This is a genomic window from Arthrobacter sp. TS-15 (assembly GCF_006964045.1).
Taxonomy (GTDB): domain Bacteria; phylum Actinomycetota; class Actinomycetes; order Actinomycetales; family Micrococcaceae; genus Arthrobacter.
This window is the reverse complement of the sequence record NZ_SDXQ01000050.1, coordinates 54,993-95,783: the sequence shown is the minus strand read 5'-3', so window position 1 is coordinate 95,783 and position 40,791 is coordinate 54,993. Positions and strand designations below refer to the sequence as shown.

The 40,791-nt window shown below is 62.9% G+C and carries 31 protein-coding genes, 1 tRNA gene and 1 pseudogene (1 of these 33 cut by a window edge); 21 read left to right on the top strand and 12 right to left on the bottom strand.

Annotated elements, in window-relative coordinates; translation table 11 throughout:
* Nucleotides 1–343: pseudogene (locus EU811_RS20120) on the bottom strand (hypothetical protein); the annotation flags it as partial.
* 209 nt (nt 344–552) lie between these two features.
* Between EU811_RS20120 and EU811_RS20115 the strand changes: the two are divergent.
* Both EU811_RS20115 and EU811_RS20110 read left to right on the top strand, forming a co-directional pair.
* A complete protein-coding gene (locus EU811_RS20115) occupies nt 553–2,214 on the top strand; it encodes an ABC-F family ATP-binding cassette domain-containing protein (RefSeq protein ID WP_142940065.1) in 1,662 nt (553 codons plus the stop codon).
* Nucleotides 2,215–2,217: 3 nt separating this feature from the next.
* Entirely contained in the window at nt 2,218–4,131 is a 1,914-nt protein-coding gene (locus tag EU811_RS20110; RefSeq protein ID WP_142940064.1) for an ABC transporter ATP-binding protein, read from the top strand.
* Nucleotides 4,132–4,153: 22 nt separating this feature from the next.
* On the opposite strand, the gene EU811_RS20105 is transcribed toward EU811_RS20110, so the two are convergent.
* The 3 genes from EU811_RS20105 to EU811_RS20095 form a co-directional block, all read right to left on the bottom strand.
* A complete protein-coding gene (locus EU811_RS20105) occupies nt 4,154–4,567 on the bottom strand; it encodes an NUDIX hydrolase (protein WP_142940063.1) in 414 nt (137 codons plus the stop codon).
* Nucleotides 4,564–5,022: a DUF6314 family protein gene (locus EU811_RS20100; protein WP_142940062.1), complete on the bottom strand. Its 459-nt coding sequence runs from the start codon at nt 5,020–5,022 to the stop codon at nt 4,564–4,566. The genes EU811_RS20105 and EU811_RS20100 overlap by 4 nt, the downstream gene beginning before the upstream one ends.
* 1 nt (nt 5,023) lies before the next feature.
* Nucleotides 5,024–5,096, bottom strand: a tRNA-Arg gene (locus EU811_RS20095).
* Between the two features lie 108 nt (nt 5,097–5,204).
* On the opposite strand from EU811_RS20095, the gene EU811_RS20090 reads away from it, so the two are divergent.
* Nucleotides 5,205–6,002 (top strand): hypothetical protein, encoded by a 798-nt coding sequence (locus EU811_RS20090; protein ID WP_142940061.1) that lies wholly within the window; start codon nt 5,205–5,207, stop codon nt 6,000–6,002.
* A 61-nt stretch (nt 6,003–6,063) separates the two neighbouring features.
* Here EU811_RS20090 and EU811_RS20085 read toward each other — a convergent pair whose 3' ends face one another.
* Entirely contained in the window at nt 6,064–6,690 is a 627-nt protein-coding gene (locus EU811_RS20085; protein WP_142940060.1) for a hypothetical protein, read from the bottom strand.
* Nucleotides 6,691–6,723: 33 nt separating this feature from the next.
* Here EU811_RS20085 and EU811_RS20080 point away from each other — a divergent pair, with 33 nt between their 5' ends.
* From EU811_RS20080 to sucD, 5 genes are all read left to right on the top strand, one after another.
* Entirely contained in the window at nt 6,724–7,569 is an 846-nt protein-coding gene (locus EU811_RS20080; RefSeq protein WP_142940059.1) for an inositol monophosphatase family protein, read from the top strand.
* A gap of 78 nt (nt 7,570–7,647) precedes the next feature.
* Nucleotides 7,648–10,194 (top strand): DNA helicase PcrA, encoded by a 2,547-nt coding sequence (gene pcrA, locus EU811_RS20075; protein ID WP_142940058.1) that lies wholly within the window; start codon nt 7,648–7,650, stop codon nt 10,192–10,194.
* A gap of 14 nt (nt 10,195–10,208) precedes the next feature.
* Nucleotides 10,209–10,907, top strand: a complete 699-nt coding sequence (locus tag EU811_RS20070) for a hypothetical protein (protein WP_142940057.1) — start codon at nt 10,209–10,211, stop codon at nt 10,905–10,907.
* 264 nt (nt 10,908–11,171) lie between these two features.
* Complete coding sequence (sucC, locus tag EU811_RS20065; protein ID WP_011773779.1) at nt 11,172–12,341, top strand: ADP-forming succinate--CoA ligase subunit beta; 1,170 nt, start codon at nt 11,172–11,174, stop codon at nt 12,339–12,341.
* A gap of 12 nt (nt 12,342–12,353) precedes the next feature.
* Entirely contained in the window at nt 12,354–13,256 is a 903-nt protein-coding gene (gene sucD, locus EU811_RS20060) for a succinate--CoA ligase subunit alpha (RefSeq protein ID WP_062070672.1), read from the top strand.
* 140 nt (nt 13,257–13,396) lie between these two features.
* On the opposite strand, the gene EU811_RS20055 is transcribed toward sucD, so the two are convergent.
* The gene (locus tag EU811_RS20055) at nt 13,397–16,315 is read right to left on the bottom strand and encodes a chitobiase/beta-hexosaminidase C-terminal domain-containing protein (protein ID WP_142940056.1); all 2,919 of its coding nucleotides are present in this window, start codon (nt 16,313–16,315) and stop codon (nt 13,397–13,399) included.
* Between the two features lie 193 nt (nt 16,316–16,508).
* Between EU811_RS20055 and EU811_RS20050 the strand changes: the two genes are divergently transcribed.
* Nucleotides 16,509–17,642 (top strand): LOG family protein, encoded by a 1,134-nt coding sequence (locus EU811_RS20050; RefSeq protein WP_165450216.1) that lies wholly within the window; start codon nt 16,509–16,511, stop codon nt 17,640–17,642.
* A gap of 4 nt (nt 17,643–17,646) precedes the next feature.
* On the opposite strand, the gene EU811_RS20045 is transcribed toward EU811_RS20050, so the two are convergent.
* The 3 genes from EU811_RS20045 to EU811_RS20035 form a co-directional block, all read right to left on the bottom strand.
* Complete coding sequence (locus tag EU811_RS20045) at nt 17,647–18,648, bottom strand: matrixin family metalloprotease (RefSeq protein WP_142940055.1); 1,002 nt, start codon at nt 18,646–18,648, stop codon at nt 17,647–17,649.
* Between the two features lie 66 nt (nt 18,649–18,714).
* Nucleotides 18,715–19,551 carry a matrixin family metalloprotease gene (locus tag EU811_RS20040; RefSeq protein ID WP_142940070.1) on the bottom strand — a complete coding sequence of 279 codons (837 nt, stop codon included), beginning with the start codon at nt 19,549–19,551 and terminating at the stop codon, nt 18,715–18,717.
* Between the two features lie 143 nt (nt 19,552–19,694).
* Nucleotides 19,695–20,852, bottom strand: a complete 1,158-nt coding sequence (locus tag EU811_RS20035) for a VIT1/CCC1 transporter family protein (protein WP_142940069.1) — start codon at nt 20,850–20,852, stop codon at nt 19,695–19,697.
* 226 nt (nt 20,853–21,078) lie between these two features.
* On the opposite strand from EU811_RS20035, the gene EU811_RS20030 reads away from it, so the two are divergent.
* Nucleotides 21,079–21,270: a hypothetical protein gene (locus tag EU811_RS20030; protein ID WP_142940054.1), complete on the top strand. Its 192-nt coding sequence runs from the start codon at nt 21,079–21,081 to the stop codon at nt 21,268–21,270.
* Here the strand turns inward: EU811_RS20030 and EU811_RS20025 are convergent.
* Both EU811_RS20025 and EU811_RS20020 read right to left on the bottom strand, forming a co-directional pair.
* Nucleotides 21,267–21,464, bottom strand: a complete 198-nt coding sequence (locus tag EU811_RS20025) for a hypothetical protein (protein ID WP_238703478.1) — start codon at nt 21,462–21,464, stop codon at nt 21,267–21,269. The two genes, EU811_RS20030 and EU811_RS20025, sit on opposite strands and share 4 nt — an antisense overlap.
* Nucleotides 21,465–21,689: 225 nt before the next feature.
* Complete coding sequence (locus EU811_RS20020; RefSeq protein ID WP_187697267.1) at nt 21,690–23,207, bottom strand: sodium:solute symporter; 1,518 nt, start codon at nt 23,205–23,207, stop codon at nt 21,690–21,692.
* A 266-nt stretch (nt 23,208–23,473) separates the two neighbouring features.
* On the opposite strand from EU811_RS20020, the gene EU811_RS20015 reads away from it, so the two are divergent.
* Nucleotides 23,474–24,049 carry a helix-turn-helix domain-containing protein gene (locus EU811_RS20015; protein WP_024819844.1) on the top strand — a complete coding sequence of 192 codons (576 nt, stop codon included), beginning with the start codon at nt 23,474–23,476 and terminating at the stop codon, nt 24,047–24,049.
* Between the two features lie 153 nt (nt 24,050–24,202).
* On the opposite strand, the gene EU811_RS20010 is transcribed toward EU811_RS20015, so the two are convergent.
* Nucleotides 24,203–26,176, bottom strand: coding sequence for an APC family permease (locus EU811_RS20010; RefSeq protein ID WP_142940052.1), 1,974 nt, complete (start codon nt 26,174–26,176; stop codon nt 24,203–24,205).
* Nucleotides 26,177–26,393: 217 nt separating this feature from the next.
* Between EU811_RS20010 and speB the strand changes: the two genes are divergently transcribed.
* From speB to EU811_RS19960, 10 genes are all read left to right on the top strand, one after another.
* A complete protein-coding gene (gene speB, locus EU811_RS20005; RefSeq protein WP_142940051.1) occupies nt 26,394–27,464 on the top strand; it encodes an agmatinase in 1,071 nt (356 codons plus the stop codon).
* Nucleotides 27,461–29,164: a thiamine pyrophosphate-binding protein gene (locus tag EU811_RS20000; protein ID WP_142940050.1), complete on the top strand. Its 1,704-nt coding sequence runs from the start codon at nt 27,461–27,463 to the stop codon at nt 29,162–29,164. The genes speB and EU811_RS20000 overlap by 4 nt, the downstream gene beginning before the upstream one ends.
* Nucleotides 29,165–29,364: 200 nt before the next feature.
* Nucleotides 29,365–29,847, top strand: a complete 483-nt coding sequence (locus tag EU811_RS19995) for a MarR family winged helix-turn-helix transcriptional regulator (protein WP_142940049.1) — start codon at nt 29,365–29,367, stop codon at nt 29,845–29,847.
* Nucleotides 29,848–29,855: 8 nt separating this feature from the next.
* A complete protein-coding gene (locus EU811_RS19990; RefSeq protein ID WP_142940048.1) occupies nt 29,856–31,955 on the top strand; it encodes an MDR family MFS transporter in 2,100 nt (699 codons plus the stop codon).
* A gap of 311 nt (nt 31,956–32,266) precedes the next feature.
* Nucleotides 32,267–34,000 carry an ABC transporter ATP-binding protein gene (locus EU811_RS19985; RefSeq protein ID WP_142940047.1) on the top strand — a complete coding sequence of 578 codons (1,734 nt, stop codon included), beginning with the start codon at nt 32,267–32,269 and terminating at the stop codon, nt 33,998–34,000.
* On the top strand, nt 33,997–36,075 hold the full coding sequence (locus EU811_RS19980) for an ABC transporter ATP-binding protein (RefSeq protein ID WP_142940046.1): 2,079 nt from the start codon (nt 33,997–33,999) through the stop codon (nt 36,073–36,075). The genes EU811_RS19985 and EU811_RS19980 overlap by 4 nt, the downstream gene beginning before the upstream one ends.
* 56 nt (nt 36,076–36,131) lie before the next feature.
* Entirely contained in the window at nt 36,132–36,548 is a 417-nt protein-coding gene (locus EU811_RS19975) for an acyl-CoA thioesterase (protein ID WP_142940068.1), read from the top strand.
* Between the two features lie 80 nt (nt 36,549–36,628).
* Nucleotides 36,629–37,393 carry a copper homeostasis protein CutC gene (locus EU811_RS19970; protein WP_142940045.1) on the top strand — a complete coding sequence of 255 codons (765 nt, stop codon included), beginning with the start codon at nt 36,629–36,631 and terminating at the stop codon, nt 37,391–37,393.
* Between the two features lie 185 nt (nt 37,394–37,578).
* A complete protein-coding gene (locus EU811_RS19965) occupies nt 37,579–40,692 on the top strand; it encodes a glycoside hydrolase domain-containing protein (RefSeq protein WP_142940044.1) in 3,114 nt (1,037 codons plus the stop codon).
* 1 nt (nt 40,693) lies between these two features.
* Nucleotides 40,694–40,791 carry the 5' portion of a DUF5107 domain-containing protein gene (locus EU811_RS19960; RefSeq protein ID WP_238703477.1) on the top strand. The gene runs 1,840 nt beyond the window's last position, so 98 of the gene's 1,938 nt are visible here — the first part of the coding sequence; the start codon lies at nt 40,694–40,696; its stop codon lies beyond the right edge, outside the window.

Here is a 40,791-nt window from a genome sequence, read left to right as displayed (position 1 = left end):
GTTCCGAAAGGCGCGGGGCGGGGGCGGAGCCGGGTTCGCTGCGGTCAACTACTGCTCGCAGCAGGTCGATAGTGGCCACCTGGCTGACGAGCTCGCAGGGCGTGGGGGGAATGGGATCGCCCCGAAGATCGGCGTAAAGGTCAAAAGTGGACAGGGCCTGTACCGGATTGATGTTGAAGCCGCGGCTGATACTCACCAAGGTGGATTCGGCAACTTTGCCGCGGACCAGCTGTTGGGCCAACGTTGTCCGCTTGATGCCCGCGATCCTGCAGACGTCAGCGGTGCTGGCATCGGGTGCAACACCATGAAGCCAGCGCTGGAACGCCTTGGACTGTAAGGGCATGGAGAACTTTCCTGGATGGGCCGCGAAGGCAAAGACACGATGAGACCTAAGTGGGAGTACGAAACGATTTTACGCCGACGCCACATTGAATTATGCTTGATGATTGAACCCGCTGGTCCGTACACCCCCCAAGTCCGGACCAGCGGGTTTTTCCATGCCCGCGGGAATCGCGGCCTGAATTTCTGCGTTCCCTTGCTGGAGGATAGACAATGACTGCAACTTTGGTGGCCAAGGATCTTGCCGGTGGTCATGGCCACCGCACGCTTTTCGCGGACCTCTCCCTGACCGTTGCGCCGGGCGATGTTGTGGGCGTGGTGGGAGCTAACGGTGCTGGTAAATCCACGCTGCTTCGCATCCTGGCAGGAGTGGACCAGCCGCAGGCTGGGACCGTCAGCCTTGCGCCCTCGGATGCTTTTGTGGGCTGGTTGCCGCAGGAACATGAGCGCACCGGCGGCGAAACAATCGCCGCCTACATTGCCAGGCGAACCGGCTGTGCCCAGGCGACAACCGAGATGGAATCCACCGCCGAAGCCCTTGGCTCGGGAGCTCCCGGAGCTGACGACGCGTACTCGTTGGCCTTCGATCGGTGGATGGCTTCTGGTGCTGCCGACCTGGAGGACCGGATCCCGGCCGTGCTGGCGGACCTCGGCCTGGACCTCGGCGCCGATGCCCTGATGACGGGGCTTTCCGGCGGGCAGGCTGCACGCGTGGCTTTGGCCGCTCTGCTGCTTAGCCGCTTCGACGTCGTCCTTTTGGACGAACCCACCAACGACCTCGACCTTGACGGACTCGCCCGACTGGAGGCCTTCGTCCAAGGCCTGCGGGGTGGTGTCATCCTGGTGTCGCACGACCGCGAATTCCTGGCCCGCTGCGTCACCACCGTGGTGGAGCTGGACCTCGCCCAGAACTCCGTAGCCGTCTACGACGGCGGTTATGAAGCGTTCCTCGAAGAACGCGCCGTGGCCAAGCGCCACGCCCGGGAACGGTACGAAGAGTTCGCCAACACCAAGGCCGACCTCGTCTCCCGGGCACGCACCCAGCGCGAGTGGAGCTCCCAAGGCGTCCGGAACGCGATGAAGAAGAACCCGGACAATGACAAGATCCGGCGCGCAGCGAGCAGTGAATCGTCCGAGAAACAGGCACAGAAAGTCCGCCAGATGGAGTCCCGCATCGCCCGGCTCACCGAGGTGGAAGAACCTCGCAAAGAGTGGCAGCTGCAGTTCAGCATCGGCCAGGCACCCCGCTCAAGTGCCGTCGTCGCCACTTTGCGCAACGTCATCGCGCGCCAAGGCGACTTCACCCTGGGTCCGGTGAACCTGCAACTCAACGGCGGCGAGCGGATCGGCATCACCGGACCGAACGGTGCCGGCAAGTCAACGCTGTTGCGCCTGCTGCTGGGGACCCAGGAACCGGACGACGGCGAGGCCTCCATGGGTGCCTCCGTGGCCATTGGCGAAATCGACCAGGCGCGCGGACTGCTCGACGGCGGGCGGCACCTTGGCGACGCCGTTGAAGCTGTGCTGGTGGACTGGAACAGTGCAGATGTCCGCACCCTGTTGGCCAAATTCGGCCTCAAAGCCGACCACACGTCCCGGACGGTGGACTCGTTGTCCCCCGGGGAGCGGACCCGTGCTGCGCTTGCGTTGCTGCAGGCCCGCGGCGTGAACCTGCTGGTGCTGGACGAGCCCACCAACCATTTGGATCTTCCGGCCATTGAGCAATTGGAGGAGGCCCTGGAAAGCTACGAAGGCGCACTCCTGTTGGTCACCCATGATCGCCGTTTATTGGAAAACGTTCGGCTCGATTCGCGCTGGCACCTGGAAAACGGCCAAGTGCAAGAGCTTCATCACACCCCAAGCCAGGAGAAGTAACCCATGAGCATGGACCGCGTGGCCTGGAGCTCGCTGTACAACATCACCACTGCCAAGAGCGGTTCCAAGCCGTTCTCCAAGGAAACCCTGAAACGGGTCATGGCTTTCGCTGCGCCGCATAAGGGCAAACTCATCGCCTTTGTGATCGCTTCGATCGCGGGTGCTTTCCTGGCTGTGGCTACTCCCGTGCTGGCTGGCCAGGTGGTGGATGCCATCATTGCCAACGCCGGCGTGGGCACGGTGATCTGGTTGGCGGTCCTGATTGCCATCGTCGCCGTGGGCGAGGCGGGTGTGGGCTTGGTGACCCGGTGGTTGTCCTCGATCATCGGCGAGGGCGTCATTGTTGACCTTCGCACGCGCGTGTTCGATCACGTGCAGCGCATGCCCATCGCGTTTTTCACCCGAACACGGACCGGTGCCTTGGTCAGCCGCTTGAACAACGACGTCATCGGGGCGCAGTCCGCCTTCGCCGGCACCTTGTCAGGTGTGGTCAGCAATGTGGTGGCCCTGGTCCTCACGCTGGTGGTCATGCTGAACACGTCCTGGCTTGTGACTGTGCTGGCCATGGTGCTGCTGCCGATCTTCCTGATCCCAGCAAGGCGGATGGGCTCCAAACTGGCGGACCTCCGCCGCGAAGCTGCCGCGCACAACGCCGCCATGGGAACCCAGATGACGGAGCGGTTCTCCGCCCCGGGAGCCACGTTGGTGAAGTTGTTCGGCCGCCCGGATGAAGAATCCCGGGAGTTCGCCGAGCGTGCCGGCAGGGTCCGGGATATTGGCGTCCGGACTGCCATGCTGCAGTTCACCTTCGTGACGGCCCTGACGCTGGTCTCTGCCCTGGCGCTCGCCTTGGTCTACGGTTTGGGCGGTTGGCTGGCAATCGGTGGGCAGCTCGCACCCGGCGATGTTGTGGTGCTCGCACTTCTTCTGACAAGGCTCTACGCTCCGCTGACGGCGCTCTCCAACGCCCGCGTGGAAATCATGAGTGCTTTGGTCAGCTTCGAGCGGGTGTTCGAAATTCTGGACCTAAAGCCGCTGATCACCCAGAAACCGGACGCTGTTTCCGTGCCCGCAGGCCCCGTTGCCGTGGAATTCGATGACGTCCGTTTCTCCTACCCCTCGGCCGAAAAGGTGTCGCTGGCTTCCCTTGAGGACGTGGCCACCTTGGATACCCGGGGCGGGGAGGAAGTCTTGCACGGAGTCAGTTTCAGGGTTGAACCTGGGCAGACTGTTGCCTTGGTGGGTTCCTCAGGTGCCGGCAAGTCCACGGTGGCGCAGCTGCTCTCGCGCCTGTATGACGTCGACTCCGGCGCCGTGCGCCTCGGGGGGCAGGCACCTGGAACAGGCGTGGACATTCGCGACCTCAGTTTCGACTCCCTGCGCGACACCATTGGCATGGTCACCCAGGACGGCCACCTCTTCCACGAAACCATCGCCTCCAACCTGCGCCTCGCCCGGCCGGATGCCACCGAGGACGACATGTGGGATGTGCTCCGGCGGGCACGCCTGGAGCCCATGATCCGGTCTCTGCCCGATGGCTTGGAAACAGTGGTGGGGGAGCGCGGCTACCGTCTCTCCGGTGGTGAACGCCAACGGCTCACCATTGCACGGTTGCTCATCAAGCAGCCCCGTGTTGTGATCCTCGACGAAGCCACGGCAGCCTTGGACTCCACCAATGAAGCCGCCGTCCAAGCGGCCTTGGGCGAGGCACTCGAGGGGCGCACCGCCGTCGTGATTGCGCACCGCTTGTCCACCATCCGTGCCGCAGACGCCATCCTGGTGGTTGAGGACGGCAGGATCGTGGAGCGTGGCACGCACGCTGAGCTGCTTGCTGCGGATGGACGCTACGCGGAGCTCTACCAAACCCAGTTCGCTGAGGCCACCGCTGTGGCGCAGGAAGCGGTCCCGGAGCTGTAGCGCTTGGCTGTAAACGCTGCCCCTACGTGGGCGGGGTCAGCAGCGGGATGACGTGGTCCGTCAGCAGCGGTGCCAGGTCGGTGGGCAGCGGCGCGTCCAGGTCCAGCCAGCGGATCTCCGCGATTTCCGCTGAAGGATGCGCGTCCCACGTTCCGGGGGCCGTGAAGACCGTTGCCTCGATATTGGTCGCGGCCTCGTTGGCTGCCTCAGCCAACCACACCCCGAGCGGCTCGAGGACGCCCGGCGGAACCTCGATGCCGACTTCCTCCAAGAGCTCCCGGGAGGCAGCCTCAGCAGCGGTTTCCCCTGGCTCGGGTTTGCCTCCGGGATGCATGAACTTGTCCGTGCCACGCTTGCGGACGGTCAACAAATGGCCTTCCTGGTTGTAAACGCACACCGCGCTCACAACGATCAGGTCCGTGCCGGTTCCACTCATGGTTGCCTCCCGGCGTCGATCCGGACCAAGTGCGATTCAAGCAACAGATCCTTGGCTGGCCCGCGGACATCCCACGTGAAACTGAACGAGTCCGGGCCCTCACGGACGTACTTAACACGGTAATCGTCGGGGTCGCACCAGTGCTTATCCTGGTTGCCTTCTTCGGCGAAGCTCATCACATGGAACGGGCGGCCGTCGGGGAAGAACACGTCCATCGAATCCGGGCTGGCTCCGGGTTTCAGGAGATACTCACGGAATGCCGGGCCTGAATGAGTAGGCCAGTGCATGGTTCCGTCTTCGCGGTAGTCCAGGCCGCCGTCGGGGTTCTTCACGTAGCGCACGACGCCGGAAAAGGTTCCGTTGGTGCCGGACGTCCGGTCCAGGAGGGTCCGCTCCACGCGCCAGCTGCCGGCCAGGTAGGCCTGCAAGTCCTGGGTGGGCTGCTGGTGGTTCAAGTGCCCTCGATTGGAATCGAACCAACGACACCGGCTTTAGGAGAGCCGTGCTCTATCCACTGAGCTACGAGGGCCTGTGCGTCCATGACTCTGAATCCCACTGCTGGAGCTCAAGGGCCCGGACACGACTACAAGCATACAAGCTGCCGGGGCGCTGCCCGAACACCGCTAGGCTGACGTTCATGAAAGGGCACGTCACTGCACCGGCAACAGCTGGATCCTTCCGTCCGAATACCCGCAGCATCAGGGCGAACATCGGAGGGTGGGCGCAACTGAGTGTGGTCCAGTACTTCGTGGCTGAAGCCGCTGTGATCGATGCCTGGGCAGGCCCGGAGCCGTACAGCAGGGCCACGGGATTCATCAGCGACCTCGGGGCAGTCTCTTGCGGCATTTATGAGGACAGGGCCGTGTGCTCGCCGCTGCATCTGCTGATGAATGCCTCGTTCGTGGTTCAGGGCTTGGCGTTGGTCCTTGGCTCGCTGTTCCTGACAGCCGGGCTCTTGAGCGTAGCTGCGCGGCCCGGCGTGCAAGCCCGGCGATTCCGGGCTGTTTCGGAGGGTTCCCTTCCTGCACGCGTCCTGACCGTGCCCTGGATCTTGGCCGTTGCTATCCGGATTCTCACCGCTGTTGCGGGGGTAGGAACGGTAATTGTGGGTCTGGTTCCGGAGGACTTGGGCTCTCCCTGGCATTTCGCCGGCGCTTTGATGTACTTCATCGCCGGCGGCTTTGCCCTCCTGCTGTTGGGAGTCCTGTGGTTCCGGCAAACCCCGATCAGTTGGTTCCTCGCTGCGTGCGGGCTGACGTGCATTGGGGCACTCGTGATCGGCGCAATCACGGGAATGGACGTGCCGCAGCCGGGATTGCTGGAGAGGTTCATGGGCTACCCGGTGACCATTGGCCTGGCAGCTGCGGGCCTGGTAATTGCCCAGCGTACGCACACGGAACGGAAACTGGCGCGGGCAGGGGCGGGTGCGCGCTGAGTCTTGTTGGCCGGGGCCGGGTGCGCTGGGCGGAAACGGGTGCGCCGCCGCGGACGAGTGGTCAGGCGGGCTTCGCACTCTTTCGTCCAAGGAACACGGCTACCACGCCGCACACCAGGCTGAGAAGGAACAGTACCCAAGACGCAACCGTGACTGCTGACGCCAACGCCACCGAACCGGCGTCGGGCGCTTCGGCAGCGAGCACCGAGTCGATGGCCACGTTGGACCACAGGTGAGCCACCGCGAACAGCAGGGGAGCGGCCCACAAGGCCCAACGCCATGACTTTCGCGCCACATTGGTGCCAATCAACAGGAGCCAGCTGAAACCGAAGATCAGCGGAAACAGTGTGCCGGCAGTCTTGTGGACGTAGTTGAGCTGGCCTCGGGCTGACTCGTCCATGGCCTCCCGGAGCTGGACGATGTAGTCCTGCGAGAATCCACCGATCAGCGAATCAGGCATGGCCAGGCCGCCGGAGAGCTGCGTCATCTGGTTCAAGGTGAGCAGGTGCAGGTACCAGAACAGGAACAGGCTGGCCACCACGCCCGCGATCACAATGAGCTTGGAGTTGCTCTGCGCCTTTTGCGGGGTGCGCTGCGTGGTGGTGTTGATCACGGGAGGCAGCGAGTGGTCGGGGACCACTGCCTTTGCTCCGTGCTTCTTGATGCGCTGGGCGGGTGTCTTGGCCATGTCATTCATTATCCCGCCACATAAGCTGGATCCATGACCACTGGCAGGCACACAGCAACTGAACTCGATCCATCACTGGATGACTACCAACTGGCCAGCGCCCTGGTTCGCGAAGCAGGCCAGCTGGCGCTGCTCATGCGGATGGGCGGGCTACAGGGTGAACGCAAGACCTCAGTGTCCGACGTCGTTACTGCGGCCGATCACGCAGCTGAGGCTTACGTCCTGGAACAGTTGCGGCGCTGCCGTCCCCAGGATGGCATTCTGGGCGAGGAGGGGGCCTCTGTTGCCGGCACGAGCGGCCGGACCTGGGTGATCGACCCCGTGGACGGCACCTACAATTTCCTGCACGGCTCCACGTACTGGTGCTCGGCCATCGCCCTTAAGCGCGGCGATGCAGACCACGGCGGTCACCCGGTTGCCGATCCCGAGGTGCTGCTGGGGGCCATCTATCAGCCCGAACTGGACAAGCTCTGGCTTGGCGGCCAAGATCGCCCGTCCACCCTGAACGACGAGCCGATTTCCGGTTTCGGTGACCTCCCCGTGAGCCAAATCTCCGCCGCCACCTACATCCATCCCACCTGGCTGGCGGACCCCCGCGCAGCAATGCCGTGGCACGCGGCTGCAGTTTCCGCGGCATCACTGCGCATGTTCGGCTCAGGTTCCTGCGACCTCGGCAGGGTTGCTGACGGGGAGCTCGGTTGCTGGTTCCAGCACAGTTGCCCGGAATGGGACTGGCTTCCCGGCAAAGCGATCGTCCGCGCGGCCGGCGGGGACACCGCCGTCGTGCAGGTCAACGGACTGAATTGGTTCGTGGCAGGAGGCCCGACGGCGGTCCGTGAGTTGAGCGCTGCCCTCACCTCTGTTCCCCAATTTGCGTAGGGCGTTTCGGAGGGCACCAGCACACCGGATCTGGCGCGACGTAGAGTGTCAGAGGCACCGCCTAGACTGGTAGGCACCATGGATATGTTGTTTGACCCCTACGCAGACGGACCCTTCAAAGCAGGCACCAAAGCCGCACTCAAGGCTGCCCCGGAGCTTTCCCCCTCCGGCGGTGGCTCCTCCGGGCCCCGCCTTCAGGAAGGCGCCGGCGAGTCAAAAGACCTTCCGGGCCAGGGTGCACCGGGAGGGTGGGACCACCACGGAACCCACGGCTTACCCACTGCCGATGCCCTGCTCCAGGGACTGAATCCACAGCAGGAAGAAGCTGTGAAACACGCCGGAAGCCCCCTGCTGATCGTTGCAGGCGCGGGCTCCGGCAAGACCCGTGTGCTCAGCAACAGGATCGCCTACCTCATTGCCACCAAGCGTGCCCATCACGGCGAAATCCTGGCCATCACCTTCACTAACAAAGCGGCGGCCGAAATGCGGGAACGCATCGAAGCCCTGGTGGGACCCCGGGCCAAGGGCATGTGGATCTCCACCTTCCACTCGTCCTGCGTACGTATCCTGCGCCGGGAAGCGGCCAACGTGGGCCTGAATTCCAACTTCTCCATTTACGACTCCGCTGATTCATTGCGCCTGATCACCCTGGTGGCCAAGAACCTGGACCTCGATCCCAAGAAGTTTGCTCCAAAGGCCATCCAACACAAGATTTCCGCGCTCAAGAACGAGCTCATCGATGCCGACTCCTACGTGTCCTCGGCAAACCATAACGACCCCTTTGAAAGCGCCGTTGCAGAGGTCTTCAAGGGCTACACGCAGCGTCTCCGGCAAGCCAACGCCATGGACTTCGATGACCTCATCGCCGAAACCGTGTACATGTTCAGGGCCTTCCCGGCGCTCGCGGAATCCTACCGGCGCCGTTTCCGGCACGTGTTGGTTGACGAGTACCAGGACACCAACCACGCCCAGTACGCACTGGTCAGGGAAATCGTGGGTTTGGGAACGGATACGGACGTTGCGCCCAGCGAACTGACTGTGGTGGGCGATTCCGATCAGTCCATTTATGCCTTCCGCGGCGCGGACATCCGCAACATCGTGGAGTTCGAGGCCGACTATCCGAACGCCCGCACCATCAAACTTGAGCAGAATTACCGCTCCACACAGAACATCCTCAGCGCCGCCAATTCGGTGATTTCCCGTAACCCGAACCGCCAGGAAAAGCGTTTGTGGACAGCGGAGGGAGACGGCGAGAAAATCGTTGGCTACGTGGGGGAGAACGAGCACGACGAAGCCCAGTTCATTGCCAAGGAAATCGACCGTCTGCAGGACGAGGACGGCTTGCGTCCCGGCGACGTCGCCATCTTCTACCGCACCAACGCGCAGTCACGCTCCATTGAGGATGTGCTGGTCCGGGTGGGCTTGCCCTACAAAGTGGTGGGCGGTACGCGCTTCTATGAGCGCAAGGAAATCAAGGATGCCCTGGCGTACTTGCGCGTCCTGGTGAACCCGGACGACGACGTCAACCTCCGCCGCGTATTGAACGAACCCAAGCGCGGGATCGGTGATCGCGCCGAGGGTGCAGTTGCCGCTTTGGCGGAGCGGGAACGCACGTCATTCATGGCCGCTGCACGTCGCGCCGACCAAGCTCCCGGAATGGCAACCCGCTCGGTCAACGCCGTCCTGGGCTTCGTGAAGCTGCTGGATGACCTCGCCGAGGTGGCGTCCGGCTCCGGCGCCGCTGCTGCCCTCGAAGCCGTCCTTGAACAGACCGGTTACCTGGCGGGCCTGCGCGCCAGCAACGACCCCCAGGACGAATCCCGCGTGGAGAACCTTGCCGAACTGGTGGCCGTGGTCCGGGAGTACGAGCGCGATAATCCGGACGGGTCCCTCGGCGAGTTCCTGGAGCAGGTCTCCTTGGTGGCAGACGCCGACCAGATCCCCGATGCCCCTGGTGCGGACATTGATGCCGCGGTGGCTGAGGCCAAGAGGATGGGCGTTGTCACGCTCATGACCCTGCACACAGCCAAGGGCCTGGAGTTCCCGGTGGTCTTCCTCACCGGCATGGAGCACGGAATCTTCCCGCACCAACGCTCGGCAACGGACCCCAAAGAACTCGCGGAAGAACGCCGCCTGGCCTACGTGGGCCTGACCCGTGCCCGCAAGCGCCTTTATGTCACGCGCTCTGAGGTTCGCAGCATGTGGGGCCAGAGCCAGTACAACCCCGCCAGCCAGTTCCTGGAAGAGATTCCCTCCGAACTTGTGGAGTGGAAGCGCGAAGGAATGAGTCGCCAGGCCGCAGGTGGCTGGGGGAGCGCCCCCATCGGGTCCAACCGCTACGGTGGTTCGTTCTGGGGTGCGGGCACATCCCGCGGTGCTGCCGCCAGCCCAACCGCAGGGTTCGACGCCGACGTCCCGGCCGCCGTCGTACGCAACAGGGTCCAGCCGCAAAAGGAAGTTATTTCCGTGGTGGCGGGGGACAAGGTCAACCACACAAGCTTCGGCAACGGAGTGGTCTTGGGCATCGAGGGTTCGGGGGACAAGACGGTGGCGAAGGTGAAGTTCGACGTCGGCGAAAAGCGACTTCTCTTGCGGTATGCGCCCCTGACCAAGTTGGATGCGTGAAATCGCACGGCATAATGAGGGGCATGCGACGGACTGTTGGGCCGATCCTGGCCGCCTTGATCATGGTGCTGGCGGCGGGATGCTCTTTCGCCACCAAAGATCCTGACTATGTGCCGCCGGCCCCGTTGCCGCCGCTTGAACAGCTCCAGCAGGTTCCCGTCACTGAGCAGACCACCTTGTCCGCGGGCGAGGATGTCACTGCTTTTGTCACGGCTGACAAGAACATTGTCTGCGCCATGACGTCCTCGCGGGGCGGGCACCTCAATCTCCCGTATGAGGCCAACTCATACTCGGATGCTGCCAACAACAAGTTCGCCGTTGTTCCCGTGGTCCACTGTGAACTGGCCAAGTATGCCGCACCGGAGCCCGACGACGTCGCTGACGATTGTGCGGGAATCGGCCTCGGATACCTGGGCGGGACGGTGCTCCTGACTCCGGAGAAGGCGGTGTACGGCTCATGTCGTTCCGGCGTAACACAAATGGAGTCGGAGTTCGGTCCGAAGGGCAGCCGGGAAGGTCCCATCTCCAAGCTCCGGGAGCTGGGGGAGGGGCAGAACATTGAGCGCAACGGTCTGCGGTGTTCGGCATACAACGGCGGCGTTGCTTGCGGAAATATCTCCGGGGGCGTGGCGTTCTTCGTCAATCGCGAGGGCTACCAGTTGATTTCCGACGGCGGGAAAAAGGTCTCGGGAAACCTGAAACTTGCGTCGTGACTGCTCTTGGATAGTGGGCGGGCGGCCCAAAAACCGCGTCATTCTGCGGGTTTTCTACAGTCGATAGAAGTGTAAGGTTACTCACTTAACAGGTAGTGTGTAGCTGGCGGGACTCCTCAAAGGGCTAAAGTTCCGAGAGGACCTTACGCAATGTGACCGGCTTCAATCCTGGTTGTTACCGCGTACTTTCCGCAGCTGGCTATCGCGGTCATCGCGGTTCCCGGCTGAACAGAAAACTACTTCGACGTAGAAGGACACTAAACCGTGGACCTGTTTGAATATCAGGCGCGCGATATGTTCGAAGCGCACGGTGTACCCGTGCTCGCCGGCATCGTGGCGCACACTCCTGAAGAAGCAAAGGCAGCTGCCGAGAAGATCGGCGGCGTAACTGTCGTCAAGGCACAGGTTAAGGTTGGTGGCCGCGGCAAGGCTGGCGGCGTCAAGGTTGCCAAGACTGCCGAAGAGGCACTTGAGCACTCCACCAACATCCTGGGCATGGACATCAAGGGCCACACCGTCAACAAGGTGATGATCGCCCAAGGTGCTGACATTGCCGAAGAGTTCTACTTCTCGGTCCTCCTGGACCGCGCCAACCGTAACTACCTGGCCATGTGCTCGGTTGAGGGCGGCATGGAGATCGAACAGCTTGCCGTGGAGCGTCCCGAGGCCCTGGCCAAGATCGCCATCGACCCCGCAGTGGGCATCGACCAGGCCAAGGCTGACGAGATCGTCGCAGCTGCAGGTTTCGCTGAAGAACTGCGCGGCAAAGTGGCCGACGTCATTCTGAAGCTCTGGGACGTCTTCAAGAAGGAAGACGCAACCCTGGTTGAGGTCAACCCGCTGGTCCGCACCGGCGCCGGCGAGATCGTTGCCCTCGACGGCAAGGTCTCCCTGGATGAGAACGCTGACTTCCGCCACGTGCACCACGCGCACCTGGAAGACAAGGATGCAGCTGACCCGCTGGAGGCCAAGGCCAAGGCCCAGGACCTCAACTACGTCAAGCTGGACGGCGAAGTAGGCATCATCGGCAACGGCGCCGGTCTTGTGATGTCCACCCTCGACGTCGTTGCATACGCTGGCGAGAACCACGGCAACGTCAAGCCCGCCAACTTCCTGGACATCGGCGGTGGAGCTTCCGCCGAGGTCATGGCCAACGGCCTCGACGTCATCTTGGGCGACTCCCAGGTCAAGAGCGTGTTCGTGAACGTCTTCGGTGGCATCACCGCCTGTGACGCCGTTGCCAAGGGCATCGTCGGCGCACTGGCTGAGCTGGGTTCCTCCGCGAACAAGCCGCTGGTAGTTCGCCTCGACGGCAACAACGTTGAGGAAGGCCGCCGCATCCTGACCGAGGCCAACCACCCGCTGGTTACCCTGGCCGCCACCATGGACGAGGGCGCCGACAAGGCCGCCGAGCTCGCCAACGCAGCTAAGTAAAGGGACGCGACAATGTCTATCTACCTCAACAAGGACTCCAAAGTCATCGTTCAGGGCATCACCGGCGGCGAGGGCACCAAGCACACCGCCCTCATGCTCAAGGCCGGCACCAACATTGTTGGTGGCGTCAACGCCCGCAAGGCCGGCACCACGGTCCTGCACGGCGATAAGGAAATCAACGTCTTCGGCACCGTCAAGGAAGCCATCGCTGAAACCGGCGCTGACGTCTCCATCGTCTTCGTACCCCCGGCATTCACCAAGGACGCCGTAGTTGAAGCCATCGAAGCCGGCATCGGCCTGGTAGTTGTCATCACCGAAGGCGTTCCTGTTCAGGACTCCGCCGAATTCTGGGCTCTCGCCCAGTCCAAGGTTGACGCTGACGGCAAGCAGATCACCCGCATCATCGGACCGAACTGCCCCGGCATCATCACCCCCGGCGAAGCACTGGTTGGTATCACCCCGGCGAACATCACGGGCAAGGGCCCCATCGGCCTGGTGTCCAAGTCCGGTACCTTGACCTACCAGATGATGTACGAACTCCGCGACCTCGGCTTCTCCACCGCGATCGGCATCGGTGGCGACCCCATCATCGGCACCACGCACATCGACGCCCTGGCTGCGTTCGAGGCTGATCCGGAGACCAAGGCAATCGTCATGATCGGCGAAATCGGTGGCGACGCTGAAGAGCGCGCAGCCGACTTCATCAAGGCCAACGTCACCAAGCCGGTTGTTGGCTACGTTGCAGGCTTCACCGCTCCGGAGGGCAAGACCATGGGCCACGCAGGCGCCATCGTCTCCGGCTCTGCAGGAACGGCACAGGCCAAGAAGGAAGCTCTCGAAGCTGCAGGCGTGAAGGTCGGCAAGACGCCGTCCGAAACCGCCACGCTGCTGCGCGAAGTTTACGCAACGCTCTAGGTTCTACAGCTAACTCACGACGACGGCCCGGCGCCTTCCCTACGGAAAGGTGCCGGGCCGTCGTCGTTCTTTTAAGTAGCTGACGCGAGCCGAAGAGTCTGGGGGAAAACTCCGACCCGCGCCAGGTCCGTGGGGGCTGGCTAGGCGATGATCTTCATGGCCTGCCAACCGGTGCCGAGGCTGATGGGCGGCACAGTGCTGAACGCTCCACTGCCTGTGCCCGGGTACAGCCACAGGGTGTCGCCGATGCGGCCTACGACGTCATTGCTGCCATCGCCGTTGAGGTCGCGGGGCCCGGCTATCGATGTTCGGTTGTCCCAACCCGTTGAGATTTGCTTCCACTGGAGCCATCCGCGGGTTCCGTTTCCGGGGTAGAGCCAGAGTGCACCCGTGTCCGAACGGCGCGCCAGCACATCTGCCTTTCCATCTCCATTAAAGTCCCCCGTGCTCAGAATTGCATTCATCACATTCCACCCGGATCCAATGGTGGTGGGAGTCCGCTGGCCGCCGGTTCCGTTGCCTTCGTAGAGCCGCAGCTCCCCGGAGCTCAGCCGGCCAATGAAGTCCGGAATACCGTCGCCGCTGAAGTCGCCGGGAGAGAACAGCTGGCTCATGGTGCTCCAGCCGGTGCTGACCTGTACCCGGGCTCCGAAACTGCCGGCACCGTTGCCCGGGTAGAACCACACGACGTCTCCGGCGCGGGCCAGGAGGTCATTCTTGCCGTCCCTGTTGAAGTCGCCGGGGGTGATGGTTTCGTTGACGGTGGACCACGCCGGTGCCGCCAGGGCCACCTGGCGTTCCGATAGCCCGCCCGCACCGTCACCGGCGTACAAGTACAGATTTCCAGCGGTATCGGAGGCTAGGACATCGGCTTTGCCGTCACCGTTGAAGTCATGGGCCGACGGCGGTCCGGCTGCGGGCACGGTGTACGTCTGGTTGCCCACGGCTGAGGCGTTACCGGCAGTGTCCACCCCGATGTACTTCAGGTTCAGGGTTGAGGTGCCCATGAGAATCGGGGCCGAGTATTTGATGTTCGTTGCCGATTCCACCGCAGTGGGTGTGCTGCCATCGGTGGTGTAGTAGATGGCAGCCCCCGGCTCATTTGCGGTCAGGGTGATGGTTGCCCCGCTGGCCAGTGCCCGGCTGGTGGGGTTGGCTGTGACCACGGGGGCTGTGGTGTCCGGCGGCACCGTGTACGTCTGGGTGACGACGTCGGAGACGTTTCCGGCAGGATCCGTGGCGGAGTACTTCAGTGTCATCGGGCCCGGGCCGTCGAAGGTGATCGGTGCCGAGTACACCACGCCGGCGGCCAAGGGGTCGGTACCATCTTTGGTGTATTTGATGACCGAATTCGCTTCATTGACCGTGAGGGTGATGGTGGTGCCGGGAGCGTACGCGCCGCCGGCAGGGTTGGCTGTGACCACGGGCTTGGTGACGTCAGGGCCTGTGGAATAGACCTGGGTGACCACTGCGGATGGGTTGTTCGCGGTGTCTACAGCGAAGTACTGCAGGGTCAGCGGCCCGTTCACCGTGAGGGGGGTGGCGTATCTGCTGCTGGCCGTGGTGGGTGTGGACCCGTCCACGGTGTAGTAGATGGTGGCCGGCTCGTTCACGGCAAGCGTGACCTTCTGTCCGACGTCGTACGTGCCGCCTGCCGGTGTGGCTGTGACCACGGGGGCAACAACATCGGCGGTGATATGCGCTTCGAATTCGGCCAGGCCCACGTTGGTGGTGGTACCGCTGACAGAACTGATGTTAAAACGTACGGAGCTGACGGTCCTGGCAGGAAAGTTGGTAGTCAATCCTGAGCCGTTGTTGGGCAGGGCAGCAACCGGGACGGTGGTGCCGTCAGAAAATGTGAGATTGCCGCCGGTGACGTGGTCGCTGGGCAAGGGACGGTCAAAGAGTGTCACTGCGTTGATGGTCCGGGCAGGGGAGAAGTTGTACTGGATCCAGCTACCGGCCTTGCCCCCGTTGGTGACCCACTCGCGGTTGGCATCCATGGGAGTGCCCCAGGCATATCCATCCCGCGCCTTCTCCGGACTTTGTGCGGAGGCCCTTTGAGAGGACGCTGACACCGTGGTTCCCGCCGATTTTGCTGCGTTCCCGGTCCACTCGATCGACGTGATGTACTGCCGCTTGAGCCAGTCGCTGTAAGGGGTGTCCGGGCAAACGGCTCCGCAGAGGTACTCATCAAACTCAGCGAAACGCCTGAAAGTGTTGACCTTGCTGGTCAGTTCGGCCCCTGTGACGTTCTGTGCGTACTCGTCAATCACGTACGCGTCGTAGGCGGAGGAAGTATGTGGTCCCGTGTAGGCGCGGGTGGCCAGCTGCCCGAACTTGGCTGCCGCCCAATGGTCGCTATGGTCATACGGGGTGGTGAAGTTGCCGGTCCAGTCCTGGGTCCGGAACGTGGTGGGCTTGTAGTTGGCCACGAGCCGGTTCAGCACACTCTGCAGTTGGGCTTTTGTGTACGTGGCAGATCCATCAACGGGGCGGATGGTGGAGATGCGGCCGTCCCACAGTTTGAGGATGCTCTGGCCGTTGTAACGGCTGCTGCCATTGCCGTTGGGGAAGCCATCCGGAAGCCGCAGGAAAACCACTGAGATATTCGGGGCGGCATTGAGCGTGTGAACGGTTAGTGGCCGCTCAGGAACGCCGGCGTCAGAAGCCGTCCAGGCGTTGGCTACCCCGGCCATCAGGGCATAACTCGACCGGATGCCGTCCTCCAGGCCACCCCAATAGGACTGTCCTTCACCGGCTTCCCCCGCTGTGATATAGACGGTCTGGACGCAGCGTTTTGCTTGAATGTCCCGCATGAAGTCCGGGCTGATGAAGATCAGGTCATCGTCGGTGTGCGCAACGATCATTTGGGCACCGCCTGTACCCGGACAGGGCGGTACTGCCGCCGAGGCGGGCATAGCCAGTCCGAACACCAGGGAGGAAAGGGCAACAGAAAGGCCCAGCAGGAATCCCAGGATTCGCCGGGCACATGAACGGGTGTCATTCAGTAGTAGTTGAGTATGACGACGAACGTATTTTGGACGGTCCACAACCATGCTCCTTGAGCAGATGTTGGGCCCCCCAGCCGGCAAACTTACGACGCCCCCAGGACGCCATGTCAGATTGAATTATTCACCGCCCCTCACGGGTCCCCCGCGTGAAAACGATGCAGTGAGCGCTACTGTACTCCCGCTGATGGGCCGTGGGTAGGGTTCCGGCAAACTTCCTTGCCAGCACTACGCTGAAACCATGAATCGCTCCGGATCCTTGAACCCGAGTCCCCGCACACTGGACGTCGAAAGTGTGGCCCACTTCAGCCACCTGGTCAGTGCGGGAGCCGGGTCCATGCACGGCTGGCACGCTCAGTCGCTGGACCTGCGAGGCCACGCACGGGACCTCAAAGCTTTGGACCCTGAAGGTGCGATCTTCCTGGGCTGCACCTTTGATGACGGGGTGGAGGAAAGCCTCCGACGGCGGGGAGCGCTCATCTTTCCCAAGCTTCACAATGTGCCGTTCAACCCCTACCGAAGCGGGGTCTACACAGCCGGGGAACTGTACTCGGACATTTCCTCCACGGAATACGAGTCCACCCTGGACGCCCGCGTTTACCAATGGAGCATCCTGCCCGGGCGACGAGGCAGCCTGGACGCCACCCTCGCCGCAGCCCTGCACGATCACGCAATCGGCGATGCCTTGGACGAGTTGCTGGAGCACGGCGCGCTCTCCGGCACCAGGGTGGTGGGCGTCATGGGCGGTCACGCGGCGCAGCGGGGGACCAAGGAATTCGCCGACGCCGCGCACCTGGGACGGTTGCTGGCCCAAGCCGGCTTTACAGTAGCCACGGGCGGTGGCCCCGGCGCCATGGAAGCGGCCAACCTTGGCGCCTACCTGAGCGGAGTCCCCGACGCCGACTCCACCGCTGCGCTTGAGGCCCTCGCTGCGGTGCCGGGATTCAGGCCCTCGGTGACGGCTTGGGCGCGGCAAGCAGCCGCCGTCGTCGAACGCTATCCGGACGGTACCCCAACGCTCGGTATTCCCACATGGTTTTACGGCCACGAGCCGCCCAATCTTTTCGCCACCCACATCGCCAAGTACTTCGCCAACGCTATCCGTGAAGCCATCCTGTTGGAGCTCTGCGACGGCGGCATTGTGTTCCTGCCGGGCGCGGCCGGAACGGTACAGGAGATCTTCCAGGACGCGTGCGAGAACTACTACGGAGCCCCTGAGACCATCACGTCCATGGTGCTGGTGGGACGCGAACACTGGGAACGGACATTTCCCGCCTGGCCCATGGTGCAGAGCCTCGCGGCCGGGAAACCGATGGCGGAGAAGATCTTCCTGGTGGACACGGTGGAGGAGGCCTTGGCGGTGCTTGCCCCGTAGGACCTCAGAAATCCTTGCTGCAAGGTCCCCTGCCCAGCTGGGCCAAGCCGGTGAGGTCGCCGGCAGCGTACCCGCGCACCCAGGAAGCTTGATCGAACATGAGCTGCCGGGGATCGTCCACGTGGTCCAGGCCCAGGAGATGACCGAGCTCGTGCATGATCACAGCGACGCCGATCTCCTCTCCGTTGGGAGCGTTCACGATCTCAGCGAACTGGGGAGCATCCAAGGACACCGTCCCGGTGACATACGCCTTGTAGCCATCGCTGAGGCCAATGGAAGAACTTCCGCCAAGCCCCACAGTCTGCCCGGTCAGGCGTGGCACCTGCTCCGGGGTGGTCCACGCAATGAGTACCGGTGCCCAGCGGTCGCCGTACCTTTCCGGCTGGTATCCGGACCTGGTGGGGGAGGGAACTTCGGAACTGGGGCCGTCATAGACGAACCTCAGTCCCGTAGCTGAACTGGCCTGCTCCACTGCCTCCACCACCAAAGGCTGCCACGAGGCCGGCGCGAGGTCCGAATTAACCACGTAGTGGATAGGCCTGCACGGCGAATAGGCCAGCGGGGTTCCGTCTTCTTTGACGGCCAGGAACTTATATGAGGAACTGGTGCGGTTGAGCGGGGCTGGTGTCCCCAGCGGCGCGTCCGCTTCTTCGAGTCCCGGGACGGGGTCCTGGCGTTGGCCAAAAGGAACCAATCCGGGCCGGGGAGCCTGGCTTTGCGTTGCGGACGGGCCATACAGGAACTGACGGAGTTCGCCGCTGAAGTAGGCTCCCGCGCACACCAGCGCCAGGACGCTGATGAGGAACATGATGGCCGCGATGCTGCTGTGCTTGATGGGCGGCCTGATCTGCGGAGGGTCCGGCGGGCGCTGGGAATGCGGGAGGTATTTCGGGCGAGGGGGATCGGGGTCCGGCCACTGGGGCGACCCGTAAGGTTCCATGGAACCCCCTGACGTGGAGGCCGCGACGGGAGGTGGGGCGCCGCCGTCGACCGTAGTGGCCAGCATAAGTCCCACTCCGCCGGGAGTCCATGGCGGGAGTCAACGCCGCGAATGCTTGAAGCGCGAAGCCGCTCAGATGTCCTTGCGGCAAGGCGCCGAGGCAAGAAGATGCAGGCCGTTCAGGTCTCCCGCCGCGAGTCCGTCGGGAGCCCCGATCTCCGGATACATGAGTTGGATGGGATCATCCACGTGATCCAGGCCCATCACGTGGCCCAGTTCGTGCTGCATGACTGCCAGGACGTAGTCGGCCCCGCCGGGGCTGGCAAGCAGTTCCGTGACCTGCGGGGTATCCAGCTCCAAGCTCCCCGTGATGTAACTTTTGGGGCCCTTATTGAGGGAGTACATGGTGCTGCCTCCGGTCCCGATGACGTTATCCGCCAGCGCCGGGGCCTCCGCCGGGGTGGTCCACGAGATCAGCAAGGGAGCCCACCGGTCACCGTATTTGGACGGCTGGTAGGGCTCGCGCCGGTCCACGGGCAACTCATCCGTGGTGCCGTCGTCAATGAACTGAATGCCCGACGCCGCAGAAATATTGGCCAGGGCAGTGGCCAGCAGGGCATCGGAGCCAACAGGCGCGGTGGCGTTGTTCACAACGTAATGAAGCGGGCGGCACGGCGAATAACCTACGGGCGTGCCGTCGTCGTTGGTGGCCAGGAACTTGTACGAGTCGTTGGTGGTGCCGGGGGCCGACGGGGAGGCCAGCGGGGCATCCGCCTCCTCAAGCCCCGGCGGTGGCGCGTCAGGGGCACGCCCCGGTTCTGCAACACCCGGTCCCTTTTGTGGGGCACCCGGAACGCTGACACCCGGGAACAGTGCGGTGATGCGGGGATCACCCTGCAGATATCCACTCACCAGAACAGCGACGATTGCGGCAATTCCGGCCATGAGGACACCGCGGAGAACCCGCACAGCTGTTGAACTGCGTCGGTGTTTTGGCGCACGTGTTGCTTCCCGCTCCGGGTCCACGGTTCTCCGTTCATGATGCCCTGGATCACGCGGGGCAGCGCGGAGGACGAACCAACATTACGTTCTGCGGGCCGAGCCGTCCAAACTTAGATGATAGTTGCCCCGAACACCAGGCCCAGCCCATAGGTTGCAGCTGCGGCTCCCAGGCCGATGGCCAGCTGACGCAGCCCGCGGCTCAGCGGCGAGGTTCCGGACAGCAAGCCGACGACGGCGCCCGTGGCCAGGAGCGCGATGCCCACCAGGACCCCGGCCACCATCAGGGCTGCAAGGCCCGTCATGCCGAAGATGAAGGGCAGGATAGGCACTATTGCACCTGAGGCGAAGAAGCAGAAGCTGGACAATGCCGCGCCCCATGCGGAGCCTACGGACTCGTGCTCGTCCGCCGGCGGTTTTTCCGGTTGCAAGGACAGGCTCGGATCGCAGTCGCAGCTGAACAAACCCATGCGCTCGGCCGCGCGGTGCTCCGCAGCTTCACGGGTCATGCCCCTGGCAAGGTACACCAGGACCAGTTCGTTGTGCTCAATATCCAACGAAGGCGCGGCAGTCAGTGTTGCCTGCGTGGGAAGCGTGGCGTTAAGGAGTTCGCGCTGGGAACGGACCGAGACATATTCGCCCGCGCCCATGGACAGCGCACCGGCCAACAAGCCTGCCACGCCACTCATCAGGACTACAGGGCTGGGTACACCGGTTGCTGCCATGCCCATCACCAACGAGAGGTTGCTGACCAGTCCGTCATTGGCGCCAAAGACTGCGGCGCGGAAGGTTCCGGAGAGCCTGTTGCGTCCGCGCGTGGCCAGGCCCCGGACAACTTCCTCGTGGATTTGTTCATCGGCAACCATGGCAGGCGTTGCTGCAGGCTCGGTGCCGTAGGGGGAACGACCCTCGGCGCGTTGGGCCAACGCCAGCACAAAGACCGAGCCGAAATTACGGGCAAGGAATCCCAGGAACTGGCTCCGGGCGGACGCTGCCTTGGGCATTCCGGCGTGCTCGCCAAGGAGCTTGAGCCAGTGGGCTTCGTGGCGGCCTTCAGCTTCGGCCAAGGCGAGCAGGATTTGGCGCTCCTCGCCGTCACGCCGCTGGGCAAGTTCGCGGTACACGGCGGCTTCGGCACGCTCATCGGCCAGGTACTGGCGCCACCGGCGGATGTCCGCGTTCGACGGAAGCGCGGCTGCTGATGCGGGGGCTGCTGAGTCGGGGGTGGGGTCCGGAGCGGGGCTCGACGAACTGTGGGATTCCTGGTGCATCTGCACTACGTCTCCTGTGCTGGGCACTTGTCTCCTGTGCTGGGTGGGGTAGTTGCGCCCCATTGCACGCCCCACACTACCGCTTATCCGCACGGATTTTTGGCCGGTATTCCTCAACTGGAATGTTCGGTGCACCGCAATTTCCTTCCATTCCTTGACCCTTGTTTGCGCCGGTGCTCAGATGGAAGGACACCGGCCAACCGGCCCACGAGACGGAGGTTGCACCATGAACACCACCGAATCACACGCCAACCACCCGGAACGGGCAACCATCGAGTCCGACCCGGCCTACGACTACGCCGAAGACCAGGAAGTGGACCAGCCCTGGGTTGAGGAAGTAGACGCCCCCGAGGACGACGAACGCGTGGTCCCCATCGACGAAACCGAAGAATTCCGCGAGGAGGACGAGGAACTCTAGGCCGGGTGGTCGCAGCTCAGCGTGAAGTGACGTTGGAGGCCTGCCCGCTTCCCGACGGCGGCAACAGTCACCGTCACCGTCCTTGACGCCTCACACCAGCGCGTTGGGCGGATGGCTTGGGCCAACGTCTGCGCGATCAACTGCGGCTGGGGATGCCTGAAGCGCCCGGTCCGGTCCTTTGTCGTGATGGTCACCATGCCTGTGAAGAGGTCGACGGCGGGAATCACCGGGACCGTGGGTGTGGCCGTTTTCGCCGGGGTTTCGGGTGTCTTCGTTGCGCGGCCCGTTCTGCGCCCTTTGTTCGCGCCTTATCGTGCAGAGCGGGCCACGCAACGCCTCCTCCGGGACGCAACAACGGCGACGCCGCCCCGGAAAGGGGAGGCGCCGCCGTCGAACTTTGCTTGTTTCTTTGTACCTGCCTACGAGGCGGGCGTGGTGACCTCTTCCTCTGCCACGCGTGTGCCCGCAACGCGGTCGGTCCAAGCCTTCATGACTGCCGGATCGGTGGGCTTGCTGGCGAGCGAAACCACCACATAGACCAGTGCCGAGGCGATCAGGCCATAGTAGATGGGCTCGTTGGCGTAGATGCCGTCCAGGGGAACTTCGGCGTTGATCTCGAGGATGATCATGGTGCCCAGGGTTACCACTGAACCGGCCGCCATGGACCATGCTGCAGCGATGCCCGTTCCGCGCTTCCACACCAGGCCACCGATGATGGCTACCAGCAGGCCGCCCACAAGGATGTCGTAGGCGATGGTCAGAGCGGCCACTACGTCCTTGGTGGAGATGGCGATGATGATGGCCACGATTCCCAGTCCGAGGACCCAGTAGCGGTTGGCCTTGACGTCGTGCTCAGGGTTGTCGGAATCGGAGGTGTCCACCTTCTTGCCGAACCAGCTGGCAACAAAAGGCATGACGTCTGCGCGGGCAACGGTGGCGGCAGCGATCAGCGCGCCGGAAGCCGTGGACATCATGGCTGCGACAGCTGCAGCGAGCACCAAGCCACCAATGCCGATGGGCAGCAGGCGGGTGGCAACTTCAGCGTAGACGTCATCCTTGGCGGCGATCTCCACACCGGAGAGGGCAACGCTGGCAGCCATGCCGATCAGGGCACCGGCAAAGCCGTAAAGGATGCAGTAGATGCCGGCGGTGGCCCCACCCCAGCGGGCAACCGTGGGGGTCTTGGCCGTAAAGACGCGCTGCCAGATGTCCTGGCCGATCAGCAGGCCCAGTGTGTAAACGACGAAGTAGGTGATGATCGTTTGGAGGCCGATGCCGCCGATATCGAAGAAGCTCTCATCGACGCGGGCGCGGATGCCGTCCAGGCCGCCAGCAGCGTTCAGGGCGAAGGGGAGCATCAGGAAGAAGATGCCCACCGTCTTGATGACGAACTGGACCTGGTCTGCCAAAGTGATGGACCACATGCCGCCGATGGTGGAGTAGACCAGGACGATTGCGCCGCCGATGGCGATGGCCAGCCAACGCTCCCAGCCGAAGAGGACCACGAAAATGGTGGCGTAGGCGCCGGTGGACGTGGCACACAGCATCAGTGTGTAGGCCAGCATGACGATGCCCGAGGTCTGGGTTGCGGTGCTGCCGTAACGGAGGGTCAGCATCTGGGAGACCGTGTAGATCTTGAGTTTCTGGATGGTCCCGGCGAACAGGAGGCTGAGCAGCAGCACACCCGAGCCGATGGCCACAACAAGCCACATGCCGGAGATGCCGAACTTGTAGCCCAGGCCGACGCCGCCCACGGTGGATGCGCCACCGAGGACCACTGCGGCCATGGTGCCGGTGTAAAGGAAGGGGCCCAGGCGGCGGCCTGCCACCAGGAAGTCGCTGTTGTTCTTGGTGCGGGACTTGCCCCACCAGCCGAATGCCAGCATGGCGAGCAGGTACACCACCACGATTGCGATGTTTATAGCCGATGATTCCATGAACGGTCCTTGGAGCTGATGCACTGAGGTTGGGGTTTTCGACGATACTCCTGCGAAGAGTCGAAGTCTCTGTGCTGATGATTGGAGATTGGGGAGGTGTTGTGTGCCTCACAGGCAACACTTGTTGCCTCTGAGGATATGTTGTGATGGGAGTAACAGTCAAGATCCTTTGGTCATGCTTCCGCGTATTCTGGCGTTCTTGGCCTGTCTCCCGGCTACTATTGCTCCAATGACAGGGCCACATGACAGGCCTGAAAGGTTCGTGAATGAAGGCTCTACCCGTTGAACCGAGCAATGTTCCCGTTGCCATCGGTTCCAGAATCCGCGCAGCCCGGCAAGCGCAGCGCCTCACCATCGAGCAAGTGGCGGACGCTACCGGTCTGACCAAGGGCTTCCTCAGCCGGGTGGAGCGGGACCTGACATCGCCGTCGGTTGCCTCGCTGGTCACTCTGTGCCAAGTGCTGTCCGTCTCCGTGGGCGACCTCTTCGCAGCTCCGGAGACACACCTGACCAAGCGCGACGACGGCCCCCGCATTTCCCTGGGCGGCCAGGGCATCGTGGAGCGTTTGTTGACCGCCCGCTCCGAGCGTCGCTTACAGATCCTGCAGGCCACCATCGAGCCACGTGGCCGCGGCGAAAACGAGCTCTACGCCGTGGACTGCGACGTCGATGTCCTGCACGTGGTCAAGGGACGGATCAAGCTCATCCTCACCAACGAGGAGTACGACCTCGAAGAAGGGGACACGCTCTCCTTCCCGGGCCGGGAACCCCACACTTGGATCAACCCCACGGACGAGACCGTTGAGGTGCTGTGGGTCCTGGTGCCGGCGGCGAGCCGCTAGCTTCACTCCCTGCGCTGCGCTCCCTCCCGGATCTCCGCACAGGCTAAGCGGAGCGCGCGAAATCCGGGGAGGAGCGCAGCCTGCGAGGGGACCAACCGGGGAGGAGCGCGGCCTGCGAGGGGACCAACCGGGGAGGAACGCGCGGAACCGGGGCTAGCCCACGTGCACCCACGGGCGTCGGGTGATGTCAGGCTCGGCCTCCCGAAGTACCTCGCGGGTTACCGGGGCGATCTCTCCTTCGCCGAAGAACAGGAACTTGCTGAGGTTGGAGATCGGATTGCCCTCGGTCCAGCGGAAGTAGATATGGGGCATGAATCCTGTGACGTCGCGGATGTGGAGGAGTACTGCGGCCACGGTGTTGGGCACGTTGTTGCTGTGCACCTCCAGGATCTTGAACCCGTGCCGGACCTTGCCCACCACTTGGAGCTCCTGCTCAAAGTCGGAGCTGTCGTCCACAATGACCTCAATGAAGACGGCGTCGCAGTCAACGGGCAGGTGACTTGCCTGCTGGGCGTGCTGGAGCTTCTCCCTGTATCGGCTTGCGCTGAGGTGTTTGGGTTCGTGGGCGATGATGCGGACGGGACCTTCGGCGGCGTTGGCCGTGAATTCGAGGGCTTTCTCGTCCATCTTGATGTGAGTGGCCCGAAGTTCGAACGCGCGCCGCATGCGGGATATGAAGCTAACTACCATGATGCCCAGAATGAAGAGGGCGGCGATCTTCAAGCCGTCGGGGCGCTCGATCGAGTTGACTACGGTGGTGTAGACGAAGACGAGGGAGATCAGACCAAAGCCGATGACCTGTGCCCGCTGCTTCTTCCGCCGTGCAGACAGTGTGACGGCAATGGAGGCCGAGGTTATCAGGACCAGCACACCAGTGGCGTAGGCGCCACCTTGGGCGTTGACGTCCGCCTTGAAGATGATGGTGACAAAGAAGGCGATGACGGTGAACACCAGGACCAGCGGGCGGAGGGCGCGTGCCCATGCCGGCGCCATGCCATAGCGGGGCAGGTAACGGGGGACGAGGTTCAAGAGCCCGGCCATGGCTGACGCGCCTGCGAACCAGAGGATGGCGATGGTGCTCACGTCATAGACGGTTCCGAATCCGTCTCCTAGGAATTTGTGCGCCAGATAAGCGAGAGCGCGGCCTTCGGCTTTACCGCCGTCCTGGAATTCGGCGGCGGGGATCAGCATGACGGTGGTGAAGCTGGAGGTGATGAGGAATGAGCTCATGATGATGGCCGCGGTGGTGAGGAGCTTGTGCGCACCCTTGATCCGGCCAGTGGGCTTGGCATCGGTGTCTGTTGCGTGGCCCTTGATTTGAGGCATGACGGCAACTCCGGTTTCGAATCCGGAGAGCCCAAGTGCCAGGCGGGGGAAGACCAGAAGTGCCAGGGCGATCATCATGATGGGGTCGCCATGGGACGTGGTGAGCGCACTCCACCAGTCGGTTATGACGCCGGCTTCGGTAAAGAGATGAGTCATGGACACCACGATCACCACAAGGTTCAGCGCGAGGAATGCTGCCACCAGCACCACGGCCACGTTGATGGCTTCTTTGAATCCGCGGAGGAAGACGATGCCCAGGCCGGCGATCAAAGCCAAGGTGATGACTACTTGCTGGCCTTCGAGGAAATGCGGCGCGAAGGGGTTCTCGATGAGGTGGGCTGTGGCGTCGGCGGCGGACAGCGTGATGGTGATCATGAAGTCGGTCGCAGCAAAACCAAGGAGGGCCAGGACGAACAGCTTGCCTCCCCATCGCGGTAGCAGGCGCTCCAGCATGGCGATGGATCCTTCGCCGCGGGGGCTTTCCTTCGCAACGCGCCGGTATACGGGGAGGGCGCCGGCCAGGGTTGCGAGCACCAGGAGCAGGGTGGCCAGCGGGGACAGCAGGCCGGCGGCCAGGGCGGCGATGGCTGGCTGGTAGCCGAGGGTGGAGAAGTAGTCCAGGCCCGTGAGGCACATGACTTTCCACCAGGCTTGGGGCTTGTGCGAGTCCGAGGGGCGACCGTGGGGTCCCTGTCGCTTCCCTGAGGTATCCGGCATTCCTTCCAGTAGCCATGGCTTGAGCTTGAAGGAGTTCTTTGGCCGGTTGGCCGGATCGGCCGGAGGCCTCGACAGGGTGGTCACGGTGTCCTTTCGTGCAGCAGTGTGCTGCTTCCGCTAGGAGCGTATGGCCGCGTTCGACGCCGGGACCCCGGTTTTTATGGAATCTTAACGCCCGCTGTGACGGGCATCTCATGACGCACGCCCGATAAGCCAATTTGTAAACATGTGATGCTTATTAGACAACTTTGAGTGTATGATGGGTGTCACAGACGCTGACTTATCTCGAAGGAGAGGCATTTTGGAAGAGCTCCGCATTGAGGCCAACGGGAACCTCGGCCCCATCGATTCATCCCGCATCCCGCGCTACGCCGGTGCCGCTACCTATGCCCGCCTGCCCCGCCTGGACCAGGTCTCCAAGGCTGACGTCACCGTTGTTGGCGTCCCCTTCGACTCCGGCGTTTCCTACCGCCCTGGCGCGCGCTTCGGTGCCAACCACGTGCGTGAAGCCAGCCGCCTGCTCCGTCCCTACAACCCGGCATGGGACGTCAGCCCGTTCGAGAACATCCAGGTTGCCGACGCCGGCGACATGGCCGTGAACCCGTTCAACATCAACGAGGCCATCGAGACCATCCAGCAGAACGCCTTGGACCTCACGGCCAACGGCAGCAAGCTGGTCACTCTCGGTGGCGACCACACCATTGCCCTGCCTCTGTTGAGGGCAGCCGCTGAGCGTGCCGGTGAGCCCATCGCGATGCTCCACTTCGATGCGCACCTGGACACCTGGGATACCTACTTTGGCGCCGAGTACACGCACGGCACCCCGTTCCGTCGGGCCGTGGAAGAGGGCATCCTTGACACCGAGGCCATCAGCCACGTCGGTACCCGCGGTCCGCTGTATGGCAAGAAGGACCTCGACGACGACCACCGCTTCGGCTTCGGTATCGTCACCTCCGCAGACGTCTACTACCAGGGCGTCCTGGAGACCGTGGCTAAGATCCGCGACCGCATCGGCAACCGTCCGCTATACATCTCCGTGGACATTGACGTTCTTGATCCGGCTCACGCGCCAGGCACCGGCACTCCTGAAGCCGGCGGCATCACCAGCCGCGAGCTCCTGGAAATCATCCGTGGTTTCCGGGGCATGAACCTCGTTGGTGCGGACATCGTTGAAGTTGCTCCGGCCTACGACCACGCAGAAATTACCGGTGTTGCAGGCAGCCACGTAGCCTACGAGCTCGTGACCCTCATGGCGGACAATGCAGTGGAAGGTGACCGCCAAGGTGCCCCCAACGGCTACGCGCAGCAGGCCCTCGGCGCCCGTATCGCGGAACTCGCGCAGGCAACCGGAGCAACCGGAGACCAGCGATGATCGATTTCGATCCGGGCACAGCAGCCCCCACCAAGGGAACCAACCAGCGCAACGGTGGGGACCTCGTCGTCGAGACCCTTGAAGCGCTGGGCGCGAAGACCGTCTTCGGTATCCCGGGCCAGCATGCTCTGGGTCTTTTTGACGCGATGGGCCGCGGCAACCTGCACTTCGTTTCCTCCCGTGTGGAGAACAACTCGGCCTTCGCAGCCGACGGGTATTCACGTGCCACCGGCGAGGTGGGTGTGCTGTTCCTGTCCACCGGGCCCGGTGCGCTGACGTCCCTGGCCGGTTTGCAGGAGGCCTATGCCACGGGTGTTCCCATGGTGGTTGTGGCCAGCCAGATTCCGCTCGATGGCCTGGGTGCCCGCCGCAAGGGCATGTTGCACCAGCTCGATGACCAGAAGGCCTCGGCCGCGAACGTCACCAAGAGCCAGCGACTGATCCAGCACGCCTCGGGCATCCCCTCGGCCATCCAGGACGCGTGGACCGAAGCGATCTCCTCACCGCAGGGCCCTGTGTGGATCGAAATTCCGCAGAACGTTCTGCTGGACCCGATCATGGTGCCGCCGGTGGAGGACGCCCTCGCCGAGGCATTCGACAACCCGCCGCGTGTTGAATTGATCCGCGAGGCCGTGAAGTGGCTTTCGACGGCGGAACGTCCGGCGATCATCGCGGGAGGCGGCACGCGTCGTGGCCGGGCCGAGAAGTCGTTGCTCTCGATCGCCGAGCAATTACGGGCTCCGGTCATTTGCACCCCGGGCGGCAACGGCGCGTTCCCGTGGTCCCACGAGCTGTCCTTACAGTCGTGGATCGAGGACCGGTATATGACCGACGTCCTGGAAGACGCCGATGTGCTGATCGTGATCGGCTCCTCCCTGGGTGAAGTGACCTCGAACTACTTCACGTTCGAACCACGCGGCCGGATCATCCAGATCGACGCCGAACCCCGGGTCCTAGAATCCAACCGGCCGGGCCTTGGCATCCGCGCCGACGCGGGCCAAGCACTCGCAGCCTTGGACGAAGCCCTCGCAGCTGCCGGTGCCGCGGACGCCGTGAAGCGTGACTGGCACGGCAGCAGCCCCGAAGACGTGGTCAAGGAATCCCTGGCCAAGGTCAAGGCCCGCCTGGAGTCACAGGATCTGGCCAAGGAACTGAAGTTCATGGCCGACATTCGCGAGGCTGTTCCGGCGGACATGCAGACGTTCTGGGACATGACCATCTCCGCGTACTGGGGCTGGAGCTGCTGGGACGCCCGGCAGGGCCAGTTCCACTCCGCCCAGGGCGCCGGCGGCTTGGGCTACGGCTTCCCTGCGGCCATCGGCGGTGCCGTGGGACTGGAGACCACCGGGAAGCCGAGCAGGGTGCTGGCCGTTTCCGGTGACGGATCCTCCATGTACTCCATCTCCGAGCTCGCCACCGCCAAGCAGCACAATGTCCCGGTCACCTGGTTGATTGTGGACGACGGCGGCTACGGCATCCTGCGTGAGTACATGGTGGGCGCCTTTGGCCAAGCCACCGCCACCGAGCTCGCCCGCCCGGACTTCGTAAAACTTGCTGAGTCCTTCGGCGTCCCGGCGCGCCGGGTTGCTCCGGAGGAAGTGGGGGACGCGCTCAAGGCGTCCTTCGCAGCGGACGGACCCAACGTCGTCGTGGTTGAGACCCTGCTGAAGATGTTCGGCCCCACGCATTTGGATGACTAAGTAGACCGTAGTAAACGCAGAAAGCCCCCGCACGGAACCTCGTGCGGGGGTTTCTGCGTTGCGAGGCCCACTCTGCACCCAATTCCCGCGAAATAAGGTGCAGAGCGGGCCCCGCAACAGAACCGAAACGCATCTTTAGTTTCCCAAAGCAATCAATCTGAGTTATAGTTGCTTTAGGCAAGCAAAAGAGGGGTGTTTCCATGTCCGTCGGTTCCGCCACAGCAACCGATCTTGTGCATCAAATCTTCGACCTCCAGCGCACACTGCGCTGTGTGGTGACCGCCCACATGGCGCGTGTTCCCGACGTCGGAATGGCTGTTCAAGGGGTGATGCGATTCATTGGCGAGGGGGAGACCCGCGCTACGCATCTGGCCACGCGGCTCGGTGTCAGTGCACCGGTCCTGAGCCGGCACGTCACCGAACTCGAGGAACTGGGCTTCGTGGTCAGGCGGCCCGATCCCGCGGACGGCAGGGCCCAACTGCTTGCCCTGACGGAGGAAGGCTCCGCGAAACTGCGCGAATTCGAAGAACAACGCAGCGTGAGACTGCGCGATTACCTGGCGGATTGGAGCGAGGCTGACGCCCTCGAGGCCTCCCAGGTCATCAACAAACTCACCGAGTCACTCAAGGACTCAATCCGGGCAACGGCGGCCGGCTCCATCACAACCAACCAGACAGCTTAGGAGCCACCATGGCCACACCAGCAGTTCAGAACACCAAGGCGGTGGACGCCTCAGCCAGCCCCGCGGCCAGCAAAGCCGCAGCGCCCATGACGCACCGGCAGATCATGGAAGCCCTCACCGGCCTCCTCGCCGCCTTCTTCACCGCAATCCTCAGCAGCACTATTGTTGCCAACGCATTGCCCACCATCATGTCCGAGCTCAAGGGCACCCAAACCGACTTCGCCTGGGTCATCACGGCAGCGTTGCTGGCCAATGCTGCAACCACACCCATCTGGGGCAAGCTCGCGGACCTTTTCGACAAGAAGCTCCTGGTCCAGCTGAGCATCATCATCTTTGTGGCCGGCTCAGTAATGGCTGGACTCTCCGAAACCATTCCGCTGCTGCTCACCGCCCGCGTCATCCAAGGCGTGGCCATGGGTGGCCTCACAGCCTTGGCCCAGGCAATCATCGGCTCCATGATTCCGCCGCGCGACCGCGGTAAATACTCCGGTTACATGGGCGCCGTCATGGCCGTTGGCACTGCTGGCGGACCGCTGTTGGGTGGCTTCATCGTTGACAGCCCGTTGGGCTGGCGCTGGACGTTCTTCGTCTGCGTGCCGCTGGCCGTCGTCGCGCTCATACTGCTGCAGGTGACGCTGAAAATCGAGCACATCAAGCGTCCCGCCAAGATCGACTGGCTCGGTTCCATCCTGCTGACCTCCGGCGTCAGCCTGTTGCTGATCTGGGTTTCCTTCGCCGGCAACCCCGACTACTACGACTGGTTCTCCTGGCAGTCCGCCCTCATGGTGGGTGGCGGCGTAGCTCTTCTGGCTGTGCTCGTGTTCGTGGAAACCAAGGTGGCCCAGCCCATCATCCCCCTCAAGATCATCTCCGAGCGCACCACGGCCCTGGCCATTGTTGCCTCCGTTGCGGTTGGCATCGCCATGTTCGGTTCCTCAACCTTCCTGGGTCAGTACTTCCAGGTTGCCCGCGGCGCCACACCCACCGAGGCAGGGCTGCTGACGCTGCCCATGATCGCCGGAAACCTTATTGGTTCGGTCGCTTCGGGCATCCTGATCAGCCGCTTCGGTAAGTGGAAGAGGTTCCTGATTGCAGGCTCCGTCCTCCTCATTGGCGGTCTCGCATTCGCCGGAACCATGGACCACACCACTGAACTGTGGATAGTGGCGATCTACACCGGTGTGTTCGGGCTCGGCCTGGGCATGCTGATGCAGAACCTGGTCCTCGCTGTTCAGAACACCGTCCAGGCCAAGGACATCGGAACCGCGAGTGCCTCCGTGGCGTTCTTCCGCTCGGTTGGTGGCGCAATCGGCGTATCCGTTCTCGGTGCCATCATGTCCAACCACGTGAAGGAACTCGCTGTTGAGGGCATGACTGCCGCAGGGATCCCTGCCCAGGGTGGCGCGTCCGGAGCGAGCATGGACCTGGCTGACATGCCTGCCCCCATCGCGGACATCATGCGCGCTGCCTACGGTGACGCGACTGCTCAAATCTTCCTGATCTCCGCGATCATCAGCGTCGTTGCCCTCCTCGCCGTGCTGTTCATCAAGGAGCGTCCACTGCGACGCACCGTGGATGCAGCTCCTGAGAAAGAACTGGTTGCCACGGCTTCAGGGGACGCCGGAATGTCACTGGACACGGCGTCCATGGACGCAGTGAAAGCGTCCGACGACGGCGCCCGCCGCCCAAGTGCCCATCCTGCGGTTTCGGTGGGCGGACGTCAGGTAGGGGCGGACCGTCAGGTTCCGGTAGGGGACCGTCAGGTTCCGAACCCGGAGTCCGGAACCGATCTTGACCTCGAGTTCGCTCGGATCCTCACGCAGGAACGGCCTCACGGCACCGCTGATGTGAAGGAAGTCCAGGAGCAGTTGTCCCGTACCCAGTACGTCCTGGCGGAACAACAGCTTCAGCTGAGCCGTGCCAACGTGGAGCTGCAGGCCCGGTTGCGGGAGCAGCAGACCATTGCCGAGCAGCAAGCCCACACCGCGGAAGAGCTTGCAGCGATCCGCAAAGAACTCAAGCGTGAGCGCAGGCAGCAGGAGCGCATGGCGTTGCTGCTCCTCCAAGGCGTCGAAGCCCGTTCGGACCACGGCAAGCACGCAGGCTAACTCACTGGGGTCCCGGCCCTGTCCGGGGATCCAGGCCGGGGCTCCTGATGGAGTGCGGGGAAACGGCCAACGAGGGCGGGATTGGGAGCGCCGGCTGGGAAACCAGCCGGCGCTTTCTTGTTTGCCCCGACTGCCGGTCTTGCGGCAGCGGGAGCATCCGTCACCCGGCAGATACTCCGCTGGGATGATCTTTTCCGAAAGATGTTTCGCCGGGGCAACGGATTTCGTAGAGTAGGGAGGCTAATACTGTCAGCCCCGGCTGCCACACTTCTCTTACCTCTTTCACGCACTCTTTCTAAGGACCCGTGGGCATGCTTGTCACCCTTATACGGCGCTACTCCAAGCCGTATTTGCCGCAGATCGTGGCCGTGCTGATTTTTCAGCTCGCATCCACCATCGCTACGCTGTACCTCCCCAGCCTCAACGCCAGAATTATTGATGAGGGAGTTTCCCGCGGAGACACCGACTTCATCTGGCAGACCGGTGCCCTCATGCTCGCTGTCGCCCTGGGACAAGTGGTCACTGCCATCATCGCTGTGTACTTCGGGTCCCGCGTTGCAATGGCCATTGGCAGGGACCTGCGCCGCAGCGTCTTCCGGCAGGTCAGTAGCTTCTCAGCCCAGGACGTCAACACTTTCGGTGCTCCCACGCTGATTACCCGCGGTACCAACGATGTCCAGCAGGTACAGATGCTGGTGCTCATGGGCCTGAACTTCATGGTCTCAACCCCCATCATGTGTGTGGGCGGCATCATCATGGCGCTCCGTGAGGACCTTAGCCTTTCCTGGTTGGTCTGGGTCTCCGTTCCTGTCCTGGTGGCCGTGGTGGGCTACCTTGTAGTCCGTCTCATGCCGCTGTTCCGTTCCATGCAGACCAAGATCGACGCCATCAATGGCGTACTGCGCGAACAGATCATCGGTATTCGCGTGGTCCGGGCCTTTGTTCGCGAGCCCCACGAGGCCAGGCGCTTCGGGGACGCCAATGATGACCTCACTGCAGTGTCGGTAAAGATCGGCAACCTGTTCGTCCTGATGTTCCCGGCCATCGGCATGATCCTGCACCTGTCCACGGCCGCCGTGCTGTGGTTTGGCGGCCAGCGGGTGGATTCCGGGGAGATGCAGGTGGGTGCGCTCACGGCCTTCCTCCAGTACCTGCTGCAGATCCTGATGGCTGTCATGATGGGCACGTTCATGGCCATGATGATTCCCCGCGCATCCGTCTGTGCAGACCGCATAGGTGAGGTACTGGACGTCGAGCCTTCCATCCACAACCCCAGCTCGCCGGTAGTGCCTGCTGAGAAGAAGGGACGTGTGGAGTTCCGGGACGTCACCTTCAAGTACCCCGGTGCCGAGGCTCCGGTGCTGAGCAACATTTCCTTCACTGCTGAGCCGGGCAAGACCCTGGCCATCATCGGCTCCACGGGTGCCGGCAAAACCACCTTGGTCTCGCTGCTGCCGCGGCTTTACGACGTCGCATCCGGTGACGTCCTGCTGGACGGTGTGCCCGTCACGAAGATGGACGCATCGGAGATCACTAGCCGCGTATCTGCGGTGCCGCAGAAGCCGTACTTGTTCTCAGGAACAATCGAGCACAACCTTCGTTTCGGCAAGCCTGACGCCACGGACGAAGAGCTGTGGGAAGCGTTGGAAACGGCCCAGGCCAAGGGCTTCGTGGAAGAAAAGTCATCCGGTTTGAACCGGCGCATCGCCCAAGGCGGTACCAACGTCTCCGGTGGCCAGCGCCAGAGGCTATCCATTGCCAGGGCGTTGGTTACCAAACCGAATGTGTACCTGTTTGATGATTCGTTCTCCGCGCTCGATGTTGCTACCGACGCCCGTCTGCGCAAAGCCTTGAAGGCCAAGACCCGGGATTCCACAGTCATTATCGTGGCCCAGCGCGTCTCTACCATCGCGGACGCGGACGAGATCCTTGTGCTGGATAACGGAAGGATTGTTGACCGCGGAACGCACGACGAACTGCTGGAGACCTCACCCACCTACCAGGAAATCGTTGAATCCCAGCTGAGCGTGGAGGAAGTGGCATGACCGAGCAGGACCAGCAGAAGAAGCGTGGCTGGGCTGCCAAGGCTCAAGCCGCCAAGGATGCCAAGGCAACAGCCGAAGCTGAGGTAGCCACCGAAGTGCTCGATGACGACGACTTTGTTGAAGAAGAATACGTCCCCTCCGAAGCTGATGGCGGTATGTTCGGCGACGTCCCGGCAAAGAAGGCCAAAGAGTTCTGGCCGTCCGCCAAGCGACTCATGGGCCTGCTGAAGCCCGAGGCCGTTGGCGTGTACATCGTGATCGGGCTCGTCATTGTCTCGGTAGTCCTCAATGTGATTGCTCCGAAGGTCCTGGGTAGTGCCATGGACGTCATCTTCGGTGGCGTTGTGGGCCGGCAGATCCCGGAGGGGGTCTCGCAGGAGCAGTTCGTTGAGCTCATGCGCCAGCAAGGCCAAGGCAACTTTGCGGACATGGTCTCCAAGATGGAGCTCACCAACGGGATTGACTTCCCCAAGCTGACGTTCCTGATTTCGATCGTGCTCCTGATGTACTTTGTGGCCAACATCTTCCTGTGGGCCCAGGGTTGGTTGCTCAACAGGATCGTCATGCGGGTCATTAAGAAGCTGCGCAACGACGTTCAGGCAAAGCTCAACCGGCTCCCGCTGAACTACTTCGACACCCGCCAGCGCGGCGACATCCTGTCCCGCGTGACCAACGACGTCGACAACGTCCAGCAGGGCCTCCAGCAGGCGTTCTCCCAACTGGTCAGCTCAGTGCTCACAGTCCTGGGCATCACGGTGATGATGTTCATCGTCTCCTGGGAATTGGCGCTCATTGCCCTGATCGCCCTGCCGTTGTCCGGCATTGTGGCGGGCGTCATTGGTGCGCGCAGCCAGAAGCTCTTCGCAGCACAGTGGAAGAACACCGGCGCACTGAACGGCCAGATCGAGGAGTCCTTCTCCGGACACGACCTCGTGAAGGTCTTCGGTCGCGATGCCGACATGCTGAAGCGTTTCGACGAGAAGAACGAGGAACTCTACAAGGCCTCCTTTGGTGCGCAGTTCGTGTCCGGCGTGATCTTCCCGGCCATGAACTTCGTGTCCTACCTGTCCTACGTCGGCATTGCCGTGGTGGGTGGCTTGCGCGTTGCCTCAGGCTCCATGAGCCTGGGCGATGCCACCGCCTTCATTCAGTACTCACGTGAATTCACCCAGCCGCTGGGCCAGATTGCCGGCATGGCCAACATGCTGCAGTCCGGTGTTGCCTCGGCAGAGCGCGTCTTCGAGTTCCTTGATGCCGAGGAAGAAGTTGAAGAGACCGGGACCCGCAATCTGCCCGCCAAGACCGACGGCCATGTTGAGTTCGAGCACGTCTCGTTCAGCTATGTAGAAGACAAACCGCTCATTGAGGACCTGTCCTTTGCTGCCGAACCTGGCCATACCGTGGCGATTGTGGGCCCCACCGGGGCCGGGAAGACCACGCTGGTGAACCTGGTGATGCGTTTCTACGAGCTCAACGCAGGCCGGATCACCTTGGATGGCGTGGACATCAAGGACCTTAGCCGCGCAGAACTGCGGTCCAAGGTGGGCATGGTGTTGCAGGATGCCTGGCTGTTTGGCGGGACCATCTACGACAACATCAAGTACGGCAAGCTGGACGCCACCGAGGACCAGATCATGGAAGCGGCCAAGGCAACCTACGTGGACCGCTTTGTGCGTGCCCTCCCGGACGGTTACCAGACGATCATCGACGAAGAAGGCAACAACGTCAGCGCCGGTGAAAAGCAGCTCATCACCATCGCCCGTGCCTTCGTTTCAGATCCGTCGCTGCTGATCCTGGACGAAGCTACAAGCTCCGTGGACACCCGTACGGAGCTGTTGCTGCAAAAGGCCATGGCTGCCCTTCGGACGGACCGGACGAGCTTCGTGATCGCCCACCGCCTGTCCACTATCCGCGACGCCGACACCATTTTGGTGATGGAGAACGGCAAGATCGTGGAGCAGGGCAACCATGCCCACCTGCTCACACTGCAGGGGGCCTACTACCGGTTGTACATGTCCCAGTTCGCTGGTGAGGAAGAGACCGCTGTGGACGACTCGACGGCGGTGCACAGCTGAGCACGGAAACACTGAAGGAGTCCATGGCACCCCGCCGCATAGAGGTCCTCGTACCCATGCGCTGGGGTGACATGGACGCCTACGGCCACATCAACAACGTCCAGATTGTGCGGATGCTGGAGGAAGCCCGTATCGCAGCCTTCGGGCCCCCTCGCGGAGCGGGCCTTCCGGGCGTAAAGCCCCCGGCGGCCCTGTTCAATGACGTCGAGGAAGGCACCATGACCCTGGTTGTGGAGCACAAAGTCCGGTACGTCCGGACTTTGGATTACCGCAACATCCCGGCTGTGGTGGAGATCTGGGTGGGGGCCATCAAAGGCGCCAGCTTCGATCTCCATTACGTCATCAAAGATCCTGTCACGCGGGAAGACTGCGTGAAAGCAACTACTCACCTGGCTTTCGTCGCCGAGGCCACAGGACGGGTCCTAAGGCTCACGCCGGAGCAAAAGGAAAAGCTGCAGAAGTACCAGGGCTGACGATTTTTTGTACAGCTGATGCCCTCAAAGGGCCGTCTTAGGGGCATCAGCTGTACAAAAATTCCACGTAGAGTTTCACCATGAAACTTGAAATTGCCGTGGTGAGTGCCGCGGGTGCAGGCACGGCAGCCGCCGAGGGAGCCGACCGCATCGAACTGTGCAGCAGCCTGGAACTTGGTGGCGTCACGCCAAGCCAAGGACTCATGGAAGCCAGCATGGAGCACGTTGACGGCCGTCTGGCGATCCATCCACTGATCCGCTCCAGGCCCGGCGACTTCCGGTACTCTGCGTCCGACGTAGACACCATGGTCCACGAGATCCGCCATCTGCTGGCTCAGGGTGCCCACGGGGTGGTGGTCGGGGCGCTCACCGCGTCCGGAGACGTAGACGTTCACGCGATCCAGCGCCTCGTGGATTCCGCCAAGGAAGCCAACCCGGAAGCAGAGTTGACCTTTCACAGGGCCATAGACCAGTCACGAGACCCCGTGGCCGCTCTTGAACAGCTGATGGAACTTGGCTTCACGCGGATCCTGACCTCGGGCCACGAGGCCACCGCGGGGGCCGGGCTGTCCACGTTGACCACCATGGCAGAACGTGCCGGGAGTGCACTGCAGATCATGGCCGGGGGAGGACTAACCCTTGACGACATCCCTGCGATGCACAGGGCAGGCCTTGCTGCGGTCCACCTTTCGGCCAAGAAGACGGTCTCCACCCTCGCCGATGGGGCGGTCTCCCTCGGTGCGCAGGACGGCAGCGATCCCACGGCTTACACAGTTACCAACCGCGACGTCGTCCGGGCGGCGAGGGCGAAAGTCAACGCACTGAACCTGGCTGCCTCCAAGTAGCACCTGGCCGCCTCCAACTAGCACCGTCATAATGCCCTGGCAGCGTCATGGCCAGTATTCGGGGGCGGGAATTGCAGTGATCGCGCATCGCAATAACCCTTTACGACTCCACGGAACGCCGGGATGATGTAAGGATTCACCAAACAGGTGAAAAACCCCGGAAGCTACCTTCAGGAGTCTCAGCGATGCCGCTGCCCGCGCCGGTTTCACCGGCCCTCATCACCCCGCCAAATCCCAGCAGAATCGGTTCAGTGACAGCCCACCCGGAGGTGGATTGTGGCATCGGCGCGTGGGACAAACTGCTCTACGGCAATCACCGATTCGTTGTGGAAGTCCTGGATGTGGCTGAAGCGGGGCTCAGCGGAAGGGGCGGCGGGATTGGTGCGGCCCACAGGGCTGTCATCCCGTGGCGGCGGCAGGACAAGGACCCCGCAACGGTTGATGTCATGGTCGTCTCGGAGAAGACCGGCATCAGGGTCCGGAACGTGATGGTGGAAGAGGCCACCCGCGAGTCCGGAACGGTTGTCTTCGAAGCCACAGAGGGCCCTGGCATCTACTTCGTCTTCTACCTGCCGTACGCCATGCTGGGGAAAGCCCACTATCCCCAGGCGCAGTACCTCCCGCGTCGTCCTGCCGCAGATCCGGCCTGGGCCGCCGCCGTCGGACGTTCCGCCTGGGCAAGCGGGGCGCAAGCTGCGCTGCCCACCGCCAAAGTCCTCCGATATGAGGCGGCAAGCGGACGGGACTCGTTCGCACCCATGAACTTCACCGCCCGCGCAGACGAACTGGAGCGGTTCCGGGCACTCCACGCGGGAGAAGCCCTACTGGTGTTTCCCGAGGACCGCCTGAATCCCATCTCCATGCGGCATGACCTACCGGCGCACTGGGTGATCAACGGGCCCTCGGAGGCTTTCCACGGCACTGCACAGGCTGGCGAGGACTATGTGGTCCAGTTGGGACTGTATGCGCAGAAGGATCTCAACGGCGTGACAGTTCAGGTCACCCCATCAGCCGGGGAAGAGCCAACGGGAGGAGACTCAACGGGAGGAGAAGGTACCAGCGGGCGCTGCATCAACACCGATGGCGTGGACAGGCTGGGCAAGCCATGGCACAGAGCCCTCAACATTCCTGCCGGCACTGTACGGGCTTTGCTGGTGGTCCTTCCCATCCCTGAGGCAGCTGCGGGAACCACGCACTCCGCCATGGTGACTATCCATGCAGCGGGGGAGCCACCACGGGAGATCGTGGTCAGGCTTGATGTGGCCGCGGAAACAGATCCGGCACTCCTTGCGGGCGGTTTCGGAGATGCACGTTCCCTTCGGCGCCTGGCCTGGCTGGATTCGCGAGTGGCTCAGGACGCGGAGCTCGTTAGGCCATATACGGCCATCACTTTGGACGAAACGAGCAGGACGTTGGGGATTCTGGGCAGGTCCTTGCAGCTGACGGAGTCCGGACTTCCGGCGCAGGTGACGTCAACGTTTACCACCGCGGTGACCGCAACGGATGGTCCCGTCGTCGAGCTTTTCAGTGCTCCCATGCGGCTGGACGTTGAGGGAATTGATTGGACGCACGGTCAGCTAGTTTTCACTGAGGACGGCCCGGCGCGGATGTCGTGGCGCTGCGCCTGGACAGGTCGCAAGGACGGCAAGGCGGCGCTGACGCTGGAGCTGAACGGCGTTCTCGACGCCGATGGGGCAGTTTCGTACTCGCTGCGGCTCAGCCCGGTGGGGACCTTGGAGGTGAACGACGTCGGCCTGCAGCTGGCGCTCCATGAGGCTTCGGTTCCGCTGGCCATGGGGTTGGGCATCCCGGGTGGAAGACGGCCGGACACCATCGACTGGACTTGGGACGTGGCGACGAAGAACCAGGATGCGTTGTGGCTGGGGAGTGTTAATGTAGGCGTCCAGCTTTCCTTACGTGATGGCAGCTATGAACGGCCGCTCAACACCAACTTCTACCGGGAGAAGCCGTTGGTGGAACCGGGATCGTGGGCCAACCGCCAGCAGGCCGGCGGTGATTGCGGAGTCCGGGGCGGTGTCGCGTTGCGGACATCGGAGGACACAGCCACGCTGCGTGCCTTCAGTGGTGCCCGGACCCTAAGGGCGGATGAGCCATTGGACTTCGATTTCCGCCTGCTGCTGACACCGTTCAAGCCGATCGATCCCGGCAAACACCTTGGAAAACGGTACTTCCACGCTCCTGAAAACCCTGCGGACACTAAGGCCGCTGGTGCCACCGTGGTCAACGTTCATCACGCCACGGCGCCGGCGCCCTATATCAATGATCCCTTGCTGACCCAGGACTCGCTGCGGAAGTACGTGGCCCAGTGCCATCAGCACGGGCTCAAAGCCAAGGTTTACAACACGGTCCGCGAGCTCACGTTCCATAGCCCTGAGCTGCTGCCGTTGCTGCACCTGGACCACGAAGTCTTCAGCGACGGACCAGGGGCAGGCCACATGTGGCTGCAGGAACATGCCGGCAGCGGCTACGTTTCAGCGTGGTTTGCACCCAATGTAGAGGACATCGCCGTGGTGACAACCGGCGAATCGCGGTGGGAGAACTTCTACGTGCGGAGCCTTCAGGAACTGGCCGGCGGGAAGGACGGGATTGACGGCATCTACCTGGATGACATCGCCTATGACCGCCACGCCATGCAGCGGGTCCGCAAGGTCCTGGAGCGGGCCTGCATAACCCGTGGTGTAGACGGCCCTGAGATTGACCTCCATTCAGCAAACCAGTTCACTGCGCACGACGGTTACGCGTCCTCCGCCAATCTGTACATGGAGCACTTGCCGTATGTGGACAGGCTATGGCTGGGGGAGTACTTCGACTACAACACCACCGATCCCGACTATTGGCTGGTGGAGCTCTCCGGCATTCCCTTCGGCCTCATGGGCGAGATGCTGGAAGGCGGTGGCAACCCATGGCGTGGCATGGTGTTCGGGATGACAGGCCGGGCACCTGCCGTGGACAACCGCCCGCTCTGGGAGTTCTGGGCCCAAACCGGGTTGGAGCACGGGCATATGCAAGGGTTTTGGGACCCGCAGGCCCCCGTAAAGACAAGTCACCCGGACGTTCTGGCCACCACGTGGCTCACGGAGCAAGGAATGGTTGTAGCGCTGGCCTCCTGGGCCGCGGACACTGAACAAGTGACGCTGATTTTCGACGACGATGCTGCCGCCACCAGAATCATCAAGGCCCCCACCATCGCCGGCTTCCAATCTGCCGCGAGCTACGTGCCCGGCCAAGCCATAGCCATCGAGCCGCAGCGCGGCCTCCTTCTCACGATCGGATACTGACGTGGCAGACACAGCAACCTCCACCCTCACAGTCACCACCGTTTCCCTGACCATGGCCGAGCTCGGCCCGCTCAACCCCTTGCCCGTGGTGGCGGCTGA

Bases quoted from the DNA above. Each gene is read 5' to 3' on its own strand.
- EU811_RS20070 (WP_142940057.1), top strand. From the start codon at position 10,209: ATGAGGGGCATGCGACGGACTGTTGGGCCGATCCTGGCCGCCTTGATC.
- EU811_RS20105 (WP_142940063.1), bottom strand. From the start codon at position 4,567: ATGAGTGGAACCGGCACGGACCTGATCGTTGTGAGCGCGGTGTGCGTT.
- EU811_RS19990 (WP_142940048.1), top strand. From the start codon at position 29,856: ATGGCCACACCAGCAGTTCAGAACACCAAGGCGGTGGACGCCTCAGCC.
- sucD (WP_062070672.1), top strand. From the start codon at position 12,354: ATGTCTATCTACCTCAACAAGGACTCCAAAGTCATCGTTCAGGGCATC.
- EU811_RS20020 (WP_187697267.1), bottom strand. From the start codon at position 23,207: ATGGAATCATCGGCTATAAACATCGCAATCGTGGTGGTGTACCTGCTC.
- EU811_RS20085 (WP_142940060.1), bottom strand. From the start codon at position 6,690: ATGGCCAAGACACCCGCCCAGCGCATCAAGAAGCACGGAGCAAAGGCA.
- EU811_RS20055 (WP_142940056.1), bottom strand. From the start codon at position 16,315: ATGGTTGTGGACCGTCCAAAATACGTTCGTCGTCATACTCAACTACTA.
- EU811_RS20110 (WP_142940064.1), top strand. From the start codon at position 2,218: ATGAGCATGGACCGCGTGGCCTGGAGCTCGCTGTACAACATCACCACT.
- EU811_RS19970 (WP_142940045.1), top strand. From the start codon at position 36,629: ATGAAACTTGAAATTGCCGTGGTGAGTGCCGCGGGTGCAGGCACGGCA.
- EU811_RS20115 (WP_142940065.1), top strand. From the start codon at position 553: ATGACTGCAACTTTGGTGGCCAAGGATCTTGCCGGTGGTCATGGCCAC.
- EU811_RS20035 (WP_142940069.1), bottom strand. From the start codon at position 20,852: ATGCACCAGGAATCCCACAGTTCGTCGAGCCCCGCTCCGGACCCCACC.
- EU811_RS19985 (WP_142940047.1), top strand. From the start codon at position 32,267: ATGCTTGTCACCCTTATACGGCGCTACTCCAAGCCGTATTTGCCGCAG.
- EU811_RS19980 (WP_142940046.1), top strand. From the start codon at position 33,997: ATGACCGAGCAGGACCAGCAGAAGAAGCGTGGCTGGGCTGCCAAGGCT.
- EU811_RS20015 (WP_024819844.1), top strand. From the start codon at position 23,474: ATGAAGGCTCTACCCGTTGAACCGAGCAATGTTCCCGTTGCCATCGGT.
- EU811_RS20080 (WP_142940059.1), top strand. From the start codon at position 6,724: ATGACCACTGGCAGGCACACAGCAACTGAACTCGATCCATCACTGGAT.
- pcrA (WP_142940058.1), top strand. From the start codon at position 7,648: ATGGATATGTTGTTTGACCCCTACGCAGACGGACCCTTCAAAGCAGGC.
- EU811_RS20050 (WP_165450216.1), top strand. From the start codon at position 16,509: ATGAATCGCTCCGGATCCTTGAACCCGAGTCCCCGCACACTGGACGTC.
- EU811_RS20030 (WP_142940054.1), top strand. From the start codon at position 21,079: ATGAACACCACCGAATCACACGCCAACCACCCGGAACGGGCAACCATC.
- EU811_RS19975 (WP_142940068.1), top strand. From the start codon at position 36,132: ATGCGCTGGGGTGACATGGACGCCTACGGCCACATCAACAACGTCCAG.
- EU811_RS20090 (WP_142940061.1), top strand. From the start codon at position 5,205: ATGAAAGGGCACGTCACTGCACCGGCAACAGCTGGATCCTTCCGTCCG.
- EU811_RS20045 (WP_142940055.1), bottom strand. From the start codon at position 18,648: ATGCTGGCCACTACGGTCGACGGCGGCGCCCCACCTCCCGTCGCGGCC.
- EU811_RS20000 (WP_142940050.1), top strand. From the start codon at position 27,461: ATGATCGATTTCGATCCGGGCACAGCAGCCCCCACCAAGGGAACCAAC.
- EU811_RS19995 (WP_142940049.1), top strand. From the start codon at position 29,365: ATGTCCGTCGGTTCCGCCACAGCAACCGATCTTGTGCATCAAATCTTC.
- EU811_RS19965 (WP_142940044.1), top strand. From the start codon at position 37,579: ATGCCGCTGCCCGCGCCGGTTTCACCGGCCCTCATCACCCCGCCAAAT.